Origin of the sequence: Chryseobacterium sp. JUb7 (assembly GCF_024806495.1) — a bacterium.
Lineage (GTDB): Bacteria > Bacteroidota > Bacteroidia > Flavobacteriales > Weeksellaceae > Chryseobacterium.
The window spans coordinates 1-57671 of the sequence record NZ_JANUFF010000012.1 but is presented as its reverse complement, the minus strand read 5'-3'; the positions used below and the strand labels follow the sequence as shown (position 1 = coordinate 57671).

At 35.8% G+C, this 57671-nt stretch carries 57 protein-coding genes and 1 riboswitch; of the genes, 24 read left to right on the top strand and 33 right to left on the bottom strand.

The features are described from left to right. Nucleotides 1-83: 83 nt before the first annotated feature. A complete protein-coding gene (locus M2373_RS18415; protein ID WP_259112713.1) occupies nt 84-2297 on the top strand; it encodes an outer membrane beta-barrel protein in 2214 nt (737 codons plus the stop codon). Between the two features lie 67 nt (nt 2298-2364). Here M2373_RS18415 and M2373_RS18410 read toward each other — a convergent pair whose 3' ends face one another. From M2373_RS18410 to M2373_RS18350, 13 genes are all read right to left on the bottom strand, one after another. Then, nucleotides 2365-3075, bottom strand: a complete 711-nt coding sequence (locus M2373_RS18410; RefSeq protein ID WP_259112712.1) for a HesA/MoeB/ThiF family protein — start codon at nt 3073-3075, stop codon at nt 2365-2367. A 173-nt stretch (nt 3076-3248) separates the two neighbouring features. Then, a complete protein-coding gene (gene thiH, locus M2373_RS18405) occupies nt 3249-4367 on the bottom strand; it encodes a 2-iminoacetate synthase ThiH (RefSeq protein WP_259112711.1) in 1119 nt (372 codons plus the stop codon). Nucleotides 4368-4445: 78 nt separating this feature from the next. Then, nucleotides 4446-5222 (bottom strand): thiazole synthase, encoded by a 777-nt coding sequence (locus M2373_RS18400; protein ID WP_259112709.1) that lies wholly within the window; start codon nt 5220-5222, stop codon nt 4446-4448. After that, nucleotides 5219-5833: a thiamine phosphate synthase gene (thiE, locus tag M2373_RS18395; protein WP_259112707.1), complete on the bottom strand. Its 615-nt coding sequence runs from the start codon at nt 5831-5833 to the stop codon at nt 5219-5221. The genes M2373_RS18400 and thiE overlap by 4 nt, the downstream gene beginning before the upstream one ends. Nucleotides 5834-5928: 95 nt before the next feature. Next, a complete protein-coding gene (locus M2373_RS18390) occupies nt 5929-6672 on the bottom strand; it encodes a hydroxymethylpyrimidine/phosphomethylpyrimidine kinase (protein WP_259112704.1) in 744 nt (247 codons plus the stop codon). Next, the gene (locus tag M2373_RS18385; RefSeq protein WP_259112703.1) at nt 6648-7232 is read right to left on the bottom strand and encodes a thiamine phosphate synthase; all 585 of its coding nucleotides are present in this window, start codon (nt 7230-7232) and stop codon (nt 6648-6650) included. Before M2373_RS18385 ends, M2373_RS18390 begins: the two co-directional genes overlap by 25 nt. Beyond that, nucleotides 7229-9040 carry a phosphomethylpyrimidine synthase ThiC gene (gene thiC, locus M2373_RS18380; protein WP_259112701.1) on the bottom strand — a complete coding sequence of 604 codons (1812 nt, stop codon included), beginning with the start codon at nt 9038-9040 and terminating at the stop codon, nt 7229-7231. Before thiC ends, M2373_RS18385 begins: the two co-directional genes overlap by 4 nt. Nucleotides 9041-9064: 24 nt before the next feature. Beyond that, nucleotides 9065-9271, bottom strand: coding sequence for a sulfur carrier protein ThiS (thiS, locus tag M2373_RS18375; RefSeq protein WP_259112699.1), 207 nt, complete (start codon nt 9269-9271; stop codon nt 9065-9067). A gap of 61 nt (nt 9272-9332) precedes the next feature. Beyond that, nucleotides 9333-9433: riboswitch (TPP riboswitch) on the bottom strand. Between the two features lie 99 nt (nt 9434-9532). Further along, complete coding sequence (locus tag M2373_RS18370) at nt 9533-10375, bottom strand: hypothetical protein (protein WP_259112698.1); 843 nt, start codon at nt 10373-10375, stop codon at nt 9533-9535. 8 nt (nt 10376-10383) lie between these two features. Beyond that, nucleotides 10384-11061, bottom strand: coding sequence for an RluA family pseudouridine synthase (locus M2373_RS18365; protein ID WP_259112697.1), 678 nt, complete (start codon nt 11059-11061; stop codon nt 10384-10386). Between the two features lie 3 nt (nt 11062-11064). Beyond that, nucleotides 11065-11391, bottom strand: a complete 327-nt coding sequence (locus M2373_RS18360; RefSeq protein ID WP_259112695.1) for a hypothetical protein — start codon at nt 11389-11391, stop codon at nt 11065-11067. After that, on the bottom strand, nt 11391-12206 hold the full coding sequence (gene panB / locus M2373_RS18355; RefSeq protein WP_259112693.1) for a 3-methyl-2-oxobutanoate hydroxymethyltransferase: 816 nt from the start codon (nt 12204-12206) through the stop codon (nt 11391-11393). Before panB ends, M2373_RS18360 begins: the two co-directional genes overlap by 1 nt. A gap of 63 nt (nt 12207-12269) precedes the next feature. Next, nucleotides 12270-12983: a Crp/Fnr family transcriptional regulator gene (locus M2373_RS18350; RefSeq protein WP_259112691.1), complete on the bottom strand. Its 714-nt coding sequence runs from the start codon at nt 12981-12983 to the stop codon at nt 12270-12272. An 89-nt stretch (nt 12984-13072) separates the two neighbouring features. Between M2373_RS18350 and M2373_RS18345 the strand changes: the two genes are divergently transcribed. The 9 genes from M2373_RS18345 to M2373_RS18305 all read left to right on the top strand — a co-directional run bounded on the left by M2373_RS18345 (nt 13073) and on the right by M2373_RS18305 (nt 22764). Then, nucleotides 13073-15451: a heavy metal translocating P-type ATPase metal-binding domain-containing protein gene (locus M2373_RS18345; RefSeq protein ID WP_259112689.1), complete on the top strand. Its 2379-nt coding sequence runs from the start codon at nt 13073-13075 to the stop codon at nt 15449-15451. A 109-nt stretch (nt 15452-15560) separates the two neighbouring features. Beyond that, the gene (gene ccoS / locus M2373_RS18340) at nt 15561-15785 is read left to right on the top strand and encodes a cbb3-type cytochrome oxidase assembly protein CcoS (RefSeq protein ID WP_259112688.1); all 225 of its coding nucleotides are present in this window, start codon (nt 15561-15563) and stop codon (nt 15783-15785) included. Nucleotides 15786-15790: 5 nt separating this feature from the next. Beyond that, nucleotides 15791-18052: a cytochrome-c oxidase, cbb3-type subunit I gene (gene ccoN, locus M2373_RS18335; RefSeq protein ID WP_259112686.1), complete on the top strand. Its 2262-nt coding sequence runs from the start codon at nt 15791-15793 to the stop codon at nt 18050-18052. Nucleotides 18053-18069: 17 nt separating this feature from the next. Then, nucleotides 18070-18267: a cbb3-type cytochrome c oxidase subunit 3 gene (locus M2373_RS18330; RefSeq protein WP_259112684.1), complete on the top strand. Its 198-nt coding sequence runs from the start codon at nt 18070-18072 to the stop codon at nt 18265-18267. A gap of 10 nt (nt 18268-18277) precedes the next feature. Continuing rightward, entirely contained in the window at nt 18278-19159 is an 882-nt protein-coding gene (locus M2373_RS18325) for a cbb3-type cytochrome c oxidase N-terminal domain-containing protein (protein ID WP_259112683.1), read from the top strand. A gap of 98 nt (nt 19160-19257) precedes the next feature. Next, on the top strand, nt 19258-20712 hold the full coding sequence (ccoG, locus tag M2373_RS18320; RefSeq protein WP_259112682.1) for a cytochrome c oxidase accessory protein CcoG: 1455 nt from the start codon (nt 19258-19260) through the stop codon (nt 20710-20712). Nucleotides 20713-20773: 61 nt separating this feature from the next. Further along, nucleotides 20774-21226: a FixH family protein gene (locus tag M2373_RS18315; RefSeq protein WP_259112681.1), complete on the top strand. Its 453-nt coding sequence runs from the start codon at nt 20774-20776 to the stop codon at nt 21224-21226. Beyond that, the gene (locus M2373_RS18310; RefSeq protein WP_259112680.1) at nt 21217-21984 is read left to right on the top strand and encodes a sulfite exporter TauE/SafE family protein; all 768 of its coding nucleotides are present in this window, start codon (nt 21217-21219) and stop codon (nt 21982-21984) included. The genes M2373_RS18315 and M2373_RS18310 overlap by 10 nt, the downstream gene beginning before the upstream one ends. A 15-nt stretch (nt 21985-21999) precedes the next feature. Then, nucleotides 22000-22764, top strand: a complete 765-nt coding sequence (locus M2373_RS18305; RefSeq protein WP_259112679.1) for a hypothetical protein — start codon at nt 22000-22002, stop codon at nt 22762-22764. A gap of 58 nt (nt 22765-22822) precedes the next feature. On the opposite strand, the gene M2373_RS18300 is transcribed toward M2373_RS18305, so the two are convergent. From M2373_RS18300 to M2373_RS18240, 13 genes are all read right to left on the bottom strand, one after another. Then, entirely contained in the window at nt 22823-23014 is a 192-nt protein-coding gene (locus M2373_RS18300) for a hypothetical protein (protein WP_259112677.1), read from the bottom strand. A 434-nt stretch (nt 23015-23448) separates the two neighbouring features. Further along, nucleotides 23449-24717 (bottom strand): serine--tRNA ligase, encoded by a 1269-nt coding sequence (gene serS, locus M2373_RS18295; RefSeq protein WP_259112676.1) that lies wholly within the window; start codon nt 24715-24717, stop codon nt 23449-23451. 66 nt (nt 24718-24783) lie between these two features. Next, entirely contained in the window at nt 24784-25281 is a 498-nt protein-coding gene (locus M2373_RS18290; RefSeq protein WP_259112675.1) for a hypothetical protein, read from the bottom strand. Between the two features lie 19 nt (nt 25282-25300). Further along, nucleotides 25301-26548, bottom strand: a complete 1248-nt coding sequence (locus M2373_RS18285) for an oligosaccharide flippase family protein (protein ID WP_259112674.1) — start codon at nt 26546-26548, stop codon at nt 25301-25303. 3 nt (nt 26549-26551) lie between these two features. Next, complete coding sequence (locus M2373_RS18280) at nt 26552-28201, bottom strand: asparagine synthase-related protein (protein WP_259112673.1); 1650 nt, start codon at nt 28199-28201, stop codon at nt 26552-26554. Further along, nucleotides 28198-29322, bottom strand: coding sequence for a glycosyltransferase (locus M2373_RS18275; RefSeq protein WP_259112672.1), 1125 nt, complete (start codon nt 29320-29322; stop codon nt 28198-28200). Before M2373_RS18275 ends, M2373_RS18280 begins: the two co-directional genes overlap by 4 nt. Before the next feature lie 6 nt (nt 29323-29328). Beyond that, complete coding sequence (locus M2373_RS18270; protein ID WP_259112670.1) at nt 29329-29817, bottom strand: hypothetical protein; 489 nt, start codon at nt 29815-29817, stop codon at nt 29329-29331. A gap of 71 nt (nt 29818-29888) precedes the next feature. Next, nucleotides 29889-30704: an FkbM family methyltransferase gene (locus M2373_RS18265; protein WP_259112669.1), complete on the bottom strand. Its 816-nt coding sequence runs from the start codon at nt 30702-30704 to the stop codon at nt 29889-29891. 100 nt (nt 30705-30804) lie between these two features. After that, complete coding sequence (locus M2373_RS18260) at nt 30805-31584, bottom strand: (Fe-S)-binding protein (RefSeq protein WP_259112668.1); 780 nt, start codon at nt 31582-31584, stop codon at nt 30805-30807. Beyond that, a complete protein-coding gene (locus M2373_RS18255) occupies nt 31574-32203 on the bottom strand; it encodes a hypothetical protein (protein ID WP_259112667.1) in 630 nt (209 codons plus the stop codon). Before M2373_RS18255 ends, M2373_RS18260 begins: the two co-directional genes overlap by 11 nt. 10 nt (nt 32204-32213) lie before the next feature. After that, nucleotides 32214-33548, bottom strand: a complete 1335-nt coding sequence (locus tag M2373_RS18250) for a (Fe-S)-binding protein (RefSeq protein ID WP_259112666.1) — start codon at nt 33546-33548, stop codon at nt 32214-32216. A gap of 11 nt (nt 33549-33559) precedes the next feature. Further along, nucleotides 33560-34510, bottom strand: coding sequence for an MlaD family protein (locus tag M2373_RS18245; RefSeq protein WP_259112664.1), 951 nt, complete (start codon nt 34508-34510; stop codon nt 33560-33562). A gap of 129 nt (nt 34511-34639) precedes the next feature. Continuing rightward, complete coding sequence (locus M2373_RS18240) at nt 34640-36787, bottom strand: peptidylprolyl isomerase (RefSeq protein ID WP_259112663.1); 2148 nt, start codon at nt 36785-36787, stop codon at nt 34640-34642. A 259-nt stretch (nt 36788-37046) separates the two neighbouring features. Here M2373_RS18240 and lon point away from each other — a divergent pair, with 259 nt between their 5' ends. Then, on the top strand, nt 37047-39452 hold the full coding sequence (gene lon / locus M2373_RS18235; protein WP_259112661.1) for an endopeptidase La: 2406 nt from the start codon (nt 37047-37049) through the stop codon (nt 39450-39452). 156 nt (nt 39453-39608) lie between these two features. Continuing rightward, nucleotides 39609-40721, top strand: coding sequence for an AI-2E family transporter (locus M2373_RS18230; protein ID WP_259112659.1), 1113 nt, complete (start codon nt 39609-39611; stop codon nt 40719-40721). A 36-nt stretch (nt 40722-40757) separates the two neighbouring features. Here M2373_RS18230 and M2373_RS18225 read toward each other — a convergent pair whose 3' ends face one another. Continuing rightward, nucleotides 40758-41000, bottom strand: a complete 243-nt coding sequence (locus M2373_RS18225; RefSeq protein WP_259112658.1) for a hypothetical protein — start codon at nt 40998-41000, stop codon at nt 40758-40760. 155 nt (nt 41001-41155) lie between these two features. On the opposite strand from M2373_RS18225, the gene M2373_RS18220 reads away from it, so the two are divergent. Then, nucleotides 41156-41533 (top strand): DoxX family protein, encoded by a 378-nt coding sequence (locus tag M2373_RS18220; RefSeq protein WP_259112656.1) that lies wholly within the window; start codon nt 41156-41158, stop codon nt 41531-41533. 54 nt (nt 41534-41587) lie between these two features. Here M2373_RS18220 and M2373_RS18215 read toward each other — a convergent pair whose 3' ends face one another. Further along, a complete protein-coding gene (locus M2373_RS18215) occupies nt 41588-42946 on the bottom strand; it encodes an acyl-CoA dehydrogenase family protein (RefSeq protein WP_259112654.1) in 1359 nt (452 codons plus the stop codon). A gap of 206 nt (nt 42947-43152) precedes the next feature. Here M2373_RS18215 and M2373_RS18210 point away from each other — a divergent pair, with 206 nt between their 5' ends. Next, the gene (locus M2373_RS18210; RefSeq protein WP_259112653.1) at nt 43153-44061 is read left to right on the top strand and encodes a DUF4349 domain-containing protein; all 909 of its coding nucleotides are present in this window, start codon (nt 43153-43155) and stop codon (nt 44059-44061) included. A 77-nt stretch (nt 44062-44138) separates the two neighbouring features. Here M2373_RS18210 and M2373_RS18205 read toward each other — a convergent pair whose 3' ends face one another. Continuing rightward, nucleotides 44139-45569, bottom strand: a complete 1431-nt coding sequence (locus tag M2373_RS18205) for a glycoside hydrolase family 125 protein (RefSeq protein WP_259112652.1) — start codon at nt 45567-45569, stop codon at nt 44139-44141. Between the two features lie 232 nt (nt 45570-45801). On the opposite strand from M2373_RS18205, the gene pgi reads away from it, so the two are divergent. From pgi to M2373_RS18170, 7 genes are all read left to right on the top strand, one after another. Beyond that, nucleotides 45802-47442 (top strand): glucose-6-phosphate isomerase, encoded by a 1641-nt coding sequence (gene pgi / locus M2373_RS18200; RefSeq protein ID WP_259112651.1) that lies wholly within the window; start codon nt 45802-45804, stop codon nt 47440-47442. A gap of 29 nt (nt 47443-47471) precedes the next feature. After that, the gene (locus tag M2373_RS18195; RefSeq protein WP_259112650.1) at nt 47472-48356 is read left to right on the top strand and encodes a bifunctional 5,10-methylenetetrahydrofolate dehydrogenase/5,10-methenyltetrahydrofolate cyclohydrolase; all 885 of its coding nucleotides are present in this window, start codon (nt 47472-47474) and stop codon (nt 48354-48356) included. 6 nt (nt 48357-48362) lie between these two features. Beyond that, nucleotides 48363-48992: a 7-carboxy-7-deazaguanine synthase QueE gene (locus M2373_RS18190; protein ID WP_259112649.1), complete on the top strand. Its 630-nt coding sequence runs from the start codon at nt 48363-48365 to the stop codon at nt 48990-48992. Nucleotides 48993-49033: 41 nt separating this feature from the next. Then, nucleotides 49034-50404, top strand: a complete 1371-nt coding sequence (locus M2373_RS18185; RefSeq protein ID WP_259112648.1) for an exopolysaccharide biosynthesis polyprenyl glycosylphosphotransferase — start codon at nt 49034-49036, stop codon at nt 50402-50404. 92 nt (nt 50405-50496) lie between these two features. Continuing rightward, the gene (locus tag M2373_RS18180) at nt 50497-51249 is read left to right on the top strand and encodes an ABC transporter permease (protein ID WP_259112647.1); all 753 of its coding nucleotides are present in this window, start codon (nt 50497-50499) and stop codon (nt 51247-51249) included. Then, nucleotides 51249-52064 carry an ABC transporter ATP-binding protein gene (locus tag M2373_RS18175; protein WP_259112646.1) on the top strand — a complete coding sequence of 272 codons (816 nt, stop codon included), beginning with the start codon at nt 51249-51251 and terminating at the stop codon, nt 52062-52064. Before M2373_RS18180 ends, M2373_RS18175 begins: the two co-directional genes overlap by 1 nt. Next, nucleotides 52048-52665 (top strand): PorT family protein, encoded by a 618-nt coding sequence (locus M2373_RS18170; RefSeq protein WP_259112645.1) that lies wholly within the window; start codon nt 52048-52050, stop codon nt 52663-52665. The genes M2373_RS18175 and M2373_RS18170 overlap by 17 nt, the downstream gene beginning before the upstream one ends. A gap of 36 nt (nt 52666-52701) precedes the next feature. Here M2373_RS18170 and M2373_RS18165 read toward each other — a convergent pair whose 3' ends face one another. Together M2373_RS18165 and M2373_RS18160 are read right to left on the bottom strand one after the other, a co-directional pair. After that, nucleotides 52702-53019: a hypothetical protein gene (locus M2373_RS18165; protein WP_259112644.1), complete on the bottom strand. Its 318-nt coding sequence runs from the start codon at nt 53017-53019 to the stop codon at nt 52702-52704. A gap of 81 nt (nt 53020-53100) precedes the next feature. After that, a complete protein-coding gene (locus tag M2373_RS18160) occupies nt 53101-53907 on the bottom strand; it encodes a M48 family metallopeptidase (RefSeq protein ID WP_259112643.1) in 807 nt (268 codons plus the stop codon). Nucleotides 53908-54016: 109 nt separating this feature from the next. On the opposite strand from M2373_RS18160, the gene M2373_RS18155 reads away from it, so the two are divergent. Then, nucleotides 54017-54565 (top strand): DUF4251 domain-containing protein, encoded by a 549-nt coding sequence (locus M2373_RS18155; RefSeq protein ID WP_259112642.1) that lies wholly within the window; start codon nt 54017-54019, stop codon nt 54563-54565. On the opposite strand, the gene meaB is transcribed toward M2373_RS18155, so the two are convergent. Next, a complete protein-coding gene (gene meaB / locus M2373_RS18150) occupies nt 54562-55545 on the bottom strand; it encodes a methylmalonyl Co-A mutase-associated GTPase MeaB (RefSeq protein ID WP_259112640.1) in 984 nt (327 codons plus the stop codon). The two genes, M2373_RS18155 and meaB, sit on opposite strands and share 4 nt — an antisense overlap. Before the next feature lie 220 nt (nt 55546-55765). Here meaB and M2373_RS18145 point away from each other — a divergent pair, with 220 nt between their 5' ends. After that, complete coding sequence (locus M2373_RS18145; RefSeq protein ID WP_259112639.1) at nt 55766-56056, top strand: cytochrome C; 291 nt, start codon at nt 55766-55768, stop codon at nt 56054-56056. 21 nt (nt 56057-56077) lie between these two features. After that, nucleotides 56078-56368 (top strand): cytochrome C, encoded by a 291-nt coding sequence (locus M2373_RS18140; protein ID WP_259112638.1) that lies wholly within the window; start codon nt 56078-56080, stop codon nt 56366-56368. 162 nt (nt 56369-56530) lie between these two features. On the opposite strand, the gene M2373_RS18135 is transcribed toward M2373_RS18140, so the two are convergent. Then, nucleotides 56531-57526, bottom strand: a complete 996-nt coding sequence (locus M2373_RS18135) for an enolase C-terminal domain-like protein (protein WP_259112636.1) — start codon at nt 57524-57526, stop codon at nt 56531-56533. Between the last annotated feature and the right edge of the window lie 145 nt (nt 57527-57671).

Sequence of the window (57671 nt, the reverse complement as noted above, 5' to 3'; positions counted from 1 at the left end):
ATATGAGCTTGATTTTTAAAATTTACTTTTTTGTAACAAAAATTATTTTTCTACGTCTAACTAGATAGTAGCAAAAAAACATTATGAAAAAAACTATATTCGCTTTATCGCTTATAGGAACAATTCTGACCTATGCACAGGAAAAAAATGAGGTCAAAGAAAAGCAAATAGAAGGCGTTACCATTACTAAAACTAAAAAAGCCGTTGAGCAAAAAGCTGACCGTACGATTTTTGATTTTTCGGAGCAGCCGCAGCTTAATAACGGAAACGTTCTGGAGGGAATCAAAAAACTCCCAGGACTTGTTTCTACAGACATCGCAGGAATGATGTATCAGGGCAAAATTCTGGATGTATATCTTAACGGAAGACCATTAAATATCACTTCAAACGAATTAAATTCTTTTCTTGAAGGAATGCCTGCCAACTCAGTCGACAGAATTGAAGTAATCACTCAGCCGGGCGCAGAATTCCCTGCCACTTCGGGAGGTGCGATTATGAACATTATTACGAATAAAAATGCCAATAAATATTTGACAGCAACATATTCCGGAAACTATTCTTTCACTAATTATGATAAATTCAGAAGCAGAACGACTAATTCCGTTAATTTAAATGCCAGAAATAAAATCTTCGGATGGCAACTGAATGTTGGTCAGAACTATCGTGAAAGTATGTTGAACGGTCAGCAAGATGAATTACTGACAAGTAAAACCGATAGAATCGGGCGTGGTTATTTTGCAAAATCGGGACTGACTTTCGATCTTGGGCAGGACAGACTATTGGTAAACTACGACATTTATCACAATAATAATGACAATTACACTTTAAGTAATGGTCATGGAGATGTCCCGTATCAAAACGATCCGACAGATCTAAGAGAGGCATACTTTGACGCATCGGATGCTGCCCGTACCAATAATCTAAGACAGGAAGCTGTTGTAACATACCAGAAAAGATTTGCTGATAAATCTCAGAAATTAGACTTCCAGTTTGGCTACACAAGATCAGACAGCAAATTTGCTCAGGATAATTTTTTCCAAAAAGGGACTTATGTTCAAAATTCTGAGGATTTTAAATACCCGGGACGCGATAATGTTCTGAATAATGAATCGAATATGAATATCGCCAACTTCAAGATCGATTATTCTCAACCGATCAAGCTTCTGGATGGTGGAAAAGTAAGCTTTGGAGGATTGTATGAAAGACAGGATTATGATACGGAAAGTTTTGGAATCACCAACCTTGATTATCAAAGACAAACTGCTTCAACTTACCTTGAATTTCAGGCAAAACTCAAAAAATTTGATTTCATTTTAGGTTCAAGGGCTGAAAATTATGATATTTCAGGAATTACAAGGTATTTTGATAAACAGGGAAATCTGGTTCAGGCAGACCTGATTCCTTTTAATAAGTTTAAATTATTTCCGAATGCCAGCGTACAATATAACCTGATGAATCAGGTATATGTTGCCGCGAATTACAATAAAAAGATCAGCTTGCCAAGTATCTCCGCCTTAAATCCGAATAATGTTACTTTTTCCGGACCAAGTACTGAAGTAACCGGAAATCCCAATCTGCAACCTACCATCTTTGATAATTATGAATTGAAAATTTCAGCTTTTGACTATGCATTTATTGGATATAGTGTAAGCTCTGCGAGTAATCAGGTCGCACAGATCATCAGAAAAGACGGCAGAAAATTATTTAATGAACAGGTGAATATTTCAAATATGAAAATTCACAATTTCAACGTCGGGCTTCCGATTCCGTTTATGATTTTCAGTAAACCGATGAGTGAAATTATGAAATTTAATTTCAATCCTGATAAGATTAATTTCATGTATCTCTATGCCGGCTATCAAAAGCATGAGATTGACAACCTGAATAATAAAGGATTCTGGATTTTTAATATCATGACTCAGTTAATTTTACCAAAGGGCATTAAATTAACGGCAAATTATAGCTATTTAACGCCAAAAGCAGGATATTTCTACTTTACGGCAGAAAAACCTTTCAACAATTCATTCGATCTTACTTTAACGAAAAAGTTCATGGATAACCGTTTGACAGTTTCCGTATTTGCCAATGATATCTTTAACGGACAGGTAATGCAGGTACGTTCTAATCCGCCATCCGGAACCCCTGTTATGATAAGCAGTAAGTATGATACAAGAAATTTCGGGCTATCTGTCAATTATAAAATTCCGACAAGAAATAAATTAGCTAAAGAAGACGCAAATATTCTGAATCAAACGAAAAAAGAAGATAACGGCGGGGTAATGCAGCAGGGACAGTAATGAAACCACAATATAAAGAACGAGTCAATAAAAAAATATTGACTCGTTCTTTTTAAAACAATATAATTTAAAAATCGACCGTTTGAAATTTCCAGTTCGACGTGTCAATTAACGTTATTTGATTTAGTTGTACAGGTAAATCTGTGATCATTTTTAATGCTAAGTTCGCCATCATACTTCCCACAATTCCAGGCAATGCTCCCAAAACTCCAAGACTATCACAATCCGGCAAATTTTCATCAAAAGGAGGATCAGGAAAAATATCTCTTAAATTTTTACTCCCGTTATAATTAAAAATCGCGACCTGTCCGGAAAATCCCAGAATACTTCCGTAAACCAAAGACTTTTTTAATTTTACGCAAACATCATTGACTAAATATCGTGTTTTGAAATTATCTGAACCATCGACGATGATATCAAATTGAGAAATAATTTCTTCGATATTTTCATCATCAATTTTCTTCTCAATTCCTATAAAATTAACTTGATGATTAAGTTTTTTTACAAATTCTGCTGCACTTTTCACTTTCGATTTTCCAACCGAATTTTCATTGTGAATGATTTGTCGGTTTAAGTTATGTAATTCAACCTCATCAAAATCTGCAACTCCCAGTGTTCCAACTCCAGCCGCTGCCAAATATTGAATCACAGGGCTTCCCAAGCCCCCTGCTCCAATTACCAAAACTTTAGCATTCCTTATTTTTCGCTGACCTTCCAGACCAATTTCTTCAATGAAAATCTGTCGGCTATATCTTGAGAAAATGTCTTCGTTTTTCATTTAACTGATTTTTTGAACCATTTAAGATTGAGCTTTCGTCAGTTCGAGTGTTTTTCGCAATGGAATGGAGAAAAATGTATCGAGAACTTTTACTAAAACAAACTTCTCGATACGATTTTTTTTCAAAAATCTACTCGAAGTGACACATGTTATATTTCTTAATATATTTTTATTTATATTCCACTGTACACAGCATCCCAATCTTTCATTATCGGGTCATATCCAGCTTTTTTAATAATATTTTTAATTTCATTCATACTTCTTTCATCACTGGTTTCAAATTGTTCCAAAGATTCCTTATCCACTGCATAACCTCCGGGATTTGTTTTCGAAGCTGCACTCATCGCTGTTGCTCCCAATGAAATGATATTATTTCTAAATTTTTCGTTTTCTCTGGTGGAAATTGAAATCTCCAAATCTTCATTCCAGATTCGGTAAGCGCAGATTAATTGCAATAAATCTTTGTCCGACATGATAAAATTGGGTTCAATAATTCCCTCCGCAGGTCGAAGTCTCGGAAACGAAACCGAATACCTACTTTTCCAATATTGTTTTTGAAGATAATCGATGTGAAGCGCATTAAAAAAACTGTCAACCCGCCAATCTTCCAAACCAAGCAAAACACCCAATCCCATTTTATGAATTCCTGCCTTTCCAATTCTGTCGGGCGTTTCTAAACGGAAGTTGAAATTGGATTTCTTTCCTTTTGGATGATATTCTTTATAAACTTCCTGATGATACGTTTCCTGATAAACTAAAACCGCATTCACTCCCGCATCATGAAGCCGTTGATACTCCTCTTCTGATAAAGGCTGAACTTCAATGGAAATATTCGCAAAATATGGTTTTAGCAAATGAACAGCATTCAGAAAATAATCAATTCCGACCGTTTTATTCGCTTCTCCGCTTACCAGCAACACATGATTGACACCCATTGATTTTAAAACAGAAGCTTCAATCATCAATTCCGTATCAGAAAGTGTTTTCCTTTTAATGGAATTATCTAAACTGAAACCACAGTAGGTACAAATATTCTGGCATTCATTACTCAAATACAATGGTGCATACAACTGAATTGTTTTTCCGAAACGCTTTTGAGTAAGCTGCTGTGTCATTTTAGCCATCACTTCCAACTTTTTAGCAGCAACGGGCGAAAGAAAATTCAAAAAATCTTCTATTGTTTTATTCTTTTTTTGAAGACTCATTTCTACATCAGATAAAGTCACTTTTTCAAGCTTAGATTTGATGTCATTCCATTCATATTTTTCAAAAAAATCTTTAAAACTCTTCATACAATTTTATTTAAAATAATTGATGAATAGGACTTCATCCTATTCTTCTTTGAATCGTCCCTTCGGGGCTTTTTTTCTTTAATCAAACAAAAAAGAAGTCAGCGGACTCGATGCTTCTGCGTGTTGTGCAATCGCGCCCAAACCGGATTCAAAAGCCCTTCTTCCTGCAATGACACCTTCTTTAAAAGCCAATGCCATATTCACGGGATTTCTTGCAACCGCGATTGCTGTATTCACCAAAACTGCATCAGCGCCCAGTTCCATTGCTTTTGCAGCATCGGAAGGCGCTCCAATACCCGCATCTACCACAACAGGAACGTTGCTCTGACTGATGATAATTTCTAAAAAGTCCAATGTTCTTAATCCTTTATTTGTCCCAATTGGTGCTCCCAAAGGCATTACAACCGCTGTACCTGCATCTTCCAGACGTTTGCACAAAACCGGATCGGCGTGAATGTAAGGCATTACAATAAATCCTAATTTGGCCAATTCTTCTGTTGCATACAATGTTTCAATCGGATCAGGTAACAAATATTTAGGATCAGGATGAATTTCAAGTTTCACCCAGTTTGTTTCTAAGGCTTCTCGGGCTAATTGAGCTGCCAGAACTGCTTCTTTCGCGGTTCTTGCACCTGAAGTATTGGGCAAAAGGTGAGATTTTGTTGGCTTTAAAGCGTTTAAAATATCATCTTCTGAAGATTGAGAATCGATTCTTTTCAACGCCATCGTTACCATTTCACTTCCTGAAGCGATGATGGAATCGGTCATTTCTGAAAGGTTTCCGAATTTTCCTGTTCCTAAAAATAATCTTGATTCAAAAGTTCTGTCTGCTATAAGTAAGGGTTGATTTTTCATTGTAAGATGGTTTTAAATTGGTTAATAACAGAAGGCTGATTGGTAATTTGTCCTGAAACGGCTACCCCATAAATTCCTATTCCCTGTAATTGTTTAATATCTTCCAAAACAACTCCACCAATTGCAAATATTTTTGGAATTTCTAAAGATTTCTCTTTTAATTCCCAAATGATTTTCTCATATCCTTCGAAACCTAAAATCGGACTTAACTGTTCTTTAGTCGAAGTAAATCTTAATGGTCCCAAGCCAATATAATCGCATGGCTCGGTCATTCTTTGAAGAACATCTGAAATGGTATTTGCCGTTCCTCCGATGATTTTATTTTCTCCTAAAATATGTCGGGCAATATCAATTGATGTATCTTTTAAGCCTAAATGAACGCCGTCTGCATCGATCTCTTTTGCAATCTGAACATGATCGTTGATGATACAAACCGTCTGATGATCTGAACATAATTTTTTTGAAATTTCACAAAGTCTGATGAATTCATTTTCAGGAGCATTTTTAAAGCGAACCTGGATCCATTTTACACCGTTATCAAGAGCTTTTCGAATGTTAAGCTCCTGATCTTCTATGGTGAATCCTTGAGATATGTATTGTAATTTTTCCATTTTATTTTTTAAACGCAAAGAGCGCTAAGATTTTTTTTACTACTCCCTTTTTTTAAGTTAGCAAAAGCGTTCTACTTAGCAGAGAGCACAAAGTTTTAATAGTGGAATCCTAATAAAGCAGGATTGCTTGTTAAAAATTTTTCAATGTATAATTTTCCGTTTCTACAAGCTTCCTCTAAATTTTTTCCAAAAGCTAAATGACTTGCAATTGCGGAAGAAAGTACGCAACCTGAACCGTGTTTTGGATAAAAATCAGAAGTTATATCAATTGGATTAATGAATATTTCTTTACCGTTTTGAATTAAAATATCTGTTCCTATTTGATCTTCACGATGACCTCCTTTAATTAAAACTGAACATGAATTTTTCGCATTTTTAAAAAGATCAAATTCCTTTAAAACTTTATATTCATTATAATTTGGTGTAATTAAATCAATTTGCTGTAAAACATTTTTCAAATCAGAAATTGTATTCAGATCAAAAAAAGAAAACTCGGATGTACTTTTTAAAACCGGATCCCAAACAATTTTTGCGACAGGATTTACAGATTTAATTCGTTCTACAATTTGACTTAAAAACCAAGCATCTTTCACCACTCCGATTTTAATTGCTTTAACAAGATAATTTTTCATTAAAACATTAATTGCAGATAAAATTTCTTCCAAAGGCTGCCAGTTCAGGCTTAAACATTGAGATTCCGTCTGTAAAGTCATTGCCGTACAAACTCCCAATCCCTGAAGTTTCAATTGTTCAAACGTTTTAATATCTGCCAACAAACCAGCTCCGCCACTTGGATCGAAGCCTGCAATACTCATTACGAAAGGACGCTCTTTCTGCATTTTTTTAAAACATTTAAAGGTTCCTTACTTTCCCAAATTGATCCTAACAAAGCCACGCCATCAATGTCACTCTCGAAAACTTTACTAATATTTTGATCATTAATTCCTCCCAAAGCAATCAATTTTACGTTTGAATTGTTTCGTTTTTTAATATCATTCAAAACCGTTAAATTTTCTCCATATCCTTTTTTAGAAATACTAGGAAAAACCGGACTGATAAAAGCATACTCCCAATCTTCATTTAATTCATTGAAAATTTCAATATCATGAACAGACGTTGAAATCGTTTTATCTTCAAAAGATTTATACAAATCATTTTGCCTGTCAATTTCTCTGAAATGAAATCTTGAAATATTAAAATTTTCAGCCAGATCATAATGACTGTGCAAAACCAACTGATGATGAAATGTGGAATCTATTTTTTGAATAAAATCTGTTATTTCTTCCGAATTAATAAAAGGCTTTCTGATATGCAGCAAATCCAGTCCTTCGTGAAATAATTCATTAATCAATTCAGTTTCTTTCTGAACAACTTCTTCGGGAGTGATTACGATGATCATATATAAATTTCTTTCCCTTTTTCGATAAATTCCTGAGACTTGTCGAACATTCCTTTCTCTGCAGATTCACGAATTTCCTGTGTGATTTTCATCGAACAGAATTTTGGTCCGCACATTGAGCAGAAATGGGCAATCTTCGCTCCGTCTGCCGGAAGTGTTTCATCGTGGTAAGATCTCGCTGTATCAGGATCTAAAGAAAGATTAAACTGATCTTCCCAACGGAATTCAAATCTGGCTTTACTCAAAGCATTGTCTCTGTATTGTGAGCCGGGATGACCTTTTGCTAAATCTGCAGCGTGAGCAGCCAGCTTATAGGTAATAACTCCAACTTTTACATCTTCTTTATTCGGAAGTCCTAAATGTTCTTTTGGTGTCACATAACACAACATCGCACAACCAAACCAGCCAATCATTGCCGCTCCGATTCCGGAAGTAATGTGATCGTAACCGGGCGCAATGTCTGTTGTCAAAGGACCTAATGTGTAAAACGGAGCTTCATCACAGACTTCCAGTTGCTTTTCCATATTTTCTTTGATCATATGCATCGGAACGTGACCGGGACCTTCAATCATTACCTGAACATTATGTTTCCAGGCAATTTTTGTAAGCTCTCCTAAAGTTTCCAGTTCCGCAAACTGTGCTTCATCATTAGCATCGGCAATAGAGCCAGGACGAAGGCCGTCTCCCAAAGAAAAAGCAACGTCATATTTTTTCATGATCTCACAGATTTCCTCGAAGTGCGTGTACAAAAAGTTTTCTCTGTGATGAAACAAGCACCATTTTGCCATGATAGAACCGCCTCTCGAAACAATTCCGGTAACACGTTTTGCCGTTAAGTGAATATATCTCAACAATACTCCCGCGTGAATCGTGAAATAAGAAACGCCCTGTTCCGCCTGTTCTATCAACGTATCTTTAAAAATTTCCCATGTCAGATCTTCTGCAACTCCTTTTACTTTTTCCAATGCCTGATAAATTGGTACTGTACCAATCGGAACCGGGCTGTTTCTGATAATCCATTCTCTGGTTTCATGGATATTTTTTCCCGTAGATAAATCCATGATCGTATCTGCTCCCCAGCGACAGGCCCAAACTGCTTTTTCAACTTCTTCTTCAATGCTTGATGACACAGCACTGTTTCCGATGTTGGCATTAATTTTAACCAGGAAATTTCGTCCGATAATCATCGGTTCGCTTTCAGGGTGATTGATATTGTTGGGAATAATGGCTCTTCCGGCTGCGATCTCGTCTCTTACAAATTCTGGAGTGATTTTGCTTTTAGGAGTTCTTGCGCCAAAGCTGTTTCCAGGATGTTGAAAAGCCATGTCTTTTGAAACAGAATCGAGCTGTTCGATTTTTTGATTTTCTCTGATGGCAATATATTCCATTTCGGGAGTGATAATTCCCTGTTTTGCATAGTATAACTGGGTAACTTCCTGACCTTCTTTGGCAACTTTTGGTTTGTGATTATAAGAAAATCGTAATTCATCCAGTTTTGAATTGGCAAGACGGGCTTTCCCATAGTCAGACGTGATTCCATCCAGAATCTCTACATCATTTCTGTCTAAAATCCACTGTTCCCGGATTCTCGGAAGCCCTTTTTCGATATTTATTTCAGAATTTTCATCCGTGTAAGGTCCTGATGTATCGTAAATTGTAACAGGTGGATTTTCTTCAATCTTTCCGTTGGTGAGTTTTGTCGGACTTAGCTGTATTTCGCGCATCGCTACGCTGATCGGGTGAATTTTCCCTTCAACATAGATTTTTTTTGAGTTCGGAAACGGCGAACGTGTGATGTTATGAGCCATATAATTTTTGTTTTATTATGGAAATTAACCGCCCTGAGTGGCAGTAATAATTAAAATTGAATCTTTGTTGTTGAGAAATGTCTCCGCCCAGATTGATTGCGGAATAATGCGATTGTTCAGTGCTACAGCAATTCCTTTTTTCTTTTCAGGTAATTCCATAGCAATAAGTGCTTCCAGATTTTCGGGAAGTACTTCAAAAGTTTTTGTCGTGTGGTTGATTGTGATCTCCATTCCTAACATTTTTATTAAATGCACCTTAGGAATGGCTATTATTGTACAATAGAATGTACAGCAAAAGTCATCTACTTTTCCCTACGCTAGTATGATCTAGAAATCAGGTTCAAAGGGTAAAATCTCAGCCCGTTTGTTCAACAGACACCCCTAAAGTGTGAGGCGAAGTTAGACATTTTTTTGAAATGGGCAAAATTTCATTTTAAAATAAAAAGACCATCTCGATTTGAGACGGTCTTCATTTTTGTTTTTATAATATTTTTAGTAGAAAAGTTTTAGACTTCCATCCTGATTATATTGATTGGTCCAGTTTGACTGATTCAGGAAAAATTCGGAGCTATAAGGTTTATACTCTTTTGAAATCCTTCTTTTAGGGTTATTTTTTGATAACGAAAAGTAAAAATAATCTTCAAAAACACCTAAATTCTTAAATGGATTGGGTGCAGAATCGAAATTTTCAAACGTAACTTCATTAGTAACATAAGCATCAATATTATTATGTTTTTCAGTCTTTGTTGCCTTTTCTAAATTCCCTGAATTGTTATAACTAAACTTTTCGATATCAGTCCAAATGTAGTCATCCGGATCGCTGGGATCATAAGGCATATTGGGATATTCTGTCAGAATCTGAGTCAATTTCCCTGAAGAATCATAAGTATAGGTCAAGTGCTTTTCCAGATATTGATTACTAATCTCTGGAATAATCAATTTAGTTACATTACCCTGATGATCAAATTCAAATCGTCTTTCCTGCAACTGCACATTAAAATTAGGATCAGAACTATAGGTTTTCATAGTTGCTGTATTTCCGGTATATGTTATCGTTGTATAAATTGATTTTGAATAAACAGAAGAAAATCCTGTGCTTCCGGAAAGCTGAAGCTTTCCACCCATCTTTTTAATAACCCTTCCCTGAGTATCATACTCGAAAGTATAATTAAAGTCGTTTCCCGATGAAGGCTGAGATAAATTCGGAAAATTCCAAGAAATTTTGTTTGCATTTACTGCGACCGGCTGATTGATCTCAGTTGTTACTCCATCGTCATTATTTGCACAAGAAGTAAGAGCCAGCGATGTGGCTAAAAGAAATAATTTAAGTTTCATTTTGTTTTTTAGTTTTCACAAGCTCTCCAAATCGCATCATTTTGCGGAACGGGAGCTATAATTTCAATATTTTCTTTGGTGACAGGGTGTATAAATTCCAGTTTTCTGGCATGGAGATTAATTCCGCCGTCCGGATTCGAACGAGGTGAGCCATATTTCAGATCTCCTTTAATCGGAACTCCTGTTTTTGACAATTGTGCTCTGATCTGATGATGCCTTCCGGTTTCCAAATCAATCTCCAGCAAAAGATAATTATCTAAAGTTTTAATGACATGATAAGTAAGAATTGCTTCTTTTGCACCCTCTGTAACTTTTGGGAATACAATCGCTTTATTATTTTTTTCGTTCTTCTTTAGATAATGAACCAGTCTTTGGGTCTTCGGGATCATATCTTTTGCAACAATTGCCCAATAGGTCTTCTTAACTTCACGGTTTTTAACCATTTGAGTGAGACGTGATAAAGCTTTGGATGTTTTAGCATAAATCACCAAACCTGAGGTAGGTCTGTCAATACGATGAACCAAACCCAGAAAAACATTTCCGGGTTTAGCATCTCGTTTTTTTATAAAATTCTTGATTAATTCTAATAAAGATTCGTCACCGGTTTTGTCGCCCTGTACAAGCTGTCCAACCTTTTTATTAATCACCAAAAGATGGTTGTCTTCATAAACAATCTGATCTTCCATGGTCTATTGACGAAAATTAGATCTGTTAGATAAAGAAAGAATGACTCCGGCCAACAGCCCAAGTGTTTTCATTCCAGCTATTTTTGATTCATATGGTAAAAAGGCACCAATAATACAAAGTCCTGCCGCAGCATACATCGGATAAACAAATTTCTTATTGACCAGCAATGGAGCCTGCAAAATGAAGCTTATCCCTACTACAATATAAAATATTCTTCTCGAAAGAATATTGTTAACCTCCGGAGAGAATAGATTAAACCATCCTACAGCAAGGCAAACGATGGCCAGAACTGAAATGATTCCCTGAGCGGTTTGAAGATTCTGCCTCATTAATAACTTTCTTTATCATTTGGAAAATCTACACTTTTGACATCTTTTACATACTGAGCAACAGCTCCTGTAATTTCAGTGTAAAGATCAAGATATCTTCTTAAAAATTTCGGGCTGAATCCCTGGTTCATACCTACCATATCATGATAAACCAAAACCTGACCGTCACAATGAGGGCCTGCTCCGATTCCGATAGTCGGGATAGAAATACTTTCTGTCACCTGTTTTGCAAGATCTGCAGGAATTTTTTCAAGAACAACACCGAAGCAGCCTAATTCTTCTAAAATTTTAGCATCATAAATTAATTTCTCTGCTTCTGCTTCATCTTTAGCCCGAACTTTATATGTTCCGAATTTATAAATCGATTGAGGAGTCAGCCCTAAATGCCCCATTACAGGAATTCCTGCGTTAATTAACTTTTTGATAGATTTTGAAATCTCTTTCCCTCCTTCAATTTTAATAGCATGAGCACCTCCTTCTTTCATCATTCTTACTGCAGACTCCAATGCTTTCTCAGGATTACTCTGATACGTTCCGAAAGGCAGGTCAGCAATAACCAATGCTCTGTCAGTTCCTCTGACCACACTTTGAGAATGGTAAATCATCTGATCCAAAGTAATAGGCAACGTTGTTTCGAAACCCGCCATTACATTAGCTGCAGAATCTCCGATCAGTACAGCATCAATTCCTCCGGCATCTACCATCTTCGCAGTAGTATAATCATATGCGGTAAGCATCGTTATTTTCTCCTTGTCGAATTTCATTTTTCGCAAGGTTTCAGTCGTAACTTTTTTAATTTCAGAATGAACAGACATAATGTATCTATTTTTTAAAAGTTAAAAAGTCGGCTTTCGCCGACTCAAGTTTTTGTATGATTTTTATAAAACTACGTGTCCTAGTTTCATTAATTTGTCGTGGTTGAGAATTTTGATGTTTCTTCCGTCCACCTCAATGAGACTGTCTCCTTTAAATTCGGAGATTAAACGGATGGCACTTTCGGTAGCAGTACCGATGATGTTCGCAATTTCTTCTCTTGTTAATGAGATTTTGATGAACCCCTCAGGATCTACTCCTAATTTTTGTTCCAAAAGAATTAAAATCTCTGCTAATCTTTCTCTTACTGTTTTTTGAGCCAGGAAAGTAATCGTATTGGATGATTCTCCCAATTCATAAGAAATTTTCTGAAGCATCACAAAAGAAAGCTGAGGATCAACTTCTAAAAGATACATGAAAACATCTGCCGGTAAAAAAGTAGCTTCAATATCTGTCATAGCTTCAGCCTTCGCCTGGAAGTTTTCCCCGCAAAGTAAAGAACGATAGCCGATGATGTCCCCTTCTTTAATAAATCTAAGGATTTGATCTTTCCCGAAAGCTCCCGATTTTGACAGCTTAGCGGCTCCTTTTTCTAATACATACACTCCTTTTGGAGTTTCTCCATCTTCAAAGATCGTATCATGTTTCTGAAAACTCAATTTCTTTTTAGTGGTGATGTATTTCTCAAAATCAGCGCTGGAAAGTCTTTCCTTGAATGATTTATCATTAAAAACTCTTGCGAACCTCTCTTCAATTGCAATCTGTTGTTCCTGCGACATTTTATATGACATTTATCACAAAAATAGAACTTTTTAACTCGATAAACAAAAAAAATTGTTATAATTTTGTAGTTCAATAATTTATGGAGGTGAGCGAGAACTGTTTTCATTGTGGTCAAGGTATCGAAAAAGAAAGAATTTTGTTTGATGAAAAGACTTTCTGTTGCAACGGTTGCAAATCGGTTTACGAGATTCTAAATACCAATAATCTTAGTAATTTTTACGAATTAAATAAAAGGGCAGGAATTCGTCCGAGCGATGAAAATTCTACTCAGTTCGATTATCTGGATACTCCTGAAATTTTTGAAAAAGTGACCGATTTCTCGGAAGGGAATACCAGCCTGGTTACTTTTAAAATCCCTGTGATTCACTGTTCTTCCTGTATATGGTTATTAGAAAGCCTTCATACTTTAAATAAGGACATTAAATATTCTCAGGTCAACTTCACAAGAAAGACCTTACAGATTTCATTCAACCATAACGATTTAAAATTAAGCGAATTAGCTAATTTTTTAACCAATTTGGGATACAAGCCTGTCATCAGCCTTGAAACTGCCGATAAAAACGTAGATCATCTTGATAAATCTTTATTGGTAAAATTTGCAATTGCAGCTTTTGCCTTCGGAAATGGGATGTTCTTAGCTTTTCCTGAATATGTAGGAGGTGAAGACTACTGGATGGATCACTATAAAGGTCTTTTCAGAACTTTGATGTGCCTTCTGGCTATTCCTGTTGTTTTTTACTCGGCCTCAGATTATTACAAATCCGCATGGTATGGATTGAAAAATAAGATTGTTAACATCGATGTTCCGATTGTTTTGGGAATCATTGTTCTTTTTGGGCGAAGTGTTTATGAGATTGTAACAGATTACGGTCCGGGATATTTTGATACTCTTTGCGGACTTTTATTCTTTATGCTATTGGGGAAAATCTTCCAGAAAAGAACCTACAATGCGCTTTCATATGATAGAGATTACAAATCATTCTATCCGATTGCGGTAACAAAAGTTGATTTTGAAGGAAAACAAAACAATATTTTACTGTCTGAAGTTAAGGTTGGCGACAGAATTCTGGTGAGAAACCAGGAAATCATTCCTGTGGACGCTATTTTAATTAACGGAGAAGGAAATATCGACAACAGCTTTATCACCGGAGAAAGTGAAAGCATCAGCAAGCAGCCCGGAGATAAAATCTTTGCAGGAGGAAAACAAGTGGGCTCTTCTTTAGAGCTGGAAGTTATAAAAGACGTCGATCAAAGTTATCTGACTCAGCTTTGGAACAAAGAAGCTTTCAAGAAACATGAAACCGGACTTGACACCTTAACCAATAACATCAGTAAATACTTCACATTCATCATTTTAGGCATAGCCCTAATTTCAGGAATTTACTGGGCAACGGTAGATCTAGAGAAAATGTTTCAGGTGATTTCCGCTATTTTAATTATTGCATGTCCTTGTGCTCTCGCACTGTCAGCACCGTTCACTTTCGGACACATTATGAGGATTTTAGGCCGAAATAAGTTTTACGTAAAAGATACTTTAACGATTGAGAAAATTGCAAAGTTAGACACTATTGTTTTTGACAAAACAGGAACGATTACCCACAGAAAAAAATCCAATATTAAATATGAAGGTTCCGAGATCAAGGAATTTGATTTACTGAATATTAAAACCTTATTAAAGAACTCAAATCACCCTCTTTCAAAGTCCCTCTATGAATTTATTGAGGAGAAGGACCAATATTTCCCTGTTGAAAACTTTCAGGAAATTTCCGGTAAAGGATATGAAGCCAATATTAGAGGAAATTCCTATAAAATAGGTTCTGCAAAATACAATAACCAAGAGTCCAAAAATCTTGAAACAGCTGTTTTTGTAAGTAAAAACGGAAAATTTTTAGGTAAATTTATCTTTAAAAACGAATACCGCCAGAACCTTAAAGATTTGTTTAAAAAACTTACGCATTATAAAATCTACATCCTTAGTGGAGACAATTCATCTGAAGAAGATCAGTTGAAACAGTTGATTCCTAATTATAAAGCAATGGCTTTTAATCAAAATCCGGAAGACAAGCTGAATTACATTCAAAATCTTCAGAATCAGAATATGAAAGTTGCCATGCTTGGAGATGGCCTGAATGATGCAGGAGCACTGAAACAGAGCAATGTAGGAATCGCAATCGCAGATGACAGCAACAGTTTTACCCCATCTTCTGACGTGATCATGAATGGTGAAAAAGTAGTTACTTTAGATAACTACCTAAACGTCTGCAAAGGCTCCATCACAATTGTGAAAATGACATTTATAATAAGTTTTCTTTATAATATTGTCGGATTAAGTTACGCAGTTACAGGGCATATGCATCCTCTTTTCGCTGCTTTAATCATGCCTGCAAGCTCCATTACGGTAGTTTCATTCACTACATTTTCGACATGGATCCTAGGGAGAAAATATTTCAAAAAACAAGCTTAAAAGCCCTTATTTAGACTGATTTTAAATTAGCTGAAAACCGTATTTCGTGATGAATGTCATTATTTTTCACTAAATTTGAACCCCGAAAATAGGTTAATTTTGTTGTCAAATGGATATTCTATATTTAATGATCCTCTGCAGTGTTTCTTTAGCTGCGATTTTCTTGGTCGTATTTATAGTCTATGCCAAAAAAGGACAGTTTGAAGATGATGAATCTCCGGCTGTACGAATTCTTTTTGATTCCGATGAAATCAAGGAAAAAGAAGAAGTTGGCAACGATAAAAAAGAAAAAGAAATAGGAGAAAATAATAAAATTGAAGAAAAAAGTGAATAGTTGATATGGAGACACAAAAGTTTAGTTATGACAACAGCATTGTTCGTGCATTCCTTTATGCGACCATAGTTTTTGGGCTTATAGGATTCACGTTCGGGCTTACGGCAGCATTAATGCTTTTCTACCCTGAACTTCCCGAATTTTTATTCGGAACGGATGACACCACAATTCAAAGTTTGAAGAGCGGAAACATTCAGGGCTTGATAAACACACATGGTGCATTCGGGTTTGGTAGAATCAGAATGTTGCACACCAACACCGTAATCTTTGCGTTCGTATGTAATATCGTTTACACCGGTATTTATTACTCGTTACAAAGATTATTAAAAACAAGAATGTACAGTGATACATTATCTTGGTTACATTTCTGGACTTGGCAAATTATGATTGTTGCTACGTTCATTACATTCTTTATGGGGATTAACACTTCTAAAGAATACGCTGAACATGAGTGGCCAATCGATATATTGATTGCGTTCTCCTGGATCATTTTCGGAGCAAATATGTTCCTAACGATTGCGAAAAGAAGAGTAAGACACCTTTATGTAGCGATTTGGTTCTACATTGGTACTTGGATCGCAGTAGCAATGCTTCACATTTTCAATAACCTTGAGGTTCCATTATCTTTCACAGGTTGGAAATCATATTCAGTATATGCAGGGGTAAAAGATGCTATCGTACAATGGTGGTATGGTCACAATGCGGTTGCATTCGTATTGACGACTCCGGTTCTTGGTTTGATGTATTATTTCTTACCAAAAGCTGCAGACAGACCGGTTTTCTCATATAAACTGTCTATCATTCACTTCTGGTCATTAATTTTCGTATATATCTGGGCTGGTCCTCACCACCTTCAGTATACAGCACTTCCGGCATGGGCTCAGGCAGTAGGAACAGGTTTCTCTATTATGCTTATTGCACCATCTTGGGGAGGTATGTTAAACGGACTTCTTACATTAAGAGGAGCATGGGACAAGGTAAGAGAAAATCCTATCCTTAAGTTCTTCGTGGTTGCAGTTACCTGTTATGGTATGGCAACATTTGAAGGTCCGCTTTTGGCAACTAAAAACATCAACAAAATTGGTCACTTTACAGACTGGGTTATCGGTCACGTACACTTAGGAGCTTTAGGATGGAATGGTTTCATGGCATTCGGAGTTATCTATTATTTGGTACCCATCTTGTGGAGAACAAAATTATATTCAGTAAAATTAGCTAACTGGCATTTCTGGTTGGGTACTTTAGGGATCATTTTCTATGCAGTTCCAATGTATATTTCAGGTTTCACGCAAGGATTAATGTGGAAGCAGTTCAACCCGGACGGAACTTTAGTTTGGAAAAACTGGTTAGATACAGTAACGGCTATCATCCCTTACTTTAAAATGAGATTTGTAGGAGGATTATTCTATATCTCAGGATCGATCTTAATGGTTGTCAACGTTATTGCAACAGTAAGAAAAGGATCATTCCAGAAAGAAGTTCCTGCAGAAGCACCAACTTTAGCCAACATTACTAAAAACAGAAAAGAAGGAGAAGGTACTCACCTTTGGTTAGAAAGAACTCCTGTATTATTAGGAATCTTATCTTTCTTAACAATATCTATCGGTAGTTCAGTAGAGATTATTCCTACCCTATCGCTTAAGAAAAGTGTCCCTACCATTTCGGCAGTAAAACCTTATTCGCCGCTGGAATTAGAAGGTAGAGATATTTATATCAGAGAAGGATGTAATGCTTGTCACTCTCAGATGATCAGACCTTTCCGTGATGAGATTACAAGATTCAACGGTAAAAACGGTCAGTACTCTAAAGCAGGAGAATTTGTTTATGACAGACCATTCCTTTGGGGATCAAAAAGAACAGGACCGGATTTACACAGAGAAGGTGGTAAAAACCCAAGTTCTTGGCACTACAAGCACATGTACAACCCAAGATCTACGTCTGCAGGTTCTATCATGCCTCGTTACCCTTGGTTGATCGCTACAGATCTTGACAGATCTAAGATGGTAGATAAAATGAGATTAATGAAGAATACATTTGATGTACCTTACACTAAATCTGAAATTGATTCTGCAGATTCATGGGCTAATAACCAAGCTAAAAAAATTGTAAAAGATATCTTCTCTGAAGCGAATGACCTGAAACAGGAATATGCTAAGAGACCTGATGTAAACTTAGAGAAAAAAGAAGTTGTAGCGCTTATCTCTTACTTACAAAGATTAGGAACAGATATTAAGACAACGGAAATAAAAACAGCAAGTAATAACTAAACATTAAAAGGTTCATTATGATACCCCAGAACTTTAAAGATATATTATCCAATTCGGAAAATGCAGGTTTGTACCAAACATTGGCTCTGATTTTCTTTATGATGTTCTTCGTAGCCTTAGTGATATATGTTTTTAGCAGGCCTAAAAAATATTACAAGGAAGAAGAAGAAGCACCACTGGGGGATGATGAAGACGATTTTAATTTAAAAAATTAAACTATTTATTATGAAACAAAGAACACCGGTTGTTGTAAACATCTTAATAATAATTGGACTTCTGATAGTTTTTTATTATTTGTTTGTACAGAGCTACGCATTCTTAGCTTCACCTTATTTCTGGGGGACTGTAGTGATCGCTGGTATCCTGGCGTATATCCACAGTGCTATCGGAGATTTAATTGAGAATAATAAATTCAAAAAACTATCTGCAGAAGAAAAAGCAGCGTATCTATCAGAAAAGAAAATCCCTTTCTTAAGAAGAATGTATGACAGTGCTTTCAAAAAGCAGTCTGCTTCTGAAGAGAAAGATATCCTTATCGACCACGGTTTCGACGGAATCATGGAGTTGGATAATCAATTACCGAAATGGTGGGTAGGTTTATTCTATTTTGGGACTGCTTTTTGTATTGTTTACGTAGCAGCATTCTCTTTCACAGATTTCGCTCACCCATTGAGCGAATATGAAAAAGAATATAAAGAGCAGATCGCAAGCATTGCAGAATATGAAGCAACTCAGCCTCCTGTAACGATCGAAACAGCTAAATATTCAGCTGATAATATCGCAGAAGGTAAAGAATTATTCAAAACCAACTGTGCATCTTGTCACAAAGAAGACGGTAGTGGTGGTATCGGACCTAACTTAACCGATAACTACTGGATCAACCAGCCTGAGAAAACGTTATTCAAAAACGTATTCCACATGGACTGGAATGGTTCTCCTACTAACCCAGCGATGAGAGCATTTGGTAAAAACGGAGAAGTTTCCGGTGCTGAGATTGAAAAGATTGCAGCTTATGTTTATCATATCAACCAAGAGCAACCTCCAGTAACACCGGCTCAGGGTGGAGCTGCTCCTCAGGGAACAGAAGCTCATTGGGAAAAGGAATAATTTAAACAGAAAAAATAGAAACATATGAAAAACATAATTTGTTATTAAATGAAAAAATAGTAACGAATTATGTTTTTCTTTTTTTAAATATTTACAAGATGTCAGATATAGAAGAAATAGAAGTACGCGGCGGACAGGGACAGGTTCTGGACCCTGAGACTTACAGAGATTCTATCGGGACAATGGAGCAATCCGGAAAAAGAAGATGGGTGTTCCCAAGAAAACCCAAAGGTAAATTTACCAACTATAGAAATATTGTAAGCTATCTCTTATTAGCCATTTATTTTATAGTGCCGTTTTTAAAGATTAACGGCAATCCATTCTTTTTATTCAATGTTATTGATAGAGAGTTTTACATCTTCGGACAGCCTTTCTATCCTCAAGACTTTTTCATCCTTACTTTAGGAGCCATCGCATCTTTAATTTTTATTATCATTTTTACGATTGCATTCGGAAGAATTTTCTGCGGGTGGATATGCCCTCAGACAATTTTTATGGAATCTATTTTCCGTAAAATTGAATATATTATTGAAGGTGACCGAAATAGGCAAATGAAGCTGGACAGACAGGAATGGAACAGCGAAAAAATATGGAAAAGAAGTCTTAAATGGACGGTTTACATCATTATTTCATTGATCATTACCCACTTTATGCTGATGTATATTGTCGGTTATAAGGAAATTTTCAGAATTATATCAGAAGGGCCATTTGCCCACCCTACCAATTTTATCATCATGGTTCTCTTTACGGCAGCATTTTATTTTGTATTTGCATGGTTCAGAGAGCAGGTTTGTACCTTAGTATGTCCTTACGGAAGATTACAGGGTGTATTGATTGATAAAGACACCATCAATGTATTCTACGACTTCAAGAGAGGAGAAAACAGATCAAAATGGAGAAAAGGAGAAGACCGAAAAGCAGCAGGTAAAGGAGATTGTATCGACTGCCATCAGTGCGTGGTCGTTTGCCCTACCGGTATTGACATCCGTGATGGTCAGCAATTGGAGTGTGTTAACTGTACAGCTTGTATTGACGCCTGTGATGAAGTAATGGAGAAGGTCGGTCTTCCGAAAGGATTGATCAGATATGCTTCTGAAAACGAAATCGAGCAGGAGACTCAGTTTAAGTTTACGGGAAGAATGAAAGGTTTTGCAGTTGTACTTGCTTTATTGGTAGGATTCTTAGGATTCCTGCTTTACAACCGTGGCGAAATGGAAGCTAAATTCATCAAACCGGCAGGAAGTACATTCTTCGTAAGAGACGGTAAAATTACCAATACCTATAATTACACTTTCTTAAACAAAACAAACGATAAAAAAATCGTTACCATCAAAGTTATTGAACCAGTACATGGAGAGATCATTTACAGTGCTTCAAGTAAAATTACTGTAGAAAGAGACAAGATTTCAAAAGGAACCATCAATATCAGCTTCCCGGAGAATGAAATGAAGCTTTCCAAGCAGAATATTACAATCGGAGTGTATGATATGAAAGGAAAACTGATAGATTCTTATCAGACCTACTTTGAAGGACCGTTTAAATTACAATTTTAATTTTTAAAACCTTCTTCTTTAAAAATATGCTGAAGGTTATTAACTATCTTAAAGACAAAAAATGAAGAACTTTAGTTGGGGACACGGTGTTGTAATTGCATTATTTGCATTCATAGTTTTTATATTATCCATGTTATTTCTTTTCCCGAACGGGCAGAAAAACTCTGAAATGGTAACCGATAATTATTACGAAGAAGAATTACAGTATCAGGATGTAATTGATGCTAAAAAAAGAGCAGACGACCTACAGGAGAAACCTACTTATACACAAGATACAAACGGAATTAAAATATCTTTTCCTAAAGGCTATGACAATTCCAATACAACGGTAAAATTTGTTTTGAACAGAACCGATGATCAGAATCTTGATATTAAAAGATCTGAACAGCTTGATGCGAGCCAGTCATTCTTAATTCCTTCCAAAGTATTGAAATTGGGGAACTATACCTTAAGACTGATGTGGACGAAAGACAAACAGGACTATAGAATGGACTATGACGTGATATGGAAATAGCACTTATTTTATCGGCTATTGGATTAGGTTTTGCATCCGGTTTCCACTGTATCGGGATGTGTGGACCTATTGCCCTGTCGATGGGATTAACAAAAAAACAGGCCACTAACTTTTATCTTCAGAATCTTACCTATCAGTTCGGGAGGATATTTACATATTCTTTACTCGGTGCTGTTTTAGGAATCATTGGTGAAGGTTTTGAGATGGCAGGTTTTCAGAGATATCTTACGATTGCCGTGGGAATTCTATTAATTATTATGGCTGTTTTTTCGTTTGGCGGAAAAGATTTTGCCTCAAAAATCCCTTTCTTTTCCAAATTTTTATTTAAAGTAAAATTAAACTTAGGAAGGTTGCTTCAGAAAGCAGATTACCGTTCGAGATTTACAACAGGGCTTCTTAACGGATTTCTACCTTGCGGAATGGTCTATATGGCTCTGACAGCAAGTCTGGCAAGCGGCGGCATCTGGCAGGGCGCTGTATACATGGGACTTTTCGGGCTTGGAACACTTCCCTTTATGTTTGCGGTGGTTTTGGTCGGAAATCTGATGAACCAGACCTTCAGAATAAAAGTATTAAAGGCCATTCCTGTGGTGATGATCATTCTGGGAGGGCTGTTTATCGTTCGTGGAATGGAACTGGGAATACCTTATATTTCGCCGAGAGCAGAAGCCATGACGATTTCCAGAGATAACAACGGAGACTGTCATCTACCCGGAGATCATAGTACCCATAAGCATTCGAATACAAACTGTCATTAAAAACTAAACTGAACCATGAAAAAAACACTCCTTTTATTCATTGTTGCCCTATTCGGAATTCTGACTTTACAATCATGCAATGTCAATTCTGAAATTGTGTATTACAAAGATGCTGCCTCTACAACCGTAATGGATATTGATGTAAGAGAATTCATGAAAGAAATGAAAGCTATGACTCCCGATTCTTTAAAAGATAAAAAAGAATTCGGAGATATGGATAAGCTTCCGACAACATGGACGAGTCTTTACGACATAGACAAAGAAGAAGGTAGACTAAAGACCACCAATCCAGATTCTATCAGGATCATGAAGAAGATCTTTATGAAATCCAATAAAGAGGGAAAAGAAGTTGCCGGGTTTTCTCTAAAGATGGACCATTTTACAGCTCAGGATTATACCGCACTGAATAATTTTACGAAACAGGAAAAACTGCCTATTGATCAGAATGTATACAATAACTGGAATGGGAAAGTATTAACCATCGATACCGAAAACTTTAATCTTAAAAATCTTCAGGAAGCGCTGGCCTCCAAAAGCCCGGAATTGGGAACTGATGAATCAATGGGAAAACTGGAAGGGATGATCATGATGTTTTTTAAAAATATCGGAACTACTTTAAAGTTTGAAAATAAGATAAAATCGATCACAGGAAAACATGACTGGTTTAAGCAGATTGATGATTACTCTGTGAGAATACAGTATGACCTAAAGGCTATGTTTGATAAAGAGGCAGCCAAGCCCAAAAATGCCGACAAAAAAATAATCATTGTAACAGAATAAAAGAAACCACCGAAATTTCGGTGGTTCTTTACATAAAGACTATTTATTCTTTTATTATTTAAGGATTAAGTGCACATCCTTCAGGATCAATCCCTAGTTTAGCGCAGCATTGCTCTCTGAACATACAAATTCCATTTGGAAAACCTGGAAGATAACATCTAATAACAGCTGGGTCATCCAGGCATTCAGCTGCCCCACTTCCACTAATTAATTTTAAATTTTCTCTAGAAATTTTTTCTAAATTTTTCATAAAAATTTTGTTGATTTTAGTACTTTTCCTACTCTATTTAAGCTTTTCGGATTTCGCTTTTATATTGATTATTTTTAAAATTTATTCTATATTTTATCAGATTGATAACAGTAACTGATTAGAAATCGCCTTTTCCAGCATGATAATCAATTGGAAATTTTTTAGGGACGGAATTTTTGACTGAATTTTCATGTAATGTATATTCGTAGAATTTCATATTTTGCTTGGTATATTAGTGTTTTTGAAGATAATAAAATTATTTTATATACAAAAATTAAAAAGTAAATTCTACTAATTCTTAATTGATATAATTAATAATTTCTATATAAAATATTCTCTGGCATAAAAACAATAAATTAAAAGAACAATAAAAAATTATTATAACAAAAAATCCCCGCCAAAAATGACGGGGATCATATATAAAAGATCAAATCTTAATTAATCACATCAAATCTTGCATACTCAGCAATCTTCTTTGGAAGTTTAATCCCTTCTGCCGTTTGATTATTTTCAAGTAATGCCGCCATAATTCTTGGAAGAGCCATTGCAGAACCGTTTAATGTATGGACCAGCTGAGACTTTCCATCTGACTTAAACCTACATTTCAGACGGTTTGCCTGGAATGTCTCAAAGTTAGAAACAGAACTTACTTCCAGCCACATTTCCTGAGCAGCACTCCACACTTCAAAATCGTAGGTCATTGCAGATGCAAAACCAGTATCGCCACCACAAAGTCTTAAAACTCTGTAAGGAAGTTCCAGATCAGTCAGGATTTCTTTAATATGTTCCACCATCTCTTCAAGAACAGCATAAGAATTCTCAGGCTTTTCAATTCTTACGATCTCAACCTTTTCGAACTGGTGAAGACGGTTCAAACCTCTTACGTGTGCTCCGTAGCTTCCTGCTTCTCTTCTGTAACATTGAGAAAATGCCGTATTTTTAATTGGAAGATCTTTTTCATCCAACAAAACATCACGGTATAAATTAGTTACCGGAACCTCTGCAGTCGGAATCAAATAAAGATCATCCGCCTGAATATAATACATCTGACCTTCTTTATCCGGCAACTGACCCGTTCCATATCCAGACGCTTCATTTACAACGTGAGGCGGGTTTACTTCCGTATATCCTTTCTCTACATTTTTATCCAGGAAATACTGAACCAAGGCTCTCTGTAATCTTGCTCCTTTTCCTAAATATACAGGAAATCCTGCTCCTGCAATTTTTACCCCCAATTCAAAATCGATAAGGTTGTATTTTTTAGCAAGCTCCCAGTGAGGAATAGCTCCCTCTCCCAATCCTTCAACATCGTGAGACTGATAGATAATTTCGTTATCATCAGCTGAAGCACCACTTTTCACCAACTCATTCGGAATATTTGGAAGCTGATAAAGAATATCCAATAAAGCCTTTTCTTTAACATCTAATTGAAGTTTCAATTCGGAAGTCGACTCTTTAAATTGTGCTGTTTTAGATTTTGCGGATTCTGCCTCTTCTTTTTTTCCTTCTTTCATCAATATCCCAATTTCTTTGGAGATCTTGTTGATTTCGGAAAGTTGGGAATCCAATTCAAATTGAATTTTCTTTCTTTCGTCGTCAGTAGCAATCGCCTCGTCTACCAACCCAAGATTCTTGAATTGTCTTTTTTGAAGACCTTCTAAAACGCGTTCTTTATTGTCGCGCAAAAAATTGACTTGTAACATTTTATTTAGATGTTAATTATTAGAATGTTAGCATAAATTGCTAACAGTTTTTGCAAATTTAAAAAATTATTTTACGATAGTCACTACGTTTGAACCGCCAGGAACTTTTGTAAACTGAAGTTGTTTATTATAATACACTTTCGAGACTTCAAAAACCGAGGATGTCCAACGGTATTCAATATCTAAGGTATCATTAATTGTATCCGTAACGCTGTTTACCGTTCTTCTCAAAGCCAGCGCCATTCTGGATCGGTAAGTTCTTGTATCGCTCAATGAATCGTCTGTAATCCTTTTTGCTCCGGCAATGTATTCCAGATAATACAGAGAATCAGAAGACAATTTAAGGGGAATGCTTACCGGTGCATTATCAGTGATTCCGAAAACATCATTTACGGTATAGGAAATATAGGAACCGGATTTATTTGGATTCAAAAGATCCTGCCCGGTGCTGCTCTTCATATAAATAGTGAGTATCTGGTCTATTCTCTGAACGTCGTCATCCCCGTTTCTACAACCCAGAAACGCGAAAAAAATTACCAGAATTCCGAAAACAATATTTTTCATTTCCAACAAAGATAAAAACTTATTTTAATTCTTTAAGATATTTATAAAAGAAGAATGCCAAAATAAGACCTGAAAATATCAGGGTAACAGAAACACTGATCGTCATTCCCATCAAATGGTATTTCGGAACCAAAATAAATGATAATGTTATTAAAAGGATCAGAGAAAATAAAGAGGTCTTCGTATTCATTGCCATTTTACCAACAGCTGACATTAAATTTCCATATAAATTTCTAAAGAGAATATTGAGTAAAAAAGTAGCCATAAAAACCACAAATAAACCTGAATTTTCAGCATATTTTTCATTAAAAAAAAGCTTTAAAATATTTTTACTGAAATAACTGCAGATGATAAAGATAGTCGCGCAAACGGGTACAAAAAATTTATAGTATCCTGAAATATAATGTTTAAGAAAAATTTTATTGGTATAATTTTTAGCCAAAACCGTAAAATCACTCTGCATAAAAGCCAAAGCCAGAAAAGTAACATTCGAAGGGATCAGAATGGCGACCCGATAATCTGCCACATAATTTTCATTTAACAGAAATCCCAGCAAAAGAATATCCGCAGAAAATAAAGCATCGGACAGCACGGTTGTTCCGGAAGTATGAAAAGCATATTTCCAGACTTCTTTTGAACTGAAAACAGATGGTATTTCTTTTACGGACAAATTTGTTTTTTTATACCAGAAGAAAGATAAAAACGGTATTAAAGTAATAGCAATAAGATATCCCTTCAGCTGAAAAAAATAAGTAAGTGCTAATGTCAATACTAATCCAAAAATATTGACCACATTATTTAATTTTGCAAACTCACGATTCTTACTGTTAATCCTCAATTCAGTCTGTATATAGTTGAAAAAGTAAAATCCGATAAAACGTAATGCGAAAAACAGAAAAATCCAGAATATATCTTCATATTTATTCACATAGAACAAACTGCTTATCAAAAAAATAACCGTGAGAATAAGCTGATAAATGAATCCCTGTCTTAAAAGATAAGCTGAAAGTTTTTGCTTTACCACAGGACTCTCTGAAATTGAGCCATAACGCAGTAAACTCTGGTAGCTTCCCAGGCCCGTACATGATGCAAACAATGCAAAAATAGCCGCTACAATGCTCATTTTTCCAAAATCTTCAGTAGGTAAAAGCTTGATGATAAATAATGAGGAAAGAAAAGCGCAGATTTTTCCAATCAGCAAAGAAACAAGAACATATTGTCCCTGATTTTTAAGAAAATTCTGTAAAAAAACCTGTAGACTTTTCATTCATTAAAAGTACAGTTTAAAAATAGATAAAATATTAATGGCCTGGCATTTATGATAGAATAAATCTGAAGAAAAAAGCATGGTCATTTCTTTCCGAAGTTCGGGATATCCCTCCAGCCTGTCAAGATTTTCATCAAAGTAATCCTGATAATATTTTTGAATAGTGATATCCGAGTCATAATAGTATTGATAAGGATACATGCTGGTCTTCTCCGGTTTTTTCAATATTTTCCCATAGAAAGCATTGTAAGCTCCTTTCAGATATTTTTCGCCAAAAGGAATTTTCCATTGTGCATCCGGCTTCATTAATGTTCGTTCCCAGGAATATTTTGAAGCTTCATGACAGTGTTTTAAAAGCCATTGAAGATAAAACTGATGCTTATACTTCCATGATTCAGGAAGGCTGATAGAAAACTTTATAAAATCTTTCGTCATAAAGGGCGAGATAAGGTAAGCTTTCTGCTGCATCACCTGAGCTCCTAAAACGGTTCGGTTGTAGGCCAGATTTTTAAGCAGGAAGATTTCTTCCCTTTCATAATTTTTGAAGACCTGATCCAGATCTGATTGTATTTTCGGTAAAAACGACGGATTAACAATGATCTTATATTGGGACGGAGCCTTACTTCTGGGCTCTGAATTAAATCCACCCAAAATCCCGTCTCCTATTGCTCCCCCGTGAAAAATGGAAAATCCGTCAAAATGCAACTGATCCAAAGCGTAGCTTACGTGCACTCCGCCAGTGTACAAACCTGTACCTTCGGAAATTCTGGTAAGTTCATCTATTTTCTTTAAAAAAGAACCTTTATCGAGTGCAACAAATTCATAATTGATATGATAATCTGAGGCGATTTGTCTGGATATTTTTTCATCAAAATAACCCTTCTGAGAAAAACATAAGGCACAGTCGATATCAAAATCATTTTTTACCGCATACATCATCGCCATACGGCTGTCTAAACCACCGCTTAACAATGCCATATGTGACCCGCCTAATTCAAGATCTTTCTCATATTCCATTTTTACACCTTCTGTAAAAATTTCATGAATCTGATCTATAGCCTGATTCTGAGATTGATTGTAATACGGTATATTATTAACATCAAAATACTCTATCTTCTTAAAATTCAGACTATCACAGTCAATTTCCACGATCTCTGAATCCAAGATTTTATAAATATTTTGAATAGGAGTTCTGTCTTCCAGAAGATTTCCAATAGCAAGAAGCTGATACAGCGAAGTGATATCCGGCTGTAAAGAACTGCCATTATTTTTGATGGTCTGGCTTAGCCTTACCAGATCAGAATCTATAAAGAATTCATTATTTATTTTAGCATAAAAAACTCTCTGTGTGGAAGTTGGATTTGTAAAGGCCAGAACTTTATTTGTTCTTTTATCCCAGATACAGCCTCTGAATTCACCCTCAAGTTCCTGAAGTATTTTCCATCCTGACCTGTCATAATTTTCAATGATAAAACCCTGAAAATCATCTACATTTATACCTTCTGAAAGCTTTTTTTTATTTAAAATAATTCCTTCAATAATAATATCAAATTCCGGGGATTGTATCAACACAGAATCAAAACTGTTTTTCGGGAAAAAGCTTTTTAAATCGACCTGATTATTTTTAATATGAGCAGAAAAACCCTGTGTCATGATATTATTTCTTGGTATATCTCCGTAAACTGTTTCGCGATAGATTCTCGCGAATATCCGTCCACTGCAAACTTTCTTATTTCTTCTTTGCTTTTAAAAGAATACTGCTGTCTGCAAATTTTTTCCAGTACGCTGTAAAGTTCCTCAGTATTATTTTTTTCAACACCCACTCCCAATCCATTAATGATCAGTTCAGTAGTTCCGCCAACTGTCGTTGAAATAACAGGCTTTCCACAGGCATACGATTCTAAAATCACACACCCCTGTGTTTCATTTTCACTGAATAAAATAAAATAATCCGAATTTTTCATTTTCTCCGCCACTTCATCATAGCGCAAAGCTCCGAAAACGTTGATGTAAGATTCTGCATTCAGCTGCTCCACAAGCCTGATTAAAGGTTCCGTTTCTCCATCACCACCAATTTCCAGCCTTACGTTGTAACCGTTTTCATGCAATTTCACAATTGTTTTAATGATTTCCTGAGGCTTCTTACGAGGAATCAGGCTTGAAATATGTACCAACTTTGTACTTTCTGAATTTTCAGTTTTTGACGGGATAGTAAAAACTTCTGTATCGACAACATTTGAAATCACTTTCATCGGAGTTTTGAATTTCAAAAGTTTCAAACTCTCTTTTAAATTATGGCTCACCGGTAATACATAACTGGCATTACCCGCAATATATTTTGCGATCCTTTTGATACGCTGTGGTGTTTTAGATAAGTTTTGTTCCTGTAAAGCCGTCCAATGTTCGGTTACTACAAAAGGAATCTTATATTTTTTCTTCAGATAAACAGCAAAAAGCATATTGTTGTGAAGCACATTAGCATGCACAATATCCGGTCTTTTCATCTTCGAAAACCCCAATTTATAAGCTTTCATCCTTTTTAAAATATTCAGAACCGGGTTGTTTGAATTTTTGTAATAAACAACAAGCGTCCTGATTCCATTGAGTATTTTATCATCAAAAACAAACTCCTTTTCCTGATGATAGTCACCTATAACATGCAAAATTTCCACATCGTTGAGCAATGCAACAGCTTCTGCATGACGCTGCACAAAATTACCGTTCGTTGGTTCCAGTTTATTCGGAAACCATGAGGAAATAAAGAGAATTTTCAACAGAAATTATTTTATAGAAGCTGCCCAGCTTTTTTCAAATGGTAAAATAAAATGACTTAGAAAGTCTAAATATGTATTTTTAGAAAAATCAAATACCTGAATATCTTTTGACAGTTCTCCGTTTCTTATTTTTGTTTTGAAATCAATTAATTTCAACGTTTTCACTTCTCCGTTTTCAATGAAACTGGCTTTCATTCTGTCGAAAAGACCTAACTGATATTCTGCATCAATTTCTCGCATAATCTTTCCTAATGCATCAATACTGCATCCTGAAGCCATTTCTTTTTCTTCATCTACACAAATAATGATAAATTGATTTTTTTCAATTTTAAAAGATGACGAAAGCGGTTTTCCGTGAGCTGCCCAGGTTGCCAGAAAATCAAATAATTTTTCTGTAATTACCTTTGCTTCTTTCGTTTCCAAAGGTCTTGATGCGGGATATATGATTACTCTGTAGTCGTTTGTTTCTACAATGCTTGATTCTTCAATTTTCATTCTGATGAATTTAAAGGATAAAATTACGATTTTTTATTCAAAAAGTATAAGATATCAACTTTTGAAAGTGTTTAAGAAAATTCAAAAACAGCATTATAAGAACTTTCATTCTGACTTAAGACTTTCGCTTTCTTGTAGCCGTTTTCCTCAAGCAACCGAATAAGTTCTTCTTCACTTCTGCCTGAACTTCTTAGCGCAATATTGTTTATTTCTATAATGATTTTAGGCTTAAAATGGATTAATGTTTCTTTCATTCCCAGTAACGCGGTATATTCGCCTCCTTCAATGTCAATTTTAACTAAATCAAGCCTTGAAAGCTGCTGTTGTTTAACATATTGATCCAGACTTATGCTTTCAACTTTTTCTTTTGATGTAAAATCTTTGAGAAAAGACGAAGCCATCCCTACATTATCATAATCTTCATTATATAAAATTTCGATAAATCCTTTCTCATCGGAGATCGCAAGATGCTCTAATATTACATTTTGAAAAGCATTGATTTCGATATGTTTTTTAAACTGATTATAATTTGGTGTAAAAGCTTCAAAGGAATACACGCAGCCTGTATTTTTTACAATTTGAGCTGCATTTAAAGAAAATAATCCAATATTTCCTCCAATATCAATGAAAGTATCCCCTTCTTTTAGCGTTGAATAAAGATAATCAATTTCATTTTTTTCATAATCCCCTAAAAAATAAATTTGCTGCTGAATCCAGTCAGACAGATTCAAATCAAGCCGAATTGAATTTCTGTAAATAACATTTTTACTTACATTTTTAAAAAGATGATAAGGTCTGAAAATATATTTATGAAAGGCAAAATATTTTTGCTTAAAAAAATCAATACTTAAAATACATCTGAAAAATGAAGCTAAAAGACTTCCCATAACCGTTTTCTATGTTGAATGCAAGATACTGCAATTTTGATTTAAAACAATAAAACCCAGGATTTCGCCTGAGTTTTATGATATTATTTATATTTATTTTCTATAAATCTTCCGCTTCGGCAAGAAGTTCTACGATATCTTTTACAACAACTTCGTCATTTTTATTAAAATGTTTCACTCCGTCTGTCATCATCGTATTACAGAATGGGCAGCCCGTTGCAATGACTTTCGGCTGGAAAGATAAAGCTTCTTCTGTTCTTTCGATATTGATATCCTTATTTCCTTTTTCAGGCTCTTTGAACATCTGCGCACCTCCTGCTCCACAACAAAGTCCGTTTGTCTTACAACGCTTCATTTCTACAAGCTCAGCATCCAGCTTTTCAAGCAGCACTCTTGGAGCTTCATATTCATCGTTGGCTCTTCCCAAATAACATGGATCGTGAAAAGTAATTTTCTTACCCCTGAATGCACCCCCTTCAATTTTCAGTCTGCCCTCTTCCATAAGCTTCTTCAGAAACTGAGTGTGATGAATCACCTCATAATTCCCTCCTAAGCTGGGATATTCATTTTTAAGCGTATTAAAGCAGTGAGGACAAGCCGTTACAATTCTTTTTACTTCGTAAGCATTCAACACTTCAATATTTGTCAGGGCCATCATCTGGAAAACAAATTCATTTCCTGCTCTTTTAGCGGGATCTCCTGTACAGCTCTCTTCCTGTCCTAAAACAGCAAACTCAACCTCTATTTTATTTAGTATTTTGCAAAATGCTTTCGTAATTTTTTTGGCACGGTCGTCAAAACTACCAGCGCAACCAACCCAAAACAAAACTTCCGGCGATTTTCCTTCGGCAGCAAATTCTGCCATTGTTTTAATTTGCATTTTCTTGTTGTTTATTTAATAAACCAGCATAGTATTCTTTAGCTTTTTTCATGGTTTCGTTCGGAACTACGAAAAGAAGCATCATATTTGATTCATCATAATTCAAATATTTCCATGCATTGCCGGTAGATTTATCTTTTAATGCTATAATCATGCTTGGTTTGCTCATCTCCATGGTATTATCATTCAGAAACTGCACCTTCATGCCTTTACCTTCCATAATAGCTTTTGCAGCTTGTTGTCTTGGCTCATCCAGTTTCTCATTCATAAATGTAACGATCAGAGTGACCGGATAAGTGGCAAATGCATATTCTGAGCTGTTATCAGGAATTTTGAAAACATCAGAAACCTGAAACGCGCTTTTAGCAATATTTTTAACTTCTATTTTATAAGCCTCACTTCCTCCTTCAAATGCGGATTTAAAACCAGCAATCAAAGCCTCTTTATCAAATTTTTCCAGGATAGCAGGATGGGTCATATTCAGAATTCCGTTGTAATCTTTTTTTCTTAAAAGATCCATAAAAGATTGAGTATCCGCTAGAATTTTTTTCTGATCAGCCGATTGAGCGACCGTCAGACCCGAAAAAACAAATAAGAATATGACGACTAATTTTCTCATCGTTTATGATTTAGTCATTCGCCCAATTCAAACGATCTGCCTGATTATACTGCCAAGGAGCAGCATTATTTTCAACATTCGTCATCATCAGATTTAATTCCTGTGGAGCAGCGGACTGTTCCATTACCAGGAATCTTCTCATCTCAAAAATGATTGAAAGCGGATCAAGCAATACCGGACAAGCCTCTGTACAAGCATTACAGGTTGTACAAGCCCAAAGCTCTTCTTTTGTGATATAATCATTCAGTAGTTTCTTGCCGTCATCCTCAAATTTTCCGTTTTTGTCGATATTTCTTCCTACTTCTTCCAATCTGTCTCTTGTTTTCATTAAGATCAGTCTCGGAGATAGTTTCTTGCCCGTAATATTAGCCGGACAAACAGAAGTACAACGACCACATTCTGTACAGGAATAAGCATTCAGTAGCTGAACCTGATTGAGATCAAAGACATCTTCAGCACCAAATTTCGAAGGAACATCTGCTTCACTTCCCTCTGCCGGAGCAGCGTAAGGATCTGCATTAGGATCCATCATTAATTTGATTTCTTTGGTAACAGAATCCAGATTATTGAACTTTCCTTTCTTTTCAAGATTAGCATACCAGGTACTTGGAAAAGCTAAAATAATATGTAAGTGTTTTGAGTAATAAAGGTAATTCATGAAAAACAGAATTCCCACAAAGTGAAACCACCACGCAGCTTTCTCTGTAAACATCAGAAAGCCGTTATCAAAACTGAAAACTTCCAAAAACGGAACAAACGTCATTTCGCTGATAGGAAAGCTTCCATGTTCAGGAAATATACCCCTCATTTGCAGAATATAATCTGCGGCATTCATTTTAAAGAAAGCCATCATTAAGGCAAATTCGATGATCAGGATCCAGTTGGCATCATTTTTCGGCCATCCGAAAAGTTCTTTCATTGTCAATCTTTTCACTCCGTAAAAATTTCTACGGATGAAAAAAGTAACAACTCCGATTACCACCAAAAGTGCTAACACTTCTAATGTTGCAGTGAAAAAACCATAAAAAGTATGTCCGAAAATTGTTGCTAAAAATCGATGAGTCCCAAAGATTCCGTCAACGATAATCTCAATAAGTTCAATGTTGATGATTACAAAACCTACATAAACGAAAAGGTGTAAAACTCCTGCAACAGGACGCGCCGTCATCTTACTCTGCCCCATTGCAACACGTGCCATGGTTTCCCAGCGCTCCCCTTTTCTGTCGGTTCGGTTGATTTCCCGTCCTAATCTGATGTTTCTGTATATCTTCTGCAGACTTTTTGCAAATAGCCCAAAACCTGCAACTAATAAAATTAGAAAAATAATATTATCGATATATTGCATGGTCTATTAGTTTAGTCTTTATTATTCTTCCCAAAAACAGAGAAATTGATGTATCTTTTTGGGTTAGCTTTCATGTCCTCAATTAATGAATTCAGGTTGGTAGATGCAGAATTCAGGTTGTTGTACAACTGCTCATCTTTCATTAATTTACCTAAACTTCCCTGTCCGTTATCAATACCCACAACTACCTGATTCAATTTACCTACAGTAGCGTCTAAGTTGGCAATTGTTTCGTTCAGTTTTTTAGTATCAATACTTTCAGCCAAGTTCCCATATTTATCTAAGGTTACTTTACCACTTTGCATTGTAAGACTTGCATCATCCAATACTTTTTGAAGTTTCGGATCGTTATGCCCTACCAAAGTGTTTACGCTACCTGCAGTAGTTTGCAAAGCACCCACAGTTTTGTTAAGATTTGCAAGCAATGCTTTGATCTCTTCTCTGTTTTGTGCATTGACCACCTGGTTTGCATTGGCCATTAAAGAATCTACTCTGTACAAAACAGACTGTAGCTGATCTTTAACCGGTCCTACCTGCGAAGAAAGACTTCCAAGAGTTCCTAATTTAAAGGCTCCCTGTAATGTATCTCCATCTTTGGCCGTTGCACCGCCATAAGTAAGATTGACTCTCATTTCTTTACCAGACATCAGTCCGGGTTCAAAAATTTCCAATGTTGAATTTTTTGAGAACTCAAATTTGTTATCTACGGTAACTTTTACGATAAAATGAATCTTCCCGTCTTTGGTAGTCTTCGGAATGATTTTGTCAACCTGCCCTACTTTCAATCCATTGATCGAAACTGGAGAAGACTGCGCCAATCCTTCTACATTATCATATTTTGCGTAAAATATATTATCGGTTGTGAAAAGGCTTCTGCCCTTCATAAATTGGAACAATATCACAAAGCCAACGATGGCTAAAAGTGCTATTACTCCAGCTTTTATTTCTTTACTGAACTTCACTTGCTAAATTTTTTCTATGAGCAAATATAGTACATTTTAAATTAATGTTTTCTTTTATTGCTCTGTGTTGAATACAAAAAAAAGTGGCAAAAATTTTGCCACTTTTTATATGATTGATAAATTAACTTTTTATTGTTGCTGATTACCCTGCTTATTCCAGATCTCAATTCTGTAATCTTCGATATCAGCATTATCCTGTAAGCTCTTCATCCACGATTGTCCGAACATTCCTGCATTTCTTTGAGAAATAGACTCTGTGAATTGCTTAGCATCTCCAGGTTGTTTATTGATCGTTTCGTTCTTCTTAACTAAAACATAAACTCCCGTTCCTCCTTCAACCGGCTTAGAAAGCTGACCTTTCTTAACTCCGAATGCAGCTCCTGCAACCTTAGGCTCCATTGATCCCGCAACTGAAGGGTTTAGCATATTAACCTGCGCAGATTGTTTTGTTGTCGCAAATTGAGTAGCAATCTGATCCAAGCTACCTGCTTTTCCAATCTTTTCAGAGATTTGTTTTGCTGCCAATTTATTTTTAACAATTGTTTCAATCTGATCTCTTACAGATTCCGGATCTGCAGTTCCTTTTTCCTGCTTACCATTAAGATAAACTACGATTTTATCTCCTGTTCCGTCTACTGTAAAGAATTCTGTATCTCCTTTCTCTCTTTTCTTATCGAAAGCCCAAGCAAGGATCTCACCATCTTTATCAGTTCCTAATCCTTGAAGCTGACCATCAAATCTCTTCGCCTGTTTAGGGTTTGAGTATTGATAGTTTCCTTTTTTAGCGATATTCACGAAATCATTGAAAGATTTCCCTTGAACCTGCTGGATAAATCTTCTTGCCTTCTTGTCTGTATCAGCTTCTGTAGCATCAGATGGCTTGATAACTTTTACAAGGTTAGCCACTTTATATCCCATTGCTCCAGCTTTCTTATCTTCAATATTGATGATATGATACCCGAACTGAGTTTCTACAACACCTGTAGCTCCTTTAGGATTGTTTGCTAAATAGGTTAAGAATTCAGGAACGAAAGGAGTTTCCGGAGTTGTCCATCCTAAGCTACCACCCTGAGCAGCAGAATTCGGATCACTTGACAACTTCAAGAAGTCTGTAAATTTAGCCGGAGTTGCTTTTACAATAGCTCCGATAGAATCTGCTAATTTCTTAGCCTCTTCCTTAGATCTAGTAACACCTTCTCCTGCAGGACTTCCTTTAAATGCAATCAAAATATGTCTTGATAATGTAGAATCTGATGTTTTTTTGTTGATCAGCTTAGAAACTACATAAGCTCCCTGCTCTTTATAGGGTCCAAAGGTTTGACCAACTGCTGCAGTTGTAATCTGACCCTGGATTGTCTGAGGTAATTGAGTAGGTTTCAAATACTGATTATTAAAAGGGGCGTCAGAATTTGCCATAATAAACATAGAATCATTCTTTGTATTCTGGAAATTCTCTGTTCCTCCACTAGCATCAGTACCTCCTGAGAATAATTTTGTAATCTCTTTCTGAGCTACTGCATCATCAGCAGCACTTGGTGCAGAAGGGAAAAATACAACGCCTAAGTTTCTGCTTGCATCAGTCTTGAACATCACAGGATGTTGTTTGATGTAGTTCGCCAGATCCTCAGTCGTAACTTTAATATTATTTTTTTGAAGATAAGAAGTGTAATCAACTTTTACAAAATCGATATCAGCAAGCTGATCTCTTTGTTTCATTAATTCCTCAGCTTCTTTTTTACCTGTAGTGATCCCTTGAGAGATGTTAGCAAATACCTGTCTCGCCATCAATCTGTATTCGATTGACTTTCTGGTTTTCAACCATTGGTTGTAACCTTCCGGACTTACCGCTTTCATTTCTTCGATCTGTTTTTTAAGCTCCTGAGTTTTAAAATTACCTTTTTCATCGTGGAACTGTTGGTTTTGAGCAAACATCTGATCAAACTGGATTTGATTCCAGAAATAATCTTCAGTCATTTCAAAGCCCATTTTCTCGAATTGTTGTTTGATCAATTTCGATTGTACAAGCAATTGCCAAGCTTGCTCTTCAAGACCGTTTTTTGGTTGACCTTGCTGTTCAGCCTGTTGTTGTAGCACGAAAAGTTGATCTTGAAACTCTTCACGGGTAATTTTTTCACCGTTCACTTTTCCTAAAACATCAGGATTTTTACCAAAAACCTTATCAATACTATCGGGATTCACCAGGAACGCCAAAAGCGCCAGTGCAATTACTCCCATCAAAAGCCAAGGCTTACTCCTAATCTGTCCTAAAATTGCCATTTTATAAATTATAGTTTTTTATCAGTTTGCGAAAATACACATTTTTAAGAAATTACGGAAATCCTAGTTCTTTATTTTAATTTTTAAAATTTAATTTATTCAAAAAAGGAAATTTTGACCGTATTTTTTAGCAAAAAACAAATGGCATAAGTCTTGTGCAATTTAGAAGAACATAATATGTTATACGTTTTCAAGGCATATTGTGAAATTTCACGTTAACGATTTAAAACGAAAATGACAATTTGTCATTCGATTAACTATGACAGAATTTGAAGATATGAGTCTCGAGGAAATGATAAGTGACGGATTTGATATTGTAGCTGAAGAAATCAACCTTGCAGACCTTTCGGAAACTGAACAAAATTCCGAACAAAAGATATTCCCTATACTTCCCGTAAGAAATATGGTAATGTTCCCTAATGTTGTAATTCCTATTACAGCGGGGAGAAAAACATCCATACAACTTCTTGAAGAAGCTCAGAAAAATGGTGAGTTTATCGGTATTGTAAGCCAGAAAAACTCAGATTTGGAGCAACCTGCCGAAAAAGATATTTATCAGATCGGAACATTAGCAAAGATTATTAAAATAATAAAACTTCCGGAAGGCAATATCACCGCGATTACCAAAGGTTTCCACAGATTTAAGATAAAAAAGATTGTTGAAAAGCAACCTTATTTTAAAGCTGAAATCACAAAATTAAAGGATGGAAAAGCGAAAAATAAAGAAGAATACGAGGCATTACTGGAAAATGTAAAAGATCTGGCTTTAAAAATTATTGAACTTGATCCCAATATTCCTAACGCAGCCAATTTTGCCATTAAGAATATCACCAGCAATGACGATTTATTAAACTTTATCTGTACAAACGCCAATTTTTCGTCTGTTGAAAAGCAAAAACTGCTTGAAGAGAAAAACCTGATGGAAAGAGCCAATAAGTGCTATGAAATGATGCACGAAGATTTCAGAAAACTGGAATTGAGAAATCAGATTCATCAGAAAACGTCTAAGGATCTTGACAAACAGCAGAGAGAATATTTTCTAAATCAGCAAATAAGGACCATTCAGGAAGAATTGGGTGGCGGACCGGAAAGTGATGTTGAAGATTTAATTGCTAAAGCAAGAAAAAAAACATGGAACACAGATGTTGAGGAGCATTTTCAAAAGGAAATCAACAGATTACAGCGCCAGAATCCTAATTCGCCGGATTATAATGTTCAGCGAAATTATTTAGATTTCTTTACAGATTTGCCTTGGGATACCTTTACAAAAGATACTTTCGACATTGAAAAAGCTCAGAAAATCTTAGATAAAGCTCATTTCGGACTTGAAGATATCAAAAAAAGAATTTTGGAACACATGGCTGTTTTAAAATTGAAAAATAACATGAAATCCCCCATTCTATTATTGGTGGGACCTCCGGGAGTAGGCAAAACATCGTTAGGGAAATCGGTTGCTGATGCTTTAGGCAGAAAATATGTCCGTGTTTCTTTAGGCGGACTTCATGATGAAAGCGAAATCCGCGGTCACAGAAAAACATATATCGGAGCGATGGCCGGAAGAATTCTTCAATCCATCAAAAAATCCGGAACTTCAAACCCGGTTATTGTACTGGATGAGATCGATAAAGTTGGGAAAGGAATCCACGGAGACCCGAGTTCAGCATTGCTAGAAGTTCTTGATCCTGAACAAAATAAAGCATTCTACGATAATTTCCTGGAAATGGGTTACGATTTGTCCAAAGTAATGTTCATTGCTACAGCCAATTCATTATCAACAATTCAGACTCCACTATTAGACAGAATGGAGATTATTCAGATTGCAGGATATACCCTTGAGGAAAAGATCGAAATTGCAAAAAGACATTTGATAAAAAAACAGCAGGAAGAAAACGGGCTGGATGCCAAATCATTCAAGCTTGGAAATCCTGAATTAAAACATATTATCGAAGCTCATACTTCAGAAAGCGGAGTAAGAACTTTAGAAAAAAGAATCGCTTCTGTTGGACGTTGGGTAGCCTTACAGACCGCATTAGTGAAAGAATATGACCCTAAAATTTCTCTTGAAAAAGTAGATGAAATATTAGGTGTTCCAAGACCAAAAAGCTTATCGGAGCTTACTGATGTTCCGGGCGTTGTAACAGGTCTTGCCTGGACAAGTGTCGGCGGGGATATCTTATTCATTGAAAGTATTTTAAGCAGCGGAAAAGGAACTCTTACCATGACGGGTAACCTGGGAACGGTGATGAAAGAATCTGCTACCATTGCATTGGAATACATTAAAGCAAAACATGATGAATTGGGAATCTCTCAGGAGGATATCGAAAAGAAAAACATCCACGTTCACGTTCCGGAAGGAGCCACTCCAAAAGACGGACCTTCTGCCGGTATTGCCATGTTGACATCAATGGTTTCTTCGTTTAAAAATAAAAAAGTAAAACCCCACCTTGCGATGACTGGCGAGATTACACTAAGAGGAAAAGTACTTCCTGTAGGGGGTATTAAAGAAAAACTTCTGGCTGCAACAAGAGCCGGTGTAAAAGATGTAATTCTTTGTGAAGCCAACAGAAAAGATGTAGAAGAAATTAAAAAGGATTATTTGAAAAATCTAAACGTTCATTACGTCAATAAAATGGAGGAAGTCATTGAAATCGCCATTGAAAAATAACTGATCAACATATTAACATTCTCAATACAAGAAAACACGTCTCAGATTTTTGGGACGTGTTTTTGATAAAATTTGGATACAAATAACGTTAATTAAAGAAATAAACCCTCTAATCCGGAGGGTTTTTCTTATTTTTATACTGCAGATTTTGAAACTATGAATTTTATTCGATTACCTTTTCTTGTTAAACTTACCCTTGTTGTGATATCCATCATCGGCCTCGGGTATCTTTTAGCCTTGGGACAAAGCATTTTAGCTCCTTTCTTTTTGGCATTTTTAATGGCCATGTTATTTTTACCTTTCGCTACTTTATTAGAAACAAAGCTCAGATTCCCAAGATCGTTTTCCACGATGACCTCCGTACTGATTATGCTGGTTATTTTATCCGGCTTAATTTATTTTTTCGGATCACAGCTATCAAGTTTCAGTAAGGACCTGCCCCATCTCAGAGTGCAGTCTACAGCAGTATTCAACAGTTTACAGAACTGGGTTTCAGATACATTCAATATAAAAATTGATGAACAGCTAGATTATCTTGATCAGGGAGTGAATAAGCTTTTATCATCCTCAGGAATGATTCTCGGTTTTACTTTCGGAATCTTCTCTACAGGATTTGGGTTTATTATCTTTTTCATTTTATTCTTCATCTTTATTTTAAACTACAGGAGAATTTTAAATAATTTTATTGTAACCGTATTTAACGAAAAACATAAGGCCAGTGTTCAGGAAGTGGTAACCGAAGTCCGCGTGATGACAAAAAAATACATTATCGGGCTATGTCTGCAGGTATTAATTGTTTCAATACTTACATCCATTGTATTAACCGTTTTAGGAGTAAAATATGCTGTCTTATTAGCCGTTTTAACAGGGCTGTTAAACGTTATCCCTTACTTGGGGATCTGCATTTCGCTTGTAATATCATGTTTTATTGCCTTTGCAACCGGAACACCGGCGACCTGTATTTATGTTTTGATCGGATATATTGCGGTGCATATTGTGGACGGAAACATCATTCTTCCTTTTGTTGTGGGATCTAAAGTAAAAATCAATGCTCTTTTCTCATTTATCGGAATTATTTTAGGAGAACATTTATGGGGAATTGCAGGAATGTTTCTCTGTATTCCCGCGATTGCTATTTTAAAAATTATTTTTGAGAGAGTAGAAGGCTTAAAACCTTGGGGGAAATTGCTTGGAGAGGAAGAAAAACCACACAAAAAGAAAAAGAAATATAAAATTTCTAAGAATATTACTCTGGAAGAAATGGATTAACATAAAAAAGCCCTCAAAAACGGGGGCTTATATTTTTTATCCTAGGGCACAAAGAGGATCCATTCCATTAGGACATCTGTCTGTACAAAGGATATACGTCTGGCTATCCGGGCAATATCCTACAGGATCTCCGGGAGGTTCTCCACCAGGACCGCCCAAACAAGGATCTCCGGGAGGAATTTTACATGGGCAGCCAACAGGGCCAATATCGCAAATACGACTTCCACCATTAATACCCATTAAATCGATTCGATTTAATTTTTTAAGATTTTTCAACATAATATATTTGTTTAGTTTGTTGTTTAACAAATATAACGAATGAAATTAAACAAAAATTATATTTCTCTTAAACAGGAATAAATATTATCAAATAATCAAACCAAACTCACCAACGGATATTTATTTTAATTAAATTTGATAAAAATCCATCAATCATGAAAATTATAAAATTTATTCTTGCCCTTCTTTTCGGGCTTATGTTTATTAATGCAGGATTAAACAAATTCTTTAATTACATGCCCATGGAAAAGCCAACGCCGGAGCAGATGAAACTCTTTGCTGCATTCGGAGAAATCCATTGGCTCATGCCACTAGTTGGAATTGTAGAAATTGTAGGCGGGTTGCTATTTATTTTTCCTAAAACCAGAGCATTAGGAGCAATTGTTATTCTACCAGTAATGGTCGGAATTATTGTTCATGTATTTACAATGGACAAATCAACAATGGGAATGTCAATCGCCGGTGTTCTTTTTCTTATTAATCTTTGGATGATTATTGACAATAAAGAAAAATATAAAGCTTTAATCAGCTAAAATAGGAGAATATGAATGGTCAATTTAAATATCAACTGACCATTCATTTATCATTTATACAAATGCACTGAAGCCTGTGATCGATCTTCCGACAATCAGAGAATTAATTTCTTTTGTTCCTTCGTACGAATAAATAGCTTCTGCATCAGCAACAAATCTGGCTACATCATACTCAAGCAGGATACCATTTCCGCCCATCACTTCGCGTGCCCTGGAAACGATATCTCTTGTTCTCATGGTACAGAAAACTTTAGCTAAAGAGGCGTGCTCATCTTTTAAAATACCTTCATCCTGCATCTCCGACAGCCTGAAAACCATCGTCTGCATAGCGGTCAAATTGGACAGCATTTCCACCAAATGTCCTTGAATCATCTGAAACGAAGCAATAGGTTTTCCGAATTGTTCTCTTGTCCTTGTATATTCCAAGGCACTTTCGTAGGCTCCTCTTGCACAGCCCGTTGCCATCCAGGCTACCCCTGCCCTGGTCATTCTCAATACTTTGGCCGTATCTTTAAATGAATTGGCATTTTGCAATCGGTTTTCTTCTGTTACAATACAATCTTTCAGAGTGATTAATCCGTTCTGGACAATCCTTAAAGCCATTTTACCTTTAATTTTCTCAACAGAATAACCCGGATTATCTTTTTCAACAATAAAACCTTTTACTTCACCATCGTCCAAATCTCTTGCCCAAATAATAATTAAATCCGCAAATGTGGCGTTTCCAATCCATTTTTTTTGACCATTTAAGATCCATCCATCCGGCGTTTTTTTACACGTTACGGTTAAACCACCTGCCGCACCAGAACCAACTTCCGGCTCTGTTAAACCAAATGCACCTATTTTTTCAAACTTTTGCATCTGAGGAAGCCATTTCTGTTTTTGTTCTTCCGACCCACAGATATATATAGAACCCATTGACAATCCGGACTGTACTCCAAAGAAAGTCGCAATGGAAGCATCTACTCGAGCCATTTCCATCGCTAAAACACCTTCCATCAGGAAAGGCATTCCCGGACATCCATATCCTTCATAGGTGACCCCGCAAATATTGAGTTTCTGAAACTTTGGAATTAGCTCATGCGGAAATTCATCTCTCAGCCAATAATGATTCACCAACGGCTTCGCCTCTTTTTCCATGAAAGCTCTTACTTTAAGCTGAACCTCCCGCTGCTCCGGAGACAAAGTGTGATAAATATCGTAAAAATCACCATCAATTGGCGGAAGTTCTTTCTTTTTCTTATTCGGATCCAGCGTCTTCATCAAACCTCCGAGTTGTTTATCATCGAGTTTTGAGAAGTTTTGCATCAATTTGGGCAAATCTACTTTTTGAGAAATAGCACTCAACTGATCAAAATCTATTGATCTGAATAATTCTATGGCGTTTCTGATTTTGGAAAAGGTATTTGACATAAGTAATTATTGTGTGTTTGATTTGTAAAAGTTAAGCAAAAATTAATCCGAAACAAATGATGAGCCTTGAAATTATTTTACAAAACACTGATTATAAAACATTTAAATCAGAAACTTGCTTTACAAAATTTTTACCTTCATTTTTCAAACATTACAAACAATTGTGCTGGAACTTTGGAATAAGCAAAACATTAAAAATCAACGCTATGAAAACTACTTGTATAAAATTATCAATCGCGACAGCACTTCTATTAGGTATTTGTTCGTGCAAAAAAGGAGAAGCTACGGCAAAAGATCTTGAAGCTTATTCAGCGACAGATTCAGCCGCTGCAGTCATTTCAGACAGCATTTCTTCTGTAGCAACAATGAAGGTAAAAGACAAACAATTCATTAAAACAGCAGATGTCAACATGGAGGTGAGGGATGTTTATGAAGCAACGATTTCTATCGAAAAATCTGTTCAGGAGCTGGGAGGATTTGTTACAAAAAGTAATCTGCAGAGTAATGTAGTTTCTGAAGACACCTACAATACCTCCAATGAAAATGCAATGCTGGTAAAAAAATATCAGACCGAAAACACTATGCAACTGAGGGTTCCGACTGAAAAACTAGGTGAATTGCTGACTTTGGTTAATAATAAAAAACTATTTCTTAATTCAAGATCTATTAATGCTGAAGACGTGACTTCCGGCATAAAATATGCCGAGTTGGAAGGAAAAAGAATTAAGAAAACAGAAGAAAATATTTCTCAACTGAAAGCCAATAAAGACAAAGTGCAATTAGATAATGAAAATATGTCAGACGGCAATCAGCAGCAATTAGCCAATATGAATGTGGTCGATAATTTAAAATACAGTACAATTGATATATACATCAGGGAACCCAAACTCCGCATTGCCGAAATCGCTATTACTAACACAAAGAGCATCGATGATAAATATAAATTCAACTTCATTTACAGTGCAAAATCTGCATTTGTAGAGGGATATTATTTAATCCAAAGAATAGTTGTAGGATTAATTACCGTTTGGCCTATTCTATTAATCGGTGCTGTCATTGTTTATTTACTGAGAAAAAGAAAACCCGCCAGAAAAGAAACAACAACCGAAATATAAGCGATCCTAACCTTTGGTTATTTATATAAATTTTAGATTTTACAAGAAACCTCCAGATTTTTCCGGAGGTTTTATTTTTAAAATTTTCTTTTTAAAATTTCTGGTTTTGTTTTATGAAGATGAAGAATCAGCTCTCCAAAAAGCGTGTTTGCCCATGCAAACCATGATCTTGTAAAGTCTTTAGGATTATCTACATCAAAAGACTCGTGGATAAACCCGGTTCCGGCATGTGTTGCTTTTAACATTTTCAAGCAAGAAATAATTTCGTCGTCATTATCTGTTGTTAAAGCCTGCATAATTAAACCCAGTGGCCAGATTTTATGCTCACCAATATGCGGACCTCCAATTCCTCTGGCAAATTTGCCTTCACTAAACCATGGATTCGCACGGCTTAAAGAGAACTTGCGGGTATTCTTATATACTTCATCATCTTTTGAAGCATACCCCAAATAAGGAATTGACAATAAATTCGGAACATTGGCATCGTCCATAAATAAAGCGTTTCCGAAGCCATCGATCTCTAAAGCGTAGATTTTCCCGGCTTCCGGATGATTCAGAACGGCATACTTTTGAATAGCCGTGTCAATTTCGGCTGCCAGGCTCTTAAAATGGACTGAAGAATTTTCATCTTTTAAAATCTCAGAAAAAATTTCCGATGTTTCTTTTAAAGAAACTACCGCAAACATATTGGAAGAAATCAAAAAAGGATAAAAGGTAGCATCATCAGAAGGTCTGAACATCGAATGAATTAGACCTATTTTCTTCGTCGGATTTCCAAAACCTGCGGCAAATTGAGTATCCAGGGGATTCCCTCCTACTCTTTGAAAGTGATAAGGTCCTTTCGACTCTTTTCTCTGTTGCTCTTTAAAAGTCTGCAAAATCAGAAGCATTGCCTTTTTCCAGTCGAAATCAAAAACAGAAGAATCTCCTGTTATTTTCCAATAATTATAAGATAAACGCATCACATAACACAGAGAATCGATCTCCCATTTTCGCTCGTGAATTCCGGGCCTCATTTCTGTTAAGTCATCCTTCCATTCACTTACCTTACTGGCATCATCGAAAAAAGCGTTGGCATATGGATCCAGAAGAACACACTCCACCTGCTTATTGATCACCCCTTTCAATAAATTTTTAAGTTTTTCATCTCCTTTAGCAAGACTTAAATATGGATAGACCTGTGCTGAAGAGTCACGAAGCCACATGGCATCAATATCCCCAGTAATAACGTAAGTATAAGGTTTATTATTTTTCTGATACACCTTTACAGTCGTATCTAAGGTATTGGGAAAACAGTTTTCAAACATCCATGCCAATTCGGGATCAACGATAGACTTTTTCACAGTCTTAATAGTATGTTCAACTGCCTGAGAAGTAAATTTTCTTAAACTGATCTCTGGTCTTTTAGAAACATAATCATTTTTAAATAAAAATTTTGCAGATACCGGCATTGTGAAAAAACCGACTCCAAGTCCTGATTTTTTAATAAATTCTCTTCTGTTAAGCATTTGAATATGTTCTAAAATTTAATTTGAAAGTTAATAATTTTACCCATACAAATCTTTTTTTGCTGGCTCAAACGTTATTTTCCTTTAAACTTTTTGAAATTTAAATATTTCTTATCATTTTGAGACATTCACCCCATTCATTTTTTCCTTAAATTTGCAAATTAAAATAATCGGGATTTAGATAATCAAATCCAAATCATTGTTTAAATCCTATAAATTAAGCCCTAAATTTATGCTATCAAAAATAAATCCTATCCAAACAAACAGCTGGAAAGCTCTTGACGACCATTTCGGTGACAACGATTTTGATTTAAGAAGTCTTTTTGCATACAACCCCAACCGTTTCAACGAATTTTCTTTGCAGAGAGATAATTTTCTTTTCGATTATTCTAAAAACCTGATCGATTCAAGAACCAAAGAACTTTTGTTGAATCTTGCGGAAGAATCTCAATTAAAAGATGCTATTTCTAAAATGTTTTCCGGAGATAAAATCAACGAAACAGAAGGAAGAGCAGTTCTGCATACCGCTTTAAGGGATTTTTCTGATAAGGAAATTTTGGTAGACGGAGAAAATATCAAACCTCAGATCAAAAGAGTGCTTGACCACATGAAATCTTTCTCTGAGAGTATTATTTCAGGTGCTCACAAAGGTTTCAGCGGTAAAGAAATCACGGATGTTGTGAATATTGGAATCGGAGGTTCAGATTTAGGACCTGTGATGGTAGTTTCGGCTTTAAAACATTTTAAAACAAGGTTAAACGTTCATTTTGTTTCCAATGTTGACGGAAATCATATTGCAGAAGTTGTAAAAAACTTAAATCCTGAAACGACTTTATTTATTATTGCTTCGAAAACGTTTACTACTCAGGAAACGATGACGAATGCCAATTCAGCAAAAGACTGGTTCTTAAAGGCTGGAAAACAGGAAGATGTAGCAAAACACTTTGTAGCTTTATCTACTAATGTTCAAGCAGTTAAAGATTTCGGAATTGCGGAAGAAAATATCTTTGAATTCTGGGATTGGGTAGGCGGAAGATATTCATTGTGGAGTGCGATTGGCTTAAGCATCGTTCTTTCAGTAGGATATGAAAATTTTGAACAATTATTAAAAGGAGCTTACGATACTGATCAGCATTTCCAGACCGCAGAATTTTCTGAAAACATCGCTGTTTTAATGGGATTAATTGGAGTCTGGTATCGTAATTTTTATGCTGCAACAACCTATGCAATTCTTCCTTATTCCCAATATTTAGACAGATTTGCAGCTTATCTTCAACAGGGAGATATGGAAAGCAACGGAAAATGTGTTGACAGAAACGGAGAATTTGTAGAATATGAAACAGGACCAATTATTTGGGGTGAGCCGGGAACAAACGGACAACATGCTTTCTATCAGTTGATTCACCAGGGAACGGAATTGATTCCTGCTGATTTTATTGCGTATGCAAAAAGCCCTAACAAAGTTTCTGATCATCAGGATAAATTATTAGCTAACTTTTTTGCTCAGACTGAGGCACTTGCCTTTGGAAAGACAGAAGAAGAAGTTGAAGAGGAGTTGAAAAGTTCAGGAAAATCTGATGAAGAAATTGATTTCCTATTAAACTATAAAGTGTTCCACGGAAATACACCGACTAACTCTATAATTTTCAAAGAATTAACCCCTTTTTCACTAGGTCAGCTAATTGCTTTGTATGAGCATAAAATTTTTGTTCAGGGAGTGATCTGGAATATTTTCAGTTTTGACCAGTTTGGTGTGGAATTAGGAAAAGTTTTAGCTAATAAAATTTTACCGGAACTTGAAAGCAGTGAGGCGGTTTCCTCTCACGACAGCTCTACGAATGGGTTGATTAATTATTATAAAGGAAATAAGTAAAAGAAAGTAAATATCTAATAAAAGTAAAAATGGCAGAAATTCTTGACGGATTAAAAGTATCCAAAGAAATAAAAGCAGAAATCAAGGTTGAAGTAGAAAAAATCCTTGAAAGCAAAAGAAGAGCACCGCATTTGGTGGCTATTCTTGTTGGAAACAACGGAGCAAGCAAGGCTTATGTGAATGCTAAAGTGAAAGATTGTGAAGAAGTTGGTTTTCAATCCAGTTTAGTTAAATTTCCAAGCACCGTTTCTGAATCTGAATTATTGGAAAAAATCGATGAGCTGAATAAATCTAAAGCAGTTGACGGATTTATCGTTCAGCTGCCTTTACCGGATCAGATCGATCAGGAGAAAATCATCAACGCGATCGACCCAAGAAAAGATGTTGACGGCTTCCATCCTGAGAACTTCGGTAAAATGGCTTTGGAAATGGATACATTCTTACCTGCGACCCCATTTGGGATTTTAACATTATTGGAAAGATATAATATTGAAACAAAAGGGAAAGACTGTGTCATCATCGGAAGAAGTAAAATCGTAGGAAGACCTATGAGTATTTTGATGGGAAGAAAAGATTTCCCCGGAAACTCAACGGTTACTCTGACACACTCTTATACAAAAGACATTGAAGAGTACACTAAAAAAGCTGACATCGTGATTACAGCGTTGGGAGATCCTCACTTCTTAAAAGGTGAAATGATCAAGGAAGGAGCGGTAATTGTAGACGTAGGCATTACAAGAGTAGATAACGATTCTCCAAAAGGGTATTACCTGGCTGGTGATGTAGATTTTGACAGCTGTGCAGCAAAAGCGAGCTGGATCACACCTGTTCCGGGAGGAGTAGGACCTATGACAAGAGCAATGTTGATGAAAAATACCATCATTGCCTATAAGACTTCGGTCTATAATGACTAATTTAAAATGAATAAAGAAGAAGATATTTTATTAAAAGAAGGTAAAATGCTCCCTGTGATGGAGCATTTTTACACTCTTCAGGGAGAAGGAGCACACACGGGAAAAGCAGCCTATTTCATCAGATTGGGCGGTTGCGATGTCGGGTGCCACTGGTGTGATGTAAAAGAAAGTTGGGATCCAACGCTACATCCATTAATGAATGCAGAAGAAATTGCAGAAACAGCTGCAAAACACTGTAAGACTATTGTTTTGACAGGCGGTGAGCCTTTAATGTGGAACCTTGATATTTTAACATCCAAATTAAAAGAATTAGGATGCACTATTCATATTGAGACTTCGGGAGCTTATCCGATGAGCGGGCAAATCGACTGGATTACCCTTTCTCCAAAGAAAACAGGACTTCCAAAAGAAGAAATTTACAACCTGGCACATGAGCTTAAAGTAATCGTTTTCAATAACAACGACTTTAAATTTGCTCAGGAACAGGCTGCAAAAGTTTCTGAAAATTGCACATTATATCTTCAGAGTGAGTGGAGCAAGCGTGATGAAATGTATCCAAAGATTACAGACTTTATTCTGGACAATCCGGAATGGAGAGCATCAGTTCAGACTCATAAATATCTGAATATCCCATAAAAATATGTAACTTAGCTCTTCGTATCCGTAAACGCCCATAGATGCAGAGAATTCGATACTCTAGATACCTGAAATCGATCATTATTTTGCTTGACCTAATGGTTATTGCATCTATTTTCATATTCTTTTTTGTAAGCAGAAATCAGGAATTAAAATACAATCAGGAATCGTGGTACCAGAATGCTTTCTCTCTGGCATTATTATTTTTGTTCTGGATGCTCTTAAGCGGTAGGACAAAAATTTATAATATTCCGAGAAACTTAACGTATACCCTATTTCTCGAGCGGCTTTTGATTCATTTTCTGTTATTTATACTGGGAGTTTTTCTGATCGGAAAGGTAAGTTACAATGCTTTTTTTAATTCAGACATTTACTGGTTATCGTTTTATCTGTTTTTCTTTGTATTTCTGGCAAAATCTATTATTTATTTTGCGATTAAATACTTCCGTAGTTTAGGAATCAATTATAGAAACATTATGTTCCTGAGTGAAAACAGCTCCACAGAAATTCTGAAAAACATTTTTAAAGACAGAAGGGATTACGGATACAAAATATTTGAATATAATAAGTCCGACATCCAAACTTCAGAATTGGTGGAATTCTGGAAAAACCATGGGATACATACTTTATTTTTCCCGTCAGAAAATTCATTTGACGAAAAAACAGAAGATGATATTTTCAGATTGGCAGAAGCTAATAAAGTACATATTTCATTGGTTCCCAGTATCACACAAAGTGACTTTTTTCTCTATGATCTTGCCTATATTCAGACACAGCCGGTGCTTAACCAGGCCAGATATCCATTAGACTATTATTCAAATTTTCTATTAAAAAGAACTTTCGATATTTTATTTTCTGTCATCGTATTAGTTGGTATTTGTTCGTGGCTATTTCCAATTATTTCAATTATTATTAAAACAACTTCGAAAGGGCCCGTTTTTTTCATACAGAAAAGATATGGCTTTCATGAGGAGGTTTTTAATTGTATTAAATTTCGGACAATGATCGTCAATGATGAATCTTCCACCAAAACAACCAGCGAAAATGATGCAAGAATTACAAGATTTGGAAAGCTTTTAAGAAAAACAAGCCTTGATGAAATGCCTCAGTTTATCAATGTATTAAAAGGAGAAATGTCAATTGTAGGCCCAAGACCTCACATGCTCGCTGTGGACAATTATTACAAACCCAAAATCGGAAGATACAGCTTAAGAAGCATGGCAAGCCCCGGAATTACGGGACTGGCACAGGTAAACGGGCTTAGAGGAGATTCGGGAGATGTAGAAATTGAAATGACAAAGCGAGTATTGGCAGATGCATTTTATGTGAGAAACTGGAGTTTTATGCTGGACTTGGTGATCATTTTAAAAACAGTCCTGTTGGTGGTAGGCGGAGATAAAAACGCAAAGTAAGGTTTAGAAATTTAATTATTTAGAATGAGTAAAAACCTCAGGCTTAATCTCAACCTTCACCTTAATTAAATAAAAAAGTCTAATTTAGCAGTATGTTAAAAAAGTTTTTTACAGCAGTAGGAGAATACATTATCCTATTAGGTAAATCCGTTCAGAAACCTCAGAAAATGAGGGTGTTCTGGAAGCTGTTTATGAGAGAAATTAATGATTTGGGAGTCAACTCATTCGGGTTGGTCATCTTTACATCTATATTCGTTGGAGCGGTAGTGGCTATTCAGATGTTTAATAACTTTGATGCTTCTTCGTTTCCTATTCCTCCTTCATTCGTAGGATATGCGACCAAAGCAGTATTGGTACTGGAATTTGCCCCCACCATTATCAGTTTGATTCTGGCCGGTAAAGTAGGTTCATATATTGCATCCAGTATTGGAACAATGAGGGTTTCGGAACAGATTGACGCATTGGATATTATGGGTGTAAACTCTCCTAACTTCCTGATACTTCCCAAAATAATAGCCTGTGTAATTTTCAATCCTTTGCTTATTGCAATAAGTATTGTATTTGGTATTTTAGGAGGGTATATTGCCGGGATCTTAACCGGAAACTGGACGCAGGCAGATTATATAACAGGGATTCAGATGTATATGCCTAATCTCTTTATCTATTATGCATTTACGAAAACTGCAGTTTTTGCATTCGTCATTGCCACTGTTCCATCTTATTTCGGTTATACTGTAAAAGGAGGCTCACTGGAAGTAGGTAGAGCGAGTACACAGGCTGTAGTTTGGACAATGGTATTCATTATCCTTTCCGAATTAGTATTAACCCAATTAATATTAAGCTAATGATTGAGGTAAAAGATCTTAAAAAAAGTTTTGATGAAGTTGAAGTTCTTAAAGGCATTTCAACCTCTTTCGATAAAGGAAAAGTAAACTTAATAATTGGGCAGAGTGGTTCAGGAAAGACTGTTTTCCTTAAAAGTTTGTTGAATGTTTATCAGCCATCATCAGGAGAAATCCTTTTTGACGGAAGAAACATCAATGTCATGAACAGAGAAGAAAAACAGCATCTTCGTTCTGAAATCGGAACCGTATTTCAGGGCAGCGCCTTGTTTGACTCCCTGACAGTTGAAGAAAACATTATGTTTCCTCTTGATATGTTCACAAATCTTACATTCAGAGAGAAAAAAAGAAGAGTTTTTGAGGTAATCGGAAGAGTGCATCTGGATAAAGCCAACAGAAAATTCCCATCAGAAATTTCCGGAGGAATGCAGAAGCGTGTTGCTATTGCGAGAGCGATTGTAAACCACCCGAAATACCTGTTCTGTGATGAGCCTAACTCAGGATTAGACCCTTATACTTCCAATGTAATTGATGATCTTTTGCTTGAAATTACAAAAGAATATAATACTACAACAATCATCAATACCCACGATATGAATTCCGTAATGACGATTGGCGAGAAAATTGTTTATCTAAGATTAGGAATTAAAGAATGGGAAGGAAACAAAGACATTCTGATTACAGCAGGCAATAAAAATCTGATCGACTTCGTTTATTCATCAGAACTGTTTAAAGAACTGAGAGAATATATGCTTGAGAATAATAAAACTATTGATAATACAATCACAAAAATAGACGACAATGAAAAAGGTACTTAGTATAGGATTAATAGGATTTTCGATATTTGCTTCGGCACAGATTTCTCTGGCAGGAAAGGCAAATTTAATCTTCCCAACGGGATCTCCATCCTGGAAAAACATTAAAGGAACAGTTAATCAGGCAGTAGAAGGAGAAGGTAAAAACAATGTTGGCTTTAATGTAGGTCTTTCTTTGAAAGCCAATCTTCCAATGTCTTTTTTCCTAATGCCGGAACTGTATTATACTCACTTTAAAAGTGATTTTACAGATCCTACTTCCAATACAAGTTTTGATGTTAAAAGCAACCGTATTGATCTACCTGTTCTTATCGGTCACAAAGTATTAGGAGATATGCTGGGAGTATTCATAGGTCCTGTGGCAAGCTATAACTTAAGCAAAGAAGACACCTATAATGATTTCAAAGAAAATGCAAGAGATAATTTCACTGTAGGCTATCAGTTCGGAGCTCAGCTTGAAATCAAAAAATTAATTCTGAATGCAAAATATGAAGGAGCATTCAGTAAGGATACAAGAAATTTCATCAACAAGGTTTCGGGTGAAGAAATAAGATATGATAACCGCCCCAATCTGTTTATGGTAGGAGTCGGATATAAATTTTAATAAATTTGAAATAGCAACTATAGAAATCCTCAGATCTTAGATTTGAGGATTTTCATTTTGATGACGCTGAAGTTCTGCCTCACGTCTTGCAATTTCTGCAGCCTGTTTCTCGAGATCTTCTTTATCTTTTTGTAACTGTTTGAATTCTTTCCTTTTCTGCTCTTCTTTTATTGCACTTCCCTTGCTTACATACCCAACCATTCCGCCAATAATTAAACCAACTCCAATTCCTCCCATTATTCCCATAATATGAGGCATCCCCAAATCATTTATTGTAAAATTGGGAGAAGTCAGATAAAATAACAGCACCGACAAAGCTAAAAGTACAAGTCCTATAATCGTTAAATTTTTCATAGTGTCGTGTTTAAATTAAAAAGCCTTACCAAATTTACTAAAAATTCTATAAGGCTTACTCAAGATTAAATTATATGTTCTTTATATTTTTCCACCGGAAGCTTTATAATATTCCAAAGCTTTTGGCAGGTCTTTATTGATATCTGAAATTCTCGTTTCAGGATTAGGGTGAGTTGATAAGAATTCCGGCTGTCGGTTTCCTGAAGCGGCACCTTCCATCCTGTTCCAGAAAGGGATAGCTTCTCTAGGATCATATCCCGCCATTGACATTAAGTACAATCCCATTTTATCAGCTTCAGACTCCTGATTTCTGCCATATTTCAGTAAAGCAACCTGAGAACCGATTGGATAAACTTTTTCGAAAACTCCGGCCCACTGTGCATTAGAAATTGTTCCTCCCAAAATAGCACCACCATATTGTGCCACCATTGCCTGAGAAATTCTTTCATTTCCATGTCCTGCCAGCGCGTGAGAAACTTCGTGTCCCATTACAACAGCAAGTCCGTTATCATTTTTAGTAACCGGCAGAATCCCTGTATACACTGCTACTTTTCCGCCAGGCATACACCAGGCATTGAGTTCATTGCTTTGAATAAGGTTAAATTCCCAGTTGTAGTTGGTAAGATCTGCAGATCTACCGATCGTCTGATAATATTTTTCTGCAGCAGCTTTTATTCTGCTCCCTACACTTACCACTCTTTTGGCATCTGTCGTTCCCGAAATTACCTTAGATTTTGACAATGTCGTCTTATATTCCTGTGCAGACATCGTTAATATTTCCGAATTATTTGCAATCTGTAACGAAGATCTTCCTGTAATAGGGTTCGTGGTACAAGATGCAACCGACAGAGCAACGGCTCCTATTCCTAATAGATGTGTTATTTTCATAGTTTCGAGTGTTAATAATGCAACCTTAACAATTTTTATTCCAAAAAAAATCAGAAAGAATATATTTGCATACATTTTGCTATTTAAATTTAATAATTATTTTATTATCATGAAAAAGTATATTTCAATCATATTTATTTTTGGATTTTTATTAATCTTCCAAAACTGTGCATCTCAAAAATCTTCTGATCCGCAGGCCGTCAATGCAATGATGAATGCCCAGGAGTTTACTTTTTATGCAGAAAGAGCCAATCCCACCAACTATGATGTGATTAACGTGATGAATTCTATGCCGAATTCTACCTCAACAAGAATGTTGAATCTGGACGGAGGATACACTATTGATTTAAAGAATAATACACTGGATGTTTATCTTCCTTATTTCGGAAGAGCATTCAAAGCGAATTACGGAGGAGACAACAGTTATAAATTCAGTTCGAAAGATTTTACGGTAAACAAATCTCAGAATAAAAAAGGAAACTGGATTATAAAAATTAAGCCCAACGATGTAAATACCGTCAGTGAAATCATTATTGAAGTATTTAAAAACGGAAAAGCTTTTACGTCAATACAAAGTAACGACAGACAGCCTATTTCTTACGATGGATACATTTCAAACGGAGACACTGCTGCTAAAGACAAAAAAGACAAGCTTTAATCTTTAAAAAGAAATTTTTCAACAAATAATTTTGCTTCAGTACTTGGATTCGAAACCATAGCTGAAGCATTTTTTTTATGCTGAATATAGGCTTCTTCCACAGAATTATCCCGTTTCATCATCGACAGAATATATTCCTGAACCCAATATTCAAAACGCTTTTCTGATTGTTGAATTCTTACTTCATCAAAACGGTTACTCTTCTTTTTTAAACTGATAAAATCATCAATTTTTTCATAAACGTCCTGCAAACCTTCATTATTTAATGCAGAACCCAATAAAACAGGTACTTTCCAGTCTTTTTCTTTTGGCGGAATAAAATCTAAGGCTCTTTTTAATTCAAGTTTGGTATTTTTTGCCTTCTGAAGATTACTTTCTTCCACTTTATTGATGAAGATAACATCTACCATCTCCATGATTCCCCGTTTGATTCCCTGAAGCTCATCGCCGCCACCAATAATTTTTAAAAATAAAAAAACATCGGTAATATCTGCCACTAAAACCTCAGACTGTCCTACCCCAACGGTTTCAATTAAAATATAATCATAGCCTGCAGCCTCGCAGATCATCATGGTCTCAAAAGTAGTATTAGCAACCCCGCCCAGAAACCCGGAACTCGGAGAAGGGCGAATAAATGCATTTTCCTCTTTGGCCAGTTCTTCCATTCTTGTTTTATCGCCTAAAATACTTCCTTTATTAATCGCGGAACTGGGATCAATAGCCAAAACAGCAACTTTTTTGCCCTGGGCAATAACCAATCTTCCAAAATTTTCTATAAAAGTAGACTTTCCGGCTCCCGGAACCCCTGTAATTCCTACGCGGACTGAATTTCCCGTGAAGGGCATGATCTGTTTCAGAAGATCTTCGGCCTGCTGTCTGTGTTCTGCTTTTTTGCTTTCAACTAAGGTAATAGCTTTAGCAATCAGGCGTTTATTTCCTGATCGTATTCCTCCTATTAATTCTTCTGTAGAAAATTTCATTGATCCAAAAATAAGGATTAAACGCTGAATGATCAATAGTCAATTGGTTTTGCAAGTCAGTTTTTTCATTAATTCAGTATTCATAATTAAATTAAAAACAGATTATTGCTCACTTTACCTGTAATTTCTAATTTTTATTTCTTCTAAATTAAAACTACAGTTCATTTTATCAATGCCAGAGGGAATTTCCTACATTTGTTATTCATCAAGAAAGAGAAACATGAAAAAAATAATCTTAGCCGCATCATTTACAGCAATTGCATTAACATCTTGTACCCCAAAAGCATCAACAGCAGCAGCACCTTCATTGGCAGTATCTACTGCTGAACAAATTGCTCAGGGAAAAACAATTTTTGAAAATTCATGCGGAAGATGCCACAAATTACCGGATCCAACTGCACACACTTCTGTACAATGGGTAGGTATTATGAATTCAATGGCTCCAAAAGCAAAATTGACAGACGAGCAGCATCAATGGGTTTATGATTATGTGGTCTCTGTGAAAAAATAATCACATTAAAAAAATAGCCCTATGAAAAAATTGATTTTAGGTATGATTTTACTGTCTGCATCTTTTGTAGTATCATGCGGACCTAAAAGTGTAGCCGTAACCGGACCGAAATACACCTCTTCAGAGCAGATTGCTCAGGGAAAAACAATTTTTGAAAATTCGTGCAACAAATGTCACAAATTACCTGATCCGGCAAAACATGACGACCAAGGGTGGATAAAAACCTTAAGCAGAATGGCTCCAAAAGCTAAATTAAGTGATGAACAGCACCAAATGGTTTATGACTATCTTATATCTGTAAATAAAAAATAATCTTTCGTCACTTGGAGTATATTTTTGAAAAATAATATCGGGAAGTTTAATTAAAAGTTCCCGATACACTTTTTTTCTATTTCAGTTCGACAAACACCCGAACTGACAGATGCCTTCAAAACTATAAAAACTAACGAGCAAAGTGAATTGACGATTCCCAATTCACTTATTTAATTCAATTCCTAAACCAGGCTTCCCGGATAAAATAATCTTACCATTTTCTACAAAGCTTCCAATGGCATAATCGTTGGAAATAAGATTCGCTCCATCCAAATCCACATAATCCACAAGCCCTGTCAAAACACAACCCGCTGAAATTCCTACTGTTGATTCTGTCATACAGCCAATCATAATTTTATAACCTGCTGCTCTTGCTTTTTTTATCATTTCTAAAGCCGGAGTAAGACCGCCACACTTCATTAATTTAATATTAATACTTTGATAATAAGGAATCAATGTATCAAGAGAATCCAGATCCTGACAATCTTCGTCCGCCATCCAATTGGCAAAACCTTCGTTTTTCAAAATGGTATAATGATTAATCGGTCTTGGCTGTTCGATATATGAAAAATATTGAATATCAACATTTTCCTGAAGCCAAGTACAATCCTCCCCGGTAAAACTCGCATTGGAGTCAATAGCAATATTCCGATTTAACGGCAACAGCTTTTCAATATTATTTCTATTTAAGCCTTTACATTTCACTTTAAATTTATTCCAGCTGCTTTTCTCAATTTTTTCAATCTGATGACTAATTTCTCCAACAGAAATGGTAATTGAACTTTCCGGCAGATCTTCAGTCGAAAGGTGATTTAATTCAATAAAACTCTTATTTTCCAGTTTTCCGAAAAGATCCCAATAAGCACAATCCAGTGCAGAAAGCAAAAACGGATGCAGATTCAGACTCAATAAAAACCTGAAAAACACCTTTGGAAGCAGAATTTTCTGAGCCTCAACCCGAGTTTGAATTTTTTTCAGTTTTAAAACAAAATTCTGAAGATCGATTTGATAATAATCGATCGCAACACATTCGCCATAACCTTTACAATTTCTATAAGATAATTCTATTAGTAATGTCTCTCTTTTATCGTAATTTCCGTAAGCAATTGAGAATGTTTCTTTTAATTGAAGTTCGTTTAATTCAAACCTTAATTCCATTATTAAATTTACAAAAAAGGAGACTTATTTAGTCTCCTTCTTCTTTTTATTTTGTCCCGTCCTACAATAAGTTTACACAAAATAGACTTATTATGGAAAATCGAGATAAGATAAAAGCCAAGCGCACGCAGCGAGATTATACAAT

Bases quoted from the DNA above. Each gene is read 5' to 3' on its own strand.
- M2373_RS18415 (WP_259112713.1), top strand. From the start codon at position 84: ATGAAAAAAACTATATTCGCTTTATCGCTTATAGGAACAATTCTGACC.
- M2373_RS18410 (WP_259112712.1), bottom strand. From the start codon at position 3,075: ATGAAAAACGAAGACATTTTCTCAAGATATAGCCGACAGATTTTCATT.
- thiH (WP_259112711.1), bottom strand. From the start codon at position 4,367: ATGAAGAGTTTTAAAGATTTTTTTGAAAAATATGAATGGAATGACATC.
- M2373_RS18400 (WP_259112709.1), bottom strand. From the start codon at position 5,222: ATGAAAAATCAACCCTTACTTATAGCAGACAGAACTTTTGAATCAAGA.
- thiE (WP_259112707.1), bottom strand. From the start codon at position 5,833: ATGGAAAAATTACAATACATATCTCAAGGATTCACCATAGAAGATCAG.
- M2373_RS18390 (WP_259112704.1), bottom strand. From the start codon at position 6,672: ATGCAGAAAGAGCGTCCTTTCGTAATGAGTATTGCAGGCTTCGATCCA.
- M2373_RS18385 (WP_259112703.1), bottom strand. From the start codon at position 7,232: ATGATCATCGTAATCACTCCCGAAGAAGTTGTTCAGAAAGAAACTGAA.
- thiC (WP_259112701.1), bottom strand. From the start codon at position 9,040: ATGGCTCATAACATCACACGTTCGCCGTTTCCGAACTCAAAAAAAATC.
- thiS (WP_259112699.1), bottom strand. From the start codon at position 9,271: ATGGAGATCACAATCAACCACACGACAAAAACTTTTGAAGTACTTCCC.
- M2373_RS18370 (WP_259112698.1), bottom strand. From the start codon at position 10,375: ATGAAACTTAAATTATTTCTTTTAGCCACATCGCTGGCTCTTACTTCT.
- M2373_RS18365 (WP_259112697.1), bottom strand. From the start codon at position 11,061: ATGGAAGATCAGATTGTTTATGAAGACAACCATCTTTTGGTGATTAAT.
- M2373_RS18360 (WP_259112695.1), bottom strand. From the start codon at position 11,391: ATGAGGCAGAATCTTCAAACCGCTCAGGGAATCATTTCAGTTCTGGCC.
- panB (WP_259112693.1), bottom strand. From the start codon at position 12,206: ATGTCTGTTCATTCTGAAATTAAAAAAGTTACGACTGAAACCTTGCGA.
- M2373_RS18350 (WP_259112691.1), bottom strand. From the start codon at position 12,983: ATGTCGCAGGAACAACAGATTGCAATTGAAGAGAGGTTCGCAAGAGTT.
- ccoS (WP_259112688.1), top strand. From the start codon at position 15,561: ATGGATATTCTATATTTAATGATCCTCTGCAGTGTTTCTTTAGCTGCG.
- ccoN (WP_259112686.1), top strand. From the start codon at position 15,791: ATGGAGACACAAAAGTTTAGTTATGACAACAGCATTGTTCGTGCATTC.
- M2373_RS18330 (WP_259112684.1), top strand. From the start codon at position 18,070: ATGATACCCCAGAACTTTAAAGATATATTATCCAATTCGGAAAATGCA.
- M2373_RS18325 (WP_259112683.1), top strand. From the start codon at position 18,278: ATGAAACAAAGAACACCGGTTGTTGTAAACATCTTAATAATAATTGGA.
- ccoG (WP_259112682.1), top strand. From the start codon at position 19,258: ATGTCAGATATAGAAGAAATAGAAGTACGCGGCGGACAGGGACAGGTT.
- M2373_RS18315 (WP_259112681.1), top strand. From the start codon at position 20,774: ATGAAGAACTTTAGTTGGGGACACGGTGTTGTAATTGCATTATTTGCA.
- M2373_RS18310 (WP_259112680.1), top strand. From the start codon at position 21,217: ATGGAAATAGCACTTATTTTATCGGCTATTGGATTAGGTTTTGCATCC.
- M2373_RS18305 (WP_259112679.1), top strand. From the start codon at position 22,000: ATGAAAAAAACACTCCTTTTATTCATTGTTGCCCTATTCGGAATTCTG.
- M2373_RS18300 (WP_259112677.1), bottom strand. From the start codon at position 23,014: ATGAAAAATTTAGAAAAAATTTCTAGAGAAAATTTAAAATTAATTAGT.
- serS (WP_259112676.1), bottom strand. From the start codon at position 24,717: ATGTTACAAGTCAATTTTTTGCGCGACAATAAAGAACGCGTTTTAGAA.
- M2373_RS18290 (WP_259112675.1), bottom strand. From the start codon at position 25,281: ATGAAAAATATTGTTTTCGGAATTCTGGTAATTTTTTTCGCGTTTCTG.
- M2373_RS18285 (WP_259112674.1), bottom strand. From the start codon at position 26,548: ATGAAAAGTCTACAGGTTTTTTTACAGAATTTTCTTAAAAATCAGGGA.
- M2373_RS18280 (WP_259112673.1), bottom strand. From the start codon at position 28,201: ATGACACAGGGTTTTTCTGCTCATATTAAAAATAATCAGGTCGATTTA.
- M2373_RS18270 (WP_259112670.1), bottom strand. From the start codon at position 29,817: ATGAAAATTGAAGAATCAAGCATTGTAGAAACAAACGACTACAGAGTA.
- M2373_RS18265 (WP_259112669.1), bottom strand. From the start codon at position 30,704: ATGGGAAGTCTTTTAGCTTCATTTTTCAGATGTATTTTAAGTATTGAT.
- M2373_RS18260 (WP_259112668.1), bottom strand. From the start codon at position 31,584: ATGCAAATTAAAACAATGGCAGAATTTGCTGCCGAAGGAAAATCGCCG.
- M2373_RS18255 (WP_259112667.1), bottom strand. From the start codon at position 32,203: ATGAGAAAATTAGTCGTCATATTCTTATTTGTTTTTTCGGGTCTGACG.
- M2373_RS18250 (WP_259112666.1), bottom strand. From the start codon at position 33,548: ATGCAATATATCGATAATATTATTTTTCTAATTTTATTAGTTGCAGGT.
- M2373_RS18240 (WP_259112663.1), bottom strand. From the start codon at position 36,787: ATGGCAATTTTAGGACAGATTAGGAGTAAGCCTTGGCTTTTGATGGGA.
- lon (WP_259112661.1), top strand. From the start codon at position 37,047: ATGACAGAATTTGAAGATATGAGTCTCGAGGAAATGATAAGTGACGGA.
- M2373_RS18230 (WP_259112659.1), top strand. From the start codon at position 39,609: ATGAATTTTATTCGATTACCTTTTCTTGTTAAACTTACCCTTGTTGTG.
- M2373_RS18225 (WP_259112658.1), bottom strand. From the start codon at position 41,000: ATGTTGAAAAATCTTAAAAAATTAAATCGAATCGATTTAATGGGTATT.
- M2373_RS18220 (WP_259112656.1), top strand. From the start codon at position 41,156: ATGAAAATTATAAAATTTATTCTTGCCCTTCTTTTCGGGCTTATGTTT.
- M2373_RS18215 (WP_259112654.1), bottom strand. From the start codon at position 42,946: ATGTCAAATACCTTTTCCAAAATCAGAAACGCCATAGAATTATTCAGA.
- M2373_RS18210 (WP_259112653.1), top strand. From the start codon at position 43,153: ATGAAAACTACTTGTATAAAATTATCAATCGCGACAGCACTTCTATTA.
- M2373_RS18205 (WP_259112652.1), bottom strand. From the start codon at position 45,569: ATGCTTAACAGAAGAGAATTTATTAAAAAATCAGGACTTGGAGTCGGT.
- pgi (WP_259112651.1), top strand. From the start codon at position 45,802: ATGCTATCAAAAATAAATCCTATCCAAACAAACAGCTGGAAAGCTCTT.
- M2373_RS18195 (WP_259112650.1), top strand. From the start codon at position 47,472: ATGGCAGAAATTCTTGACGGATTAAAAGTATCCAAAGAAATAAAAGCA.
- M2373_RS18190 (WP_259112649.1), top strand. From the start codon at position 48,363: ATGAATAAAGAAGAAGATATTTTATTAAAAGAAGGTAAAATGCTCCCT.
- M2373_RS18185 (WP_259112648.1), top strand. From the start codon at position 49,034: ATGCAGAGAATTCGATACTCTAGATACCTGAAATCGATCATTATTTTG.
- M2373_RS18180 (WP_259112647.1), top strand. From the start codon at position 50,497: ATGTTAAAAAAGTTTTTTACAGCAGTAGGAGAATACATTATCCTATTA.
- M2373_RS18175 (WP_259112646.1), top strand. From the start codon at position 51,249: ATGATTGAGGTAAAAGATCTTAAAAAAAGTTTTGATGAAGTTGAAGTT.
- M2373_RS18170 (WP_259112645.1), top strand. From the start codon at position 52,048: ATGAAAAAGGTACTTAGTATAGGATTAATAGGATTTTCGATATTTGCT.
- M2373_RS18165 (WP_259112644.1), bottom strand. From the start codon at position 53,019: ATGAAAAATTTAACGATTATAGGACTTGTACTTTTAGCTTTGTCGGTG.
- M2373_RS18160 (WP_259112643.1), bottom strand. From the start codon at position 53,907: ATGAAAATAACACATCTATTAGGAATAGGAGCCGTTGCTCTGTCGGTT.
- M2373_RS18155 (WP_259112642.1), top strand. From the start codon at position 54,017: ATGAAAAAGTATATTTCAATCATATTTATTTTTGGATTTTTATTAATC.
- meaB (WP_259112640.1), bottom strand. From the start codon at position 55,545: ATGAAATTTTCTACAGAAGAATTAATAGGAGGAATACGATCAGGAAAT.
- M2373_RS18145 (WP_259112639.1), top strand. From the start codon at position 55,766: ATGAAAAAAATAATCTTAGCCGCATCATTTACAGCAATTGCATTAACA.
- M2373_RS18140 (WP_259112638.1), top strand. From the start codon at position 56,078: ATGAAAAAATTGATTTTAGGTATGATTTTACTGTCTGCATCTTTTGTA.
- M2373_RS18135 (WP_259112636.1), bottom strand. From the start codon at position 57,526: ATGGAATTAAGGTTTGAATTAAACGAACTTCAATTAAAAGAAACATTC.